The 56412-nt window shown below is 68.5% G+C and carries 49 protein-coding genes, 1 tRNA gene and 1 other RNA gene (2 of these 51 only partly in view); 22 read left to right on the top strand and 29 right to left on the bottom strand.

Annotated features, from left to right (window positions below):
- Both ACEYYA_RS04305 and ACEYYA_RS04300 read right to left on the bottom strand, forming a co-directional pair.
- Window positions 1-792, bottom strand: the 5' portion of a protein-coding gene (locus ACEYYA_RS04305) for an AbrB family transcriptional regulator (protein ID WP_374797926.1). 267 nt of this gene lie to the left of the window's left edge; only the first 792 of its 1059 coding nucleotides appear in the window; it begins with the start codon at window positions 790-792; its stop codon lies off the left edge, out of view.
- Between the two features lie 5 nt (window positions 793-797).
- Entirely contained in the window at window positions 798-995 is a 198-nt protein-coding gene (locus ACEYYA_RS04300; protein ID WP_374797924.1) for a SlyX family protein, read from the bottom strand.
- Window positions 996-1056: 61 nt separating this feature from the next.
- On the opposite strand from ACEYYA_RS04300, the gene hisS reads away from it, so the two are divergent.
- Genes hisS through hisG form a run of 3 tightly spaced genes read left to right on the top strand, consistent with a single transcriptional unit; the run spans window position 1057 to window position 4321 of the window.
- Window positions 1057-2541 (top strand): histidine--tRNA ligase, encoded by a 1485-nt coding sequence (gene hisS / locus ACEYYA_RS04295; protein WP_374797922.1) that lies wholly within the window; start codon window positions 1057-1059, stop codon window positions 2539-2541.
- A complete protein-coding gene (locus tag ACEYYA_RS04290; RefSeq protein ID WP_374797920.1) occupies window positions 2541-3629 on the top strand; it encodes an ATP phosphoribosyltransferase regulatory subunit in 1089 nt (362 codons plus the stop codon). The genes hisS and ACEYYA_RS04290 overlap by 1 nt, the downstream gene beginning before the upstream one ends.
- Window positions 3623-4321: an ATP phosphoribosyltransferase gene (hisG, locus tag ACEYYA_RS04285; protein ID WP_374797918.1), complete on the top strand. Its 699-nt coding sequence runs from the start codon at window positions 3623-3625 to the stop codon at window positions 4319-4321. The genes ACEYYA_RS04290 and hisG overlap by 7 nt, the downstream gene beginning before the upstream one ends.
- A 100-nt stretch (window positions 4322-4421) precedes the next feature.
- On the opposite strand, the gene ACEYYA_RS04280 is transcribed toward hisG, so the two are convergent.
- The 5 genes from ACEYYA_RS04280 to ACEYYA_RS04260 all read right to left on the bottom strand — a co-directional run bounded on the left by ACEYYA_RS04280 (window position 4422) and on the right by ACEYYA_RS04260 (window position 9156).
- Window positions 4422-5495: an ABC transporter ATP-binding protein gene (locus ACEYYA_RS04280; protein ID WP_374798124.1), complete on the bottom strand. Its 1074-nt coding sequence runs from the start codon at window positions 5493-5495 to the stop codon at window positions 4422-4424.
- A 62-nt stretch (window positions 5496-5557) separates the two neighbouring features.
- Window positions 5558-6364 (bottom strand): ABC transporter permease, encoded by an 807-nt coding sequence (locus ACEYYA_RS04275; RefSeq protein ID WP_374797916.1) that lies wholly within the window; start codon window positions 6362-6364, stop codon window positions 5558-5560.
- Complete coding sequence (locus tag ACEYYA_RS04270) at window positions 6361-7257, bottom strand: ABC transporter permease (protein WP_374797914.1); 897 nt, start codon at window positions 7255-7257, stop codon at window positions 6361-6363. Before ACEYYA_RS04270 ends, ACEYYA_RS04275 begins: the two co-directional genes overlap by 4 nt.
- Window positions 7258-7311: 54 nt before the next feature.
- Window positions 7312-7635 (bottom strand): hypothetical protein, encoded by a 324-nt coding sequence (locus ACEYYA_RS04265; RefSeq protein ID WP_374797912.1) that lies wholly within the window; start codon window positions 7633-7635, stop codon window positions 7312-7314.
- Between the two features lie 72 nt (window positions 7636-7707).
- Window positions 7708-9156, bottom strand: a complete 1449-nt coding sequence (locus ACEYYA_RS04260) for an aminotransferase-like domain-containing protein (protein ID WP_374797910.1) — start codon at window positions 9154-9156, stop codon at window positions 7708-7710.
- Window positions 9157-9259: 103 nt separating this feature from the next.
- Here ACEYYA_RS04260 and ACEYYA_RS04255 point away from each other — a divergent pair, with 103 nt between their 5' ends.
- Window positions 9260-9460, top strand: a complete 201-nt coding sequence (locus ACEYYA_RS04255; protein ID WP_374797908.1) for a DUF1127 domain-containing protein — start codon at window positions 9260-9262, stop codon at window positions 9458-9460.
- Between the two features lie 81 nt (window positions 9461-9541).
- Here the strand turns inward: ACEYYA_RS04255 and ACEYYA_RS04250 are convergent, their stop codons facing one another.
- The 4 genes from ACEYYA_RS04250 to ACEYYA_RS04235 all read right to left on the bottom strand — a co-directional run bounded on the left by ACEYYA_RS04250 (window position 9542) and on the right by ACEYYA_RS04235 (window position 14191).
- Window positions 9542-12262 carry a cation:proton antiporter gene (locus ACEYYA_RS04250; protein WP_374797906.1) on the bottom strand — a complete coding sequence of 907 codons (2721 nt, stop codon included), beginning with the start codon at window positions 12260-12262 and terminating at the stop codon, window positions 9542-9544.
- Window positions 12263-12348: 86 nt separating this feature from the next.
- The gene (gene arsB / locus ACEYYA_RS04245) at window positions 12349-13392 is read right to left on the bottom strand and encodes an ACR3 family arsenite efflux transporter (RefSeq protein WP_374797905.1); all 1044 of its coding nucleotides are present in this window, start codon (window positions 13390-13392) and stop codon (window positions 12349-12351) included.
- On the bottom strand, window positions 13392-13817 hold the full coding sequence (gene arsC / locus ACEYYA_RS04240) for an arsenate reductase (glutaredoxin) (RefSeq protein WP_374797903.1): 426 nt from the start codon (window positions 13815-13817) through the stop codon (window positions 13392-13394). The genes arsB and arsC overlap by 1 nt, the downstream gene beginning before the upstream one ends.
- Window positions 13814-14191, bottom strand: coding sequence for an ArsR/SmtB family transcription factor (locus tag ACEYYA_RS04235; protein ID WP_374797901.1), 378 nt, complete (start codon window positions 14189-14191; stop codon window positions 13814-13816). The genes arsC and ACEYYA_RS04235 overlap by 4 nt, the downstream gene beginning before the upstream one ends.
- Before the next feature lie 193 nt (window positions 14192-14384).
- Here ACEYYA_RS04235 and ACEYYA_RS04230 point away from each other — a divergent pair, with 193 nt between their 5' ends.
- From ACEYYA_RS04230 to ACEYYA_RS04220, 3 genes are read left to right on the top strand one after another with little or no spacing between them, the layout of a single operon-like run.
- Window positions 14385-15467 (top strand): efflux RND transporter periplasmic adaptor subunit, encoded by a 1083-nt coding sequence (locus tag ACEYYA_RS04230; protein ID WP_374797899.1) that lies wholly within the window; start codon window positions 14385-14387, stop codon window positions 15465-15467.
- Window positions 15464-16573, top strand: coding sequence for an efflux RND transporter periplasmic adaptor subunit (locus tag ACEYYA_RS04225; RefSeq protein WP_374797897.1), 1110 nt, complete (start codon window positions 15464-15466; stop codon window positions 16571-16573). Before ACEYYA_RS04230 ends, ACEYYA_RS04225 begins: the two co-directional genes overlap by 4 nt.
- Before the next feature lie 57 nt (window positions 16574-16630).
- Window positions 16631-19735: an efflux RND transporter permease subunit gene (locus ACEYYA_RS04220; RefSeq protein WP_374797895.1), complete on the top strand. Its 3105-nt coding sequence runs from the start codon at window positions 16631-16633 to the stop codon at window positions 19733-19735.
- Window positions 19736-19793: 58 nt separating this feature from the next.
- Here ACEYYA_RS04220 and ACEYYA_RS04215 read toward each other — a convergent pair whose 3' ends face one another.
- Window positions 19794-21230, bottom strand: coding sequence for a mannose-1-phosphate guanylyltransferase/mannose-6-phosphate isomerase (locus tag ACEYYA_RS04215; protein ID WP_374797893.1), 1437 nt, complete (start codon window positions 21228-21230; stop codon window positions 19794-19796).
- A 116-nt stretch (window positions 21231-21346) separates the two neighbouring features.
- Here ACEYYA_RS04215 and ACEYYA_RS04210 point away from each other — a divergent pair, with 116 nt between their 5' ends.
- A complete protein-coding gene (locus tag ACEYYA_RS04210) occupies window positions 21347-21970 on the top strand; it encodes a TetR/AcrR family transcriptional regulator (RefSeq protein ID WP_374797891.1) in 624 nt (207 codons plus the stop codon).
- A gap of 7 nt (window positions 21971-21977) precedes the next feature.
- Here the strand turns inward: ACEYYA_RS04210 and ACEYYA_RS04205 are convergent, their stop codons facing one another.
- Together ACEYYA_RS04205 and ACEYYA_RS04200 are read right to left on the bottom strand one after the other, a co-directional pair.
- Window positions 21978-23348 carry an FAD-binding oxidoreductase gene (locus ACEYYA_RS04205; protein ID WP_374797889.1) on the bottom strand — a complete coding sequence of 457 codons (1371 nt, stop codon included), beginning with the start codon at window positions 23346-23348 and terminating at the stop codon, window positions 21978-21980.
- Window positions 23345-24016: an arylesterase gene (locus tag ACEYYA_RS04200; protein ID WP_374797887.1), complete on the bottom strand. Its 672-nt coding sequence runs from the start codon at window positions 24014-24016 to the stop codon at window positions 23345-23347. The genes ACEYYA_RS04205 and ACEYYA_RS04200 overlap by 4 nt, the downstream gene beginning before the upstream one ends.
- On the opposite strand from ACEYYA_RS04200, the gene ACEYYA_RS04195 reads away from it, so the two are divergent.
- Window positions 24015-24698, top strand: coding sequence for an ABC transporter ATP-binding protein (locus ACEYYA_RS04195; protein WP_374797885.1), 684 nt, complete (start codon window positions 24015-24017; stop codon window positions 24696-24698). The two genes, ACEYYA_RS04200 and ACEYYA_RS04195, sit on opposite strands and share 2 nt — an antisense overlap.
- A complete protein-coding gene (locus ACEYYA_RS04190; protein ID WP_374797883.1) occupies window positions 24695-27166 on the top strand; it encodes an ABC transporter permease in 2472 nt (823 codons plus the stop codon). Before ACEYYA_RS04195 ends, ACEYYA_RS04190 begins: the two co-directional genes overlap by 4 nt.
- Before the next feature lie 8 nt (window positions 27167-27174).
- Here the strand turns inward: ACEYYA_RS04190 and ACEYYA_RS04185 are convergent, their stop codons facing one another.
- Window positions 27175-29586: a heavy metal translocating P-type ATPase gene (locus tag ACEYYA_RS04185; protein ID WP_374797881.1), complete on the bottom strand. Its 2412-nt coding sequence runs from the start codon at window positions 29584-29586 to the stop codon at window positions 27175-27177.
- Window positions 29587-29730: 144 nt separating this feature from the next.
- Between ACEYYA_RS04185 and ACEYYA_RS04180 the strand changes: the two genes are divergently transcribed.
- The gene (locus ACEYYA_RS04180) at window positions 29731-30330 is read left to right on the top strand and encodes a L,D-transpeptidase (protein ID WP_374797879.1); all 600 of its coding nucleotides are present in this window, start codon (window positions 29731-29733) and stop codon (window positions 30328-30330) included.
- A 120-nt stretch (window positions 30331-30450) separates the two neighbouring features.
- Window positions 30451-30525 (top strand) — tRNA-Met (locus tag ACEYYA_RS04175).
- A gap of 54 nt (window positions 30526-30579) precedes the next feature.
- Here ACEYYA_RS04175 and xseA read toward each other — a convergent pair.
- Entirely contained in the window at window positions 30580-32085 is a 1506-nt protein-coding gene (xseA, locus tag ACEYYA_RS04170; RefSeq protein ID WP_374797877.1) for an exodeoxyribonuclease VII large subunit, read from the bottom strand.
- A gap of 57 nt (window positions 32086-32142) precedes the next feature.
- Here xseA and purD point away from each other — a divergent pair, with 57 nt between their 5' ends.
- Complete coding sequence (purD, locus tag ACEYYA_RS04165; RefSeq protein WP_374797875.1) at window positions 32143-33405, top strand: phosphoribosylamine--glycine ligase; 1263 nt, start codon at window positions 32143-32145, stop codon at window positions 33403-33405.
- A 218-nt stretch (window positions 33406-33623) separates the two neighbouring features.
- Here purD and fnrL read toward each other — a convergent pair whose 3' ends face one another.
- The gene (gene fnrL, locus ACEYYA_RS04160) at window positions 33624-34364 is read right to left on the bottom strand and encodes a transcriptional regulator FnrL (RefSeq protein WP_374798122.1); all 741 of its coding nucleotides are present in this window, start codon (window positions 34362-34364) and stop codon (window positions 33624-33626) included.
- Between the two features lie 72 nt (window positions 34365-34436).
- On the opposite strand from fnrL, the gene hemN reads away from it, so the two are divergent.
- On the top strand, window positions 34437-35792 hold the full coding sequence (gene hemN, locus ACEYYA_RS04155) for an oxygen-independent coproporphyrinogen III oxidase (protein ID WP_374797873.1): 1356 nt from the start codon (window positions 34437-34439) through the stop codon (window positions 35790-35792).
- Here the strand turns inward: hemN and ACEYYA_RS04150 are convergent.
- The 6 genes from ACEYYA_RS04150 to ACEYYA_RS04125 form a co-directional block, all read right to left on the bottom strand.
- Window positions 35753-37000 carry a glycosyltransferase gene (locus ACEYYA_RS04150; protein ID WP_374797871.1) on the bottom strand — a complete coding sequence of 416 codons (1248 nt, stop codon included), beginning with the start codon at window positions 36998-37000 and terminating at the stop codon, window positions 35753-35755. The genes hemN and ACEYYA_RS04150 overlap by 40 nt on opposite strands.
- Window positions 36997-38751: an ABC transporter ATP-binding protein gene (locus tag ACEYYA_RS04145; RefSeq protein ID WP_374797869.1), complete on the bottom strand. Its 1755-nt coding sequence runs from the start codon at window positions 38749-38751 to the stop codon at window positions 36997-36999. The genes ACEYYA_RS04150 and ACEYYA_RS04145 overlap by 4 nt, the downstream gene beginning before the upstream one ends.
- Window positions 38748-39854 carry an ABC transporter permease gene (locus tag ACEYYA_RS04140; RefSeq protein ID WP_374797868.1) on the bottom strand — a complete coding sequence of 369 codons (1107 nt, stop codon included), beginning with the start codon at window positions 39852-39854 and terminating at the stop codon, window positions 38748-38750. The genes ACEYYA_RS04145 and ACEYYA_RS04140 overlap by 4 nt, the downstream gene beginning before the upstream one ends.
- Entirely contained in the window at window positions 39854-40939 is a 1086-nt protein-coding gene (locus ACEYYA_RS04135; RefSeq protein WP_374797867.1) for a microcin C ABC transporter permease YejB, read from the bottom strand. Before ACEYYA_RS04135 ends, ACEYYA_RS04140 begins: the two co-directional genes overlap by 1 nt.
- A gap of 22 nt (window positions 40940-40961) precedes the next feature.
- A complete protein-coding gene (locus ACEYYA_RS04130) occupies window positions 40962-42806 on the bottom strand; it encodes an extracellular solute-binding protein (RefSeq protein ID WP_374798120.1) in 1845 nt (614 codons plus the stop codon).
- A gap of 143 nt (window positions 42807-42949) precedes the next feature.
- Window positions 42950-43483, bottom strand: coding sequence for a c-type cytochrome (locus ACEYYA_RS04125; protein ID WP_374797866.1), 534 nt, complete (start codon window positions 43481-43483; stop codon window positions 42950-42952).
- Between the two features lie 224 nt (window positions 43484-43707).
- Here ACEYYA_RS04125 and ACEYYA_RS04120 point away from each other — a divergent pair, with 224 nt between their 5' ends.
- On the top strand, window positions 43708-44604 hold the full coding sequence (locus ACEYYA_RS04120) for a prephenate dehydratase (protein WP_374797864.1): 897 nt from the start codon (window positions 43708-43710) through the stop codon (window positions 44602-44604).
- Between the two features lie 40 nt (window positions 44605-44644).
- Here the strand turns inward: ACEYYA_RS04120 and ACEYYA_RS04115 are convergent, their stop codons facing one another.
- Window positions 44645-45121 (bottom strand): hypothetical protein, encoded by a 477-nt coding sequence (locus ACEYYA_RS04115; protein ID WP_374797862.1) that lies wholly within the window; start codon window positions 45119-45121, stop codon window positions 44645-44647.
- A 39-nt stretch (window positions 45122-45160) separates the two neighbouring features.
- On the opposite strand from ACEYYA_RS04115, the gene ACEYYA_RS04110 reads away from it, so the two are divergent.
- The 7 genes from ACEYYA_RS04110 to recR all read left to right on the top strand — a co-directional run bounded on the left by ACEYYA_RS04110 (window position 45161) and on the right by recR (window position 51771).
- Window positions 45161-45364 carry a hypothetical protein gene (locus tag ACEYYA_RS04110; protein ID WP_374797860.1) on the top strand — a complete coding sequence of 68 codons (204 nt, stop codon included), beginning with the start codon at window positions 45161-45163 and terminating at the stop codon, window positions 45362-45364.
- Window positions 45365-45407: 43 nt separating this feature from the next.
- Entirely contained in the window at window positions 45408-47267 is a 1860-nt protein-coding gene (locus ACEYYA_RS04105) for a bifunctional 2',3'-cyclic-nucleotide 2'-phosphodiesterase/3'-nucleotidase (protein WP_374797858.1), read from the top strand.
- A 52-nt stretch (window positions 47268-47319) separates the two neighbouring features.
- Window positions 47320-47416: signal recognition particle sRNA small type (gene ffs / locus ACEYYA_RS04100), an RNA gene on the top strand.
- A 77-nt stretch (window positions 47417-47493) separates the two neighbouring features.
- Complete coding sequence (locus ACEYYA_RS04095) at window positions 47494-48981, top strand: aldehyde dehydrogenase family protein (protein ID WP_374797856.1); 1488 nt, start codon at window positions 47494-47496, stop codon at window positions 48979-48981.
- Window positions 48982-49008: 27 nt separating this feature from the next.
- Window positions 49009-50799, top strand: a complete 1791-nt coding sequence (locus ACEYYA_RS04090) for a DNA polymerase III subunit gamma/tau (protein WP_374797854.1) — start codon at window positions 49009-49011, stop codon at window positions 50797-50799.
- Between the two features lie 18 nt (window positions 50800-50817).
- Window positions 50818-51162, top strand: coding sequence for a YbaB/EbfC family nucleoid-associated protein (locus ACEYYA_RS04085; RefSeq protein WP_374797852.1), 345 nt, complete (start codon window positions 50818-50820; stop codon window positions 51160-51162).
- Window positions 51163-51168: 6 nt separating this feature from the next.
- Window positions 51169-51771, top strand: coding sequence for a recombination mediator RecR (gene recR / locus ACEYYA_RS04080; protein ID WP_374797850.1), 603 nt, complete (start codon window positions 51169-51171; stop codon window positions 51769-51771).
- A 91-nt stretch (window positions 51772-51862) separates the two neighbouring features.
- Here recR and purU read toward each other — a convergent pair whose 3' ends face one another.
- The 5 genes from purU to hflK all read right to left on the bottom strand — a co-directional run.
- Complete coding sequence (gene purU, locus ACEYYA_RS04075; protein WP_374797848.1) at window positions 51863-52747, bottom strand: formyltetrahydrofolate deformylase; 885 nt, start codon at window positions 52745-52747, stop codon at window positions 51863-51865.
- Between the two features lie 88 nt (window positions 52748-52835).
- Entirely contained in the window at window positions 52836-53159 is a 324-nt protein-coding gene (locus ACEYYA_RS04070) for a 2Fe-2S iron-sulfur cluster-binding protein (RefSeq protein ID WP_374797846.1), read from the bottom strand.
- Window positions 53160-53308: 149 nt separating this feature from the next.
- The gene (locus tag ACEYYA_RS04065; protein WP_374798118.1) at window positions 53309-54718 is read right to left on the bottom strand and encodes a Do family serine endopeptidase; all 1410 of its coding nucleotides are present in this window, start codon (window positions 54716-54718) and stop codon (window positions 53309-53311) included.
- Window positions 54719-55140: 422 nt separating this feature from the next.
- Complete coding sequence (gene hflC, locus ACEYYA_RS04060; RefSeq protein ID WP_374798116.1) at window positions 55141-56133, bottom strand: protease modulator HflC; 993 nt, start codon at window positions 56131-56133, stop codon at window positions 55141-55143.
- 56 nt (window positions 56134-56189) lie between these two features.
- Window positions 56190-56412, bottom strand: the 3' portion of a protein-coding gene (gene hflK / locus ACEYYA_RS04055) for an FtsH protease activity modulator HflK (protein ID WP_374797844.1). It continues 989 nt past the right edge of the window; 223 of the gene's 1212 nt are visible here — the last part of the coding sequence; the start codon falls outside the window, past its right edge — the gene reads right to left on this strand; it ends in the stop codon at window positions 56190-56192.

Genomic DNA, 56412 nt, shown 5'->3' with positions numbered 1-56412 from the left:
CAGCATCCGGCCACGCAGCCCGGCAAAGCGCACCCCCAGGTTGACGCCGATCACCACCTGTGTCGTGGCGATCAGCCAGCCCGGCGGCGCGCCATCCGACAGCCCCGCCAGATGCACCGCGCCCGAGGCCAGCACCGGCCCCAGCACCAGCCCCGCCGGCAGGCGTGATCGCAGCCCCAGCCAGCCGCCGATCACCCCCGCGGCGATCAGCCAGGCAATGTCCAGGCCATCCAGCGGTGCGCGATCGCCCAGCACCACACCCGCGCCCGATCCGACCGCATGGCCGGTGATCGCGGCAAAGATCACCGGCACGGTCAGGATCGTCAGCACCAGCCGCAGGAATTGCAGCGTGGTCAGCATCCGCACATCGGCACCCGCCGCCTGGCCCATCTCGATCGCCTCGATGAAGCCGCCGGGCGCGGTGCCGAAAAACGCCGCCGCCCGGTCGCGCAGGCCCAGCGCGCGGGCGATGGCAAAGCTGATCCAGTGAACCACGGGGATGAAGACCACCAGCGCCAGGATCGAGGGCCACCAGCCCGGCACCGCCGCGATCATGTCCGACGTGAAGGCCGCGCCGATCGACACGCCGATCACCGGCACGAAGACCAGCCGCAGAACCGGCGGCGACCAGACCGAATGGCCGATGGGCCGCCAGCCCGCGACGGCTGCGATGGCAACCGCCAGCAGCGCACCCAGCAGCATCGGCAGGGGCAGATGCAGCGTCTTTGCCACCAGTCCGCCCGCCAGCCCAAGGGCCAGCGTCAGACCTGCGGTCAGATCGCGGCTGCCCACACCCCCTACCAATGCGGGGGCCGCTGATCGGCCAGGGCGACGCTGCCCCCGGCATCGGCCTCGCGCTCGGCCTCGCGTTCCAGCAACAGGGCGACGCGGCGCGACAGGCGTTCGACCTCGCGGCCCTGGGCGGTGACGACATCGGACAGATCCTCGACCATCCGCGTCAGATGGGCGATGCGTTCTTCCAGATCGCGGCTCATGCTTGTTCCCCCTTGGTGCATCCGTTACACCCGGCGGCGCAGGAAAGTGCAAGGTCAGGTCATGTCCAAGGAAAAACGCCAGCCCCGCCCCAAGGCCGAACCGCCCAAGGGTTTCCGCGATTACTTCGGCCCCGAGGTGACCGAGCGCGCCGAGGTGCTGGACCGCATCGCCGCCGTCTATCGCCTGCATGGCTTTGATCCGCTGGAAACCAGCGCGGTCGAGACGGTCGAAGCCCTGGGAAAGTTCCTGCCCGATGTCGACCGCCCGAATGCCGGCGTCTTCGCCTGGCAAGAGGCGGACGTGCCCGGCGGCGGCTCCGGCGACTGGCTGGCCTTGCGTTACGACCTGACCGCGCCTCTGGCCCGTGTCGCGGCGCAGTATCGCAACGACCTTCCCAGCCCCTATCGGCGCTATGCCATGGGCCCGGTCTGGCGCAACGAAAAGCCCGGTCCGGGGCGGTTTCGGCAATTCTATCAATGCGATGCCGATACGGTCGGGGCGGCATCCGTCGCCGCCGATGCGGAAATTTGCGCCATGCTGGCCGCCGCGCTTGAGGCGGCGGGCATCGCGCGGGGCGATTACGTCGTGCGCGTCAACAACCGCAAGGTGCTGAACGGCGTGCTGGAACGCATGGCCGCACCAGCCGACAAGATCGACGCCATCCTGCGCACCATCGACAAGTTCGACAAGGTGGGCGAGGACGGCGTGCGCGCCCTGTTGACCACCGGTCGGCGCGACGACAGCGGTGCGATGATCGAGGGGGTGGGCCTGCCTGATGATGCCGCAGGCCCGGTGCTGGCCTTTCTGACCGCCAAGGGTGCTGACAATGACGAAACCCTGTCGCGCCTGACCGACGCCGTTCAGGGCAGCTCCATCGGCGCCGAAGGCGTCACTGAGCTGGCCGAGATGGCGGCGCATCTGGCCGCGCTTGGCATCGGCCCCGACCGTGTGCAGATCGACCCCTCGGTCGTGCGCGGGCTTGGCTATTACACCGGCCCGGTGTTCGAGGCGGAACTGACCTTTGAAATCCTTGATGACAAGGGCCGCAAGCGCCAGTTCGGATCGGTCGCGGGCGGCGGGCGCTATGATGGGCTGGTCGAACGCTTCACCGGGCAAAAGGTGCCTGCCACCGGCGTTTCCATCGGCGTCGACCGCCTGCTGGCCGCGCTGCGCGAGACGCGGGGCGGCACGGCGGCGGCGGAAGGCCCCGTGGTCGTCACCGTGATGGACCGCGACCGGATGGGCGATTATCTGGCCATGGCCGCCGAACTACGGGCCGCCGGCCTGCGCGCCGAGGTCTATCTGGGCAACCCCAAGAACTTCGGCAATCAGATGAAATATGCCGACAAGCGCGGCGCGCGGCTGGCGATCATCCAGGGCGGGGATGAGGCGGCGCGCGGGGTCGTGCAGATCAAGGATCTGATCCTGGGCGCGCAGATCGCCGCCGAGGCCAGCGTCGAGGAGTGGAAGACCAACCCCAGCCAGCGTGAGGTTCCCCGCGCCGATCTGGTTGCCACCGTCCGCGCCATGCTGGGATCCGCCTGATGGCCGACAAACCCGCCGCCCGCGCGGTCGGCGCGCGCCTGCTGGCGGCCTTCACCGCCGCCGGGGCCGAACCGGTCGAGGCGCAGATCCTGCTGCCCGCCGGTCGCCTGCTGGACCTTTACGGCGAGGACATCCGCGCCCGCGCCTTCGTCACCCTTGACCCGACCGAGGGCGAGATGATGCTGCGCCCCGACTTCACCTTGCCGGTCGTCGAATGGCACATGGCGGGCCGCGCGACGCCCGCGCGCTATGCCTATCTGGGTGAGGTGTTTCGCCAGCAGGCCCCCGGCTCGACCCGGCCGCGCGAAAGCCTGCAAGCGGGGTTTGAGCTTTTCGACGCAGGCGATCCTGCCCAGGCAGATGCCGAGGTCTTCGCGCTGATCCATGCGCAACTGGCGCATCTGAACCTGACGGTGGAAATCGGTGACATCGGCCTTCTGATCGACGCGGTGGCGGGGATCGACACCCTGCCCGCGCGCAAGGCGGCGCTTTTGCGCCACATCTGGCGGCCCCGCAGGTTCGCGGCGCTGCTCGATCGCTATGCGGGCCGCGCGCCGGTGCCACCCTCGCGCGCCGCGCTGCTGGCGGGCCAGGCCATCAGCGATGCGCCGCTGACCGGGCTGCGCGGCGCCGATGAAATCGCCGCCCGCATCGCGCATCTGCACGAAGACGCCGCCGCCCCGCGCCTGCCTGCGCAGGTCGTGGACGATCTGTCACGGCTGTTCGCGCTGCGCGGCCCGGCTCCGCAGGCCTTGGCGGCGCTGCGCGATCTGGCGCGCGCCTTGCCCGCCATCGGCCGGGGCACCGACCGGCTGGCCGCACGGCTGGATGCGATTGCCGCACGCGGCATCGACCCGGCCCGCCTGACCTTTGCCGCCAGCCACGGACGCGCCAGCATGGAATATTACGACGGCTTCACCTTCACCTTCCTTGACCGCGACCCCGGCCAACCGCCGGTCGCCTCGGGCGGGCGCTATGATGCGCTGACACGGGTGCTGGGGCGGGCCGACGGCCATGACGGCATCCCGGCGGTCGGCGGCATCATCCGCCCCGCCGCCGTCGCCCGGCTGGAGACCGCGCCATGCTGAAACTCGGCGTCCCCTCGAAAGGGCGGCTGATGGCCGACACATTCGACTGGTTCGCATCGCGCGGCATCCGGCTGACGCGCAGCGGGTCAGACCGCGAATATGCAGGCGCGGTCAGCGGCATCGACAATGTGCAACTGGTGCTGCTGTCCGCGGGCGAGATCCCGCGCGAACTGGCCGCCGGGCGTATCCATCTGGGCGTCACCGGGTCGGACCTGATCCAGGAAAAACTGCCCGATCCCCGCGCCGTCACCGCGCTGACGCCGATGGGCTTTGGCCATGCCGACCTGATCATCGCCGTGCCCGCCGCCTGGACCGATGTCGACCTGCTGGAGGATCTCGACGCCGCCTGCGCCGCCTTCCGTCGAACCCACGGCTTCCGTCTGCGCATCGCCACCAAATATCACCGGCTGGTGCGCGATTTCCTGCGCGATCACGGCGTGGCCGATTACCAGCTTGTCGACAGCCAGGGCGCGACCGAGGGCACCGTCGCTAACCTGACCGCCGAGGCGATCGCCGACATCACCAGCTCGGGCGAGACGCTGCGCGCCAACCACCTGAAAATCCTGTCGGACGGGCTGATCCACGCCAGCCAGGCCACACTGTTCGCCGCCCGCGATGCCGATTGGTCGCAGGATCAGACGACGCTGGCCCGCCTCTGCCAGATGCTGAACCTGACCCCGCCGTCGCTGTGAGTATTTGGACAAAGAGGAAGGGGCAAGAAGCGCGCCCTGCCCCTTCCTCTTTGGGTCAATACTCCGGGGTCCGGGGCAGCGCCCCGGTCCGACGCCGCCCTTAGCGGAACAGTACCAGGGCGCCCGGCGACCAGGCCACCCGCGCGCGCGCGCCCGCGTCCAGCACCGGACGGCCCGGCACGTTGCGCATCGAGATCCGCACCTCCTGCTCGGTGCCATCCAGGATCACGTCGTAATAGGTCATGTCGCCGTAATAGATCGCCTCATCGACCAGCCCCGCCGCCTCGCGTTCGTGGGGGGACTGGCCGTCATACAGCAGCGTCAGCGTTTCCGGGCGGAAGCCCACGGTGACCGGTTCCCCCGTCGCGGCGGGGCATTGATCCGGCGACAGATGGGCGCGGCCAAGGCCCTGCACCTCGACCTCGACACCCGCCGGGCCTTCCGAGACCACGGTGGCGGGCAGGAAGTTCATCACGCCGATGAAATCCGCCACCTGACGCGAATTCGGGCGGCGATAGAGCGTTTCGGGATCGGCCAGTTGCGCGATCTGCCCCTCGAACATCACCGCGATCCGGTCGGACATGACCAACGCTTCTTCCTGGTCATGGGTGACCAGCACGAAGGTGATGCCGACCTGGCGTTGCAGCTTGATCAGCTCGACCTGCATCTGCTCGCGCATCTTCTTGTCCAGCGCGCTCAGCGGCTCATCCAGCAGCAGCACCTTGGGCTTCAGGATCAGCGCACGGGCCAGGGCGACCCGCTGGCGCTGACCGCCCGACAGCGCGTGGGCGGCACGGTTGCCATAGCCCTTCAGGCCCACCATCGCCAAAGCCTCATCGACGCGGGCGGCCTTTTCGGCGGCAGTTCCCGGCTCGCGCCGCAGGCCGAAGCCGACGTTCTGCGCCACCGTCAGATGCGGGAAGATGGCATAGGATTGAAACACCATGTTGGTGGGTCGGATGTTGGCGGGCACATCCTCCATATGCTTGCCGTCGATCAGCACCGCGCCGCTGTCGATCCCCTCGAACCCCGCGATGGTGCGCAACAGCGTAGTCTTGCCGCAGCCTGAGGGGCCAAGCAGCGAAAAGAACTCGCCCTCGCGGATGGTGGCGGTGATGCCGCGCAGCGCGTGGTAATCGCCATAGTATTTATGGACCTCCTTGAACTCGATCATCGGCTTGCGCGCGTCCAGGGCGGCGGCCGTGGCCTTGGCGGGTTTGGCGGGGGTGGGCGCGCTCACAGGAAGCCTCCGGTATCTTTGCCGCCGGTCTTGGCAATGCCGCGGCGGCGGAAATATTCAGCGATGGTCAGAAGAAGGATGGACATCACCACCAGCACCGTCCCCAGGGCCAAGATGACCGGGATGTTCTTGGGAAAGCGCAGTTGGCTGAAGATATAGGTGGGCAGGGTCGGCTCCTTGCCGGCCAGGAAGAAGGCCAGGATGAACTCATCCAGGCTGATGGTGAAGGACATCAGCAAGGCCGAGATGATGCCGGGCATCACCAAGGGCAGGATGATCAGCCGGAAGGTCGACCATTTGGTTTCGCCCAGATCGTAGGCCGCTTCCTCAAGCGAGCGGTCGAGGCTGTTGAAGGCGGTGGTCAGGATGGCGATGCTGAACGGCAGGCAGATCAGCACATGCCCCAAAATCACCGTCAGCAGCGAAAGTTCCACCCCGACCGCCAGCAACACCACCAACAGCGACATCGCCAGAATGATTTCCGGCAGCACCATCGGCAGCATGATCAGGCTCATCGCGGCGCCCTTGGCCGGAAACCGGTAGCGGGTCGAGGCGCGGGCGGCAAAGATCCCCAGGCACGTGGCCAGCACCGCCGCCGAAGCCGCGATGATCAGCGAGTTCTTCAGCGCCAGCCGCAGCGCCGCATTGCCCATCATCTGACTGAACCAGTCGGTCGTGAAGCCTTGCAGCGGGAAGGAGATGATCGTGCCCTGGTTGAAGGCAAAGACCGGCAGCAGCAGGATCGGCGCATACAGAAACAGCAGGTAAAGCCAGGCATAGCCGCGCAGGATCGGGTGTTTCATCGGCTTTGCCCCTTCAGCACGCGGCGGTTCAGGAACAGGAACACCACCGCCACCAGCGTCACCACCAGCATCGCGCTGACCGCCATCGCCGCGCCCAGCGGGCGGTTGTTCTGGTCAAGCATCTGGCTTTGGATCAGGTTCGCCACCATCGGGATCTTGCCGCCGCCGATCAGCGTCGGCGTGACATAATCGCCGATCGTCGGGATGAACACGATCAGCGTCGCCGCGATCACCCCCGGCATTGCCAGCGGCAAGGTGACGCGCCAAAAGGTCATCAGCTTGGATTCCCCCAGATCCAGCCCCGCCTCCAACAGCGAGCGGTCGATCTTTTCCAGCGCAACGAAGATCGGCAGGATCGCGAAGGGCGCATAGGCATGGGCCAGCGTGACCGAGATCGCCGCGACCCCGTTGGTCATGAACGACATCGGCCCGTCGATGATCCCCAGCCCCTCAAGCGTCGAGGAGAACACGCCGTTGAAGCCCAGGATCACCTTCCACAGGAACACCCGGATCAGATAGCTGGTCCAGAACGGGATGGTGATCAGGAACAGCCACAGCGACTTGCGCTCCGGCGCGACGTGGAAGCTGATGAAATAGGCGATGGGAAAGGCCAGCACGACCGTCGTCAGCGTGACCGAGGCCGCGACCAGCACCGATCGCAGCGTGACCACGCGAAAGATCTCGCTGCCCCAGGTCTGGCGATAGTTTTCCAGCGTAAAGCCGTGGCTGACCTCGTTGTATCCCAGCTTGAACTGGAAGAACGAGATGAAAACCATCACCGCCAGAGGCACGGCCAGCAGCGCCAGCGCATAAAGGAACGGGGGCGCGATCATCGTCATGCCCTGCGCGGCCTCGCTGTCGCCAGACCGCCTGCGTTGGATCGGTGCGGACATGTTCCCCCTGCCTGATCTGCCCCGCGCATGGATTCCCCGCGCGGCGCCAGATTTTCACAAGGTGCGGCCATAGAAAAGGGGTTTCAGATGCCAGTCAGCCGGGGGGTGTGCAAAGGGCGCGGCAATCGGCTGGATCAGCGACAGACAGGCGGCATCGCGCCCTTCGGCGCGGCAGTGATGCAGCCATTCGGCCATCGCGTAAAGCGCCTCCTCGGCGCGCGTGCTATCTGCCAGCAGGATCGCCGCGCCGGGGCGGATCAGCGCGGGCAGGCCCGACAGCGCATCGGCCACCGGCGCAGGCAGCGCACGGCCCGGATCGGGGCGCGACAGGGCGCAGGCGCGCGCCAGATCGGCCGCAGCCCCGCCCGGCAGCGGCACCCGCCAGTCGCCGCCGACGACATGGCAAAAGATCAGCTCGCTGATCTCGTCGCGGCCTCGGGGGGGGGGCGGTCATATGACCATCTCGCCCGGAGGGCGCGACAGAAGCCCGACCAGCACCGAAAGCGCGCGGCGAAACCGCGCCTCGCTGATGCCGCAGGCCAGCGCAATGCGCACCGCATTCGGGGCTTGGCCATCCTGCAAGGCATATTCATCGGCGGGCCGGACCAGCACCCCCTCGGCCTCGGCCATGCGGGTAAAGGTCGAAGCGCGCCAGCCGATCGGCATCGACAGCCACATGAACGACAGGCCCGGCTGCCAGCGCAGATCCCAGCCGGCAAAGGCATCGACCGCGATCTTCAGACGCTCGACCACGACCGCATGGGCGGCATCGCGCAACGCCTCGGACCGGCCGCTGGCGATCAACCGGGTGACGGTTTCGATGATCGGGCGCGACAGGCCGAAAAAGCTGTATTGCGCCGCCAGCCGCCCGGTTTCGCCCATCCCCGCAGGACAGGCCATGACACCGAACCGCAGGCCCGCCGACACCGATTTCGACAGGCTGGTGCAATACCAGCCGCGATCGGGCGCCAAGGCCCGCAACCCCGGCAGGCCGGTTTCGGGTGTGGTGAAGCAATCATCCTCAAGCAGGTGGAAATCGTATCTGCGCGCCAGATCGGCCATCGCCTGCCGCCGGGCCAGCCCCATGCGCGCGGTCGTGGGGTTCTGCGCCTCGGGCGTCAGGCACAGCAGCCGGACGGGGTGGCGCAGGCAGATCGCCTCGACCGCCTCGGGCAGCGCGCCCTCGTCGTCCATCGGCACGCCCATGATCTCGGCCCGGTTCAGCCGCGCGGCCTGGCGGATGCCGGGATAGGCCAGCGCCTCGGCCAGCACCAGCGGCCGGTCGCCGCGCAGCACGCATTGCATGACCAGCCCCAGCGCGTTCTGCCCGCCGTGGGTCAGCACCAGATCATCGACGCCCAAAGGCCCCAAAGGATAGCTGGCCAGCAGCCGCAGCACCTGCTGGCGGCAGGCCAGATCCAGCCGCAGGCCGGGATATTCGACGACCTCGGGACCGATCGCATCGGCGGCCTCGCGCAGGGATTGGGCGATGGCTGCGGCCTGCCCCACATCGGCCAGTTGCGGGGTGCGCAGATCGACCGGACCGCTGTCACGGTCAAAGCCGGCGGCGCGTTCGGCCAGCAGCGGATGCGGCACCACCGGCGCCGGCGGCTCGGCGACAAATGTGCCGCGTCCGACATGGGCGGTCAGCAGCCCTTCGGCGGTGGCGATCTGATAGGCGCGCGCGACGGTGCCCGGCGTCACCCCCAGTTGCTGCGCCAGATCGCGCACCGTCGGCAGTTGCGCCCCGGCCGCCAAGGCGCCATCACGAATCGCCTCGCGCAGGTGCTGGACCAGCAAAAGATACTTCGGCCCCGCCGAACGCCCGCCATCCAGCCCGGAAAGGGTGGCATTTGTATCACGGTTGAGTGAGATCGGCGGCCAGATTGTATTTGACACAATATTCCCTTGGACAGGATTGTTGCGATATTGTATGTATTTCTTACGACAGATCCACGATTGTATCAATACACAATAACCGCAAAACGAAACGAGTTCGAAAATGTCCGCCCGCGTTCTTGCCTACGCACCCGCCCTTCCCCGCCGCCGGTTCCCGATGAACCCGCTGACCCTGATCCTTGACCTGATGGCCCGCCATCATTCGCGCGCCGCACTGGCGCGTCTGGATGCGCATCTGCTGGCCGATATCGGTCTGACCGCCGACGCCGCCGCGACCGAGGCCGCGCGCCCGTTCTGGCACTAAGGTTTACTCCCAGGTCCGCACCCCTGTCGGACCTCATCTTGGCCGGGCGCATTGCGCCCGGTCTTTTTCATGCCGGAACGCCTAATCGGCTTTGACCGGGGGCGGCGCGCCTTCACCTGCGCCGTCGCCTGCGCCCTCACCCGCGACATCGGTCGGCGGCACCGTGGGTTGCGGCAGATCGGCTGTCACAGCATCGGGCACGGCGTCGGGCGCAACATCCGCCACGACATCCCGACCTTCGGGTGCCGCGACAGGCGCGGTCTCCGGCTCCGGCTCTGGCGGTTGCAGGGTGACCGGAACCGGCGGCAGGCCGCCCGGCAGGTCGGGCACGGTCTGGCCGCGCTTTCGGGCGCTTTCGGCCACCGCGACGCGCAGGGATTCATGGCGCTCCAGCAGCTTGCGGAACCGCTCGCCGTCCAGTTCCAGAAAGGCTGAATGCACGATGGCGCGGATATTGGCGCGTTGCAGACCGCCCGACAGCAACGACAATTGCCCCACCATCTCGCCCCGGCCCAGCCGCAGCCGGTTGCCGCCCGCCTGTTCGATCTCGACCGCGCCCGAGGCGATGAACAGCACCCGGCGCGGACGCTCGCCGCGCTGCATCAGCATCTCGCCGGGACCGGCGAACATCGGGCGCAACGCGCGCGCCAGCGACTTGCGCGCGGTCTCGTCCAGATCGGCAAAGACCGGCAGGCGCGCCAGCATGTCGGGGGTCTGGATCTTCAGATCCAGCGCCGGGCGGCGGTCGGCACGCTGACGCAACGGCCGCAGCCCGTCCTGAAGGCTGACAAAGGATTCGCGCCCGATCAGCCCGTCCTGATGCAGCAGGTCATATTCGCGCGCCTCCATCCGCAGCGCGGTGCGGCGCAGATAGCGGCGCTCCATTTCTTCGGCGAATTGCGGGAAGGTCAGGCGCAGGCCGGCCAGGGCGGTCTCGATCTCCTCCTCGCGGCGGGTCAGCAATTCGTGCAGCAGATCGGCCACCCGCTTGCCATGCAGGCGGCGGATGCGGCGGTCGATGAACGGGTGCAGGTCGCGCAGGATGAAGCGCTGCACCAGCAGCAGCTCGAACCGGTCGCCGGTCAGCCGCGCCAGCGGGCCGGTAATGCCCAGCCGGTTGTAAAGCCACACCGCCAGCCGCGACCAGCGGCCAAAGGCGCGGCCCCGGCGGCCACCGTCACGATAGCCAGAACGACCGCCGGTGCGCGTGGCCTCGATCAGGTCATCGGCCCCGGCGATCATCCGCTGCGCCAGCACCGGCGGGATCAGCTCGTCGCGGAACGCCTCGATCACCTGATCGCGTTCGCGCCCCGCCAGCGCGATCAGCCCCAGCCGGATGCGGTCGGTCTCGCGCACATCGTCGCTGTCGGCGCGGGCGACGGCCTCATCCAGCCGCTCGGCAAAGCTCTTGGCCTCGGCGCGCACGATCTCATGCGTCATCTCGCGGTCGCGGGCGGTTTCGGCAATGTCCTCGCGCACATTCTGCAGGGCAACGGCGATGGCCTGGTTGCTGACCGCGCGATCCATCGACGACAGCCGGTCAAGGCCCAGCCAGCCGATCACCTTGCGCAGCAGCGTGCCCTGCACCAGCAGCGTGAACAGCGTGAAGCCGGTCGCCAGGATGCCCACGTCGCGCTTGATGTCCAACGGCACGCGGAAGTTTTCCGTCACCGCCAGCGCCAGCGACAGCGTGACCGCGCCGCGCAGGCCGCCCCACAGGATCGCCAGGCGATAGGGACGTTCGACCCTGGGTGACAGCCGCAGCCCGGTCAGCAGCGGCAGCACCAGAAACAGGATGATGATCCGCGCCACGAAGGCCGCGATCACCACCACGCCGATCATCGCAATGTCGCGCAGGCTGATCTGCACCATCAGCCGCGGGATCAGCAGCGCCGCCAGCACGAAGATCAGCGAGCCTGCCCAATGCGCCAGCAGATCCCAGACCTCGCGCAGATTGACCCAGGATGCGGGCGCCAGCCGCCCCGGACCCATCAGGTTCAGCACCAGCCCGCTGACCACCACCGCGATCACGCCCGAGCTGTGCGCCAGTTCCGCGATCAGATAGGCGCCATAAGGCACCGCCAGCGACAGCGTGACCTGCGCCACTGGAAAGGCCGCCAGCCAGATCAGAAGCATCAGCCCGACCCGCGCCACCAGCCATCCCACCGCGACGCCGCCCAGCACCAGCACCGGCAATTCGCGCAGGATGTCATCGGCCGTGGGGTTCGGCACGCCGGCCATCACGAAGGTCAGGAAAAAGCCGAACAGCGCGATGGCGGCGGCGTCGTTCAGCAGGCTTTCGCCCTCGACGATGCGGCCCAGGCGCGCAGGCGCGGCGATCGAGCGGAAGATCGACACGACCGCCGAAGGATCGGTCGTCGACACGATCGCCCCGATCAGCAGGCAGGCCGCCAGCGGCAGGCCCAGAAACGGCTCAAGCGCATAGCCGATGACCACGGTGGCCACCACCACCGCCAGCACCGCCAGCACCAGGATCGGCACGGCGTCATCGCTCATCCGGCGCAGGTCAAGGCCCAGCGAGACCTGAAAGATCAGCGTCGGCAGGAAGATATACAGGAATACCCCCGACCGGATCGGGATGTCGCGGATCACCCGCGCGATCTGGTCGACCTCGGGCGAGATGTCGACCTGCAACAGGATGACAGCGCCGATGCCAAGCGCGGCACCGACCACGGCCAGGATGACGGCAAAGGGCACCCGCAGCCGCGCCGCCAACGGCTCGGCCAAGGCGATCAGCACGAACAGTGCGGCGCTTAACGCGGTAAAAGCAAACAGGGTCATGCCCTGTGCTTTACGGTGCGGAAGCCGCCGATTCCACAGGAAAATCGGCGGATCCGGGGCGCTGACGCGAAAGTCAGCGCCAGCCGTCAGCGCGGCATGGTCGCGCCGAACCACCGCCGCCCCAAGGCGCGCGCCACCCAGACCAGCCCGATCAGCACCGGCACCTCGACCAGCGGCCCGATCACCGTGGCAAAGGCCACGCCCGATCCCAGCCCAAAGGTCGCAATGGCCACCGCGATGGCCAGTTCGAAGTTGTTGCCCGCAGCCGTGAACGCGACCGAGGTGGTGCGCGGATAATCCGCCCCCATCCAGCGCCCCATCACAAAGGCGATCAGGAATTGCGCGGTGAAATAGATCGCCAGCGGCAGCGCCACCCGCAGCGCATCGCCCGGCAGTGCCAGCACGTCGCCCCCCTTCAGGCTGAACATCGCAAGGATGGTGAACAGCAGCGCGATCAGCGTGACCGGCCCGATGCGCGGCAGAAAGCGCGTGGCATACCAAGCCTCGCCCCGCGCCGCGACCAGCCAGCGCCGGGTCAGGTAACCGGCCAGAAACGGGATGCCCAGATAGACCAGCACCGCCTGTGTGACGATGCCGAAGGACACGTCGATCACCTGCCCCTGCAGGCCGAACAGCGGCGGCAGCACGGTCAGGAACAGCCAGGCATAGGTCGAAAAGAACAGGATCTGAAAGACCGAGTTGAACGCCACCAGCGCCGCCCCATATTCGCTGTCGCCGCAGGCCAACTGGTTCCAGACCAGCACCATGGCAATGCAGCGCGCCAGCCCGATCAGGATCACGCCCGTCATGTATTCCGGCTGATCGCGCAGAAAGATCACCGCCAGCACGAACATCAGGACCGGCCCGATGATCCAGTTCTGGACCAGCGAAAGCGTCAGGATGCGGCGGTCGGCAAAGACCTTGGGCAGATCCTCATAGCGGACCTTGGCCAGCGGCGGATACATCATCAGGATCAGGCCGATGGCGATCGGGATATTGGTGCTGCCGATCCGCAGCCCCTCGATTGCCTCGGGCAGGCCGGGAAAGGCGCGGCCCAGCGCCACGCCCACAGCCATCGCGGCAAAGATCCACAGCGTCAGAAAGCGATCCAGAAATGACAGCCGCCGCATCAGACCCGCCGCCCCTGATCGTCGATCAACACCTGGCCATCCTCTTTCGCAAAACCGCCCCGCTGCGGCGGCAGCAGATCCAGCACCGCCTCGGACGGACGGCACAGGCGCGTGCCGCGATCGGTCACCACCACCGGGCGGTTCATCAGGATCGGATGCGCCAGGATCGCCTCGATCAGCGCGTCATCCGACAGGCCCGGATCGCCCAGACCCAGATCGTCAAAGGGCGTGCCCTTCTGCCGCAACAGCGGCCGCACCCCGCCGCCCATCGCCGCCACCAGCGCCTCCAGCGTGGCGCGGTCGGGCGGGTCGGTCAGATAGTCGATCACCTCCGGCTCGACCCCGGCATTGCGGATCATCGCCAGCACATTGCGCGACGTGCCGCAGGCGGGGTTATGATAGATACGAACAAAGGGCTGGCTCATCGGCATCCTCGGGCTTGGGGCAGAAGGGTTGGGGGCAGAAGGGTTGGGGGCAGCGCGGCGCAGACCTCGGGGTGGCCGTCGCAGCAGTCATCGACCAGAAAGCCGATCAGCGCGCCAACCGCCCCCAGATCGGCGGCATGAATGACGAAACGTCCCTGACGACGGGCGCGCACCAGCCCCGCCGCCGCAAGCTGGCCCAGATGGAACGACAGCAGCGGCGGCGCCATGCCGACCGCCGCCGCCAGATCGCCCGCTGCCATGCCGTCCGGCCCCGCCGCGATCAGGCGCCGCAACAGCGCCAGCCGCGACGGCTGGGCCAGCGCGGCGAAACCGGCGCTGGCGCTCTGGTCGGTCAGGGGCGGGGCATCGGGCATTGTGGCATCATTTCAATGATTCTTGAATTGAATGCCATAGCCCCACACAGCACGCAAGGCCCAGCCCTTCTTTCTTGCCCAAATACGCATCCGCACCCGCCGCTTGCGGTGCGGCTGGGGATCCCCCAAAGCGGGGACTTGTTTTGACACTGCCAGTGCCATAAACCCGCGCCAGTGCAACAGCCGGTGCCCCATGTCGCGATTCCCCCGCCTGTCCCGTGTCGCGCTGGCGCTGATCGCCGCGCTGGTCCTTCCCGCCCTGCCCGCCGCCGCCGACGACCGCCCGCTGATGGTCGAGATCGTGCCGGTCACCGCCAGCCCGGTCAGCCATGCCTTCGCCATCACCGGCGACATCGCTGCCCGCGACAGCCTGCGCATCGCCTTTCCCTCGGGCGGGCGGCTGGTCGCGCTGGACGTGGCCGAGGGCGCGACGGTGCGGGCGGGCGATCTGCTGGGGCGCATCGACGCGGTGCAAGCCGAACAGAACCAGCGCGCCGCACGCGCCGGGCTGACCGGGGCCGAGGCCGAGGCCAGACAGGCCCGTGACGAGGCCGCCCGCCAGGATCGCCTGCTGGCCGAGGGCGCCAGCACCCGCGCCCGCCGCGACAGCGCCAGGGCCGTGGCCGAGGCCGCCGAGGCCGCCGCCGCCGCCGCCCGCGCTGCGCTGGACCGCGCCGACAAGGCCGTGGCCGATACCGAATTGCGCGCCCCCGCCGATGCCGTCATCACCGCGCGCCTGGCCGAGCCGGGCCAGGTCGTCGGCCCCGCCCAACCGGTGCTGGAACTGGCCACCGCCGCCGGTTTCGACGCCATCTTCGACATTCCCGAGGCGATGCTGGCCCGCCCGCACGAGCTGTCCCCCGACATCTGGATGACGCTGATCGACATCAACGCGCCGCCCTTCCCCGGTCGCGCGCGTGAGGTCTCGCCCCGTATCGACCCGCAGCGCGGCACGGTGCGGGTGCGGGTCAGCATCGCGGGCAGCCCGCCGGGCGTCAGTTTGGGCGCGGCGGTGCGCGGCACCGTCACCGTCACCGATGGCGACCGCATGACGCTGCCCGGCTGGGCCCTGGCCGCGCGCGACGGCGCACCGGCGGTCTGGGTCGTCGATCCGGCCAGCATGACGGTCAGCATCCGCCCCGTTACCCTGCTGCGCCACGACACCACCGGCATCGTCATCGCCGATGGTCTGAGCCCCGGCGAATGGGTGGTCGGGCGCGGCGCGCATCTGCTCTATCCCGGCCGCAAGGTCGAACGCTCTGGGGGGCAACCATGATCCTGCGCCCGCTGATCCTGACGGCCAGCCTGCTGCTGCCGCACGCCGTGCTGGCGGCAGGGGCCGAGGCTACCGTCAGCCCCGTCATCACCCCGCCCGAGGGCGCGCCGCCCCGCCCGGTCGCCACGCTGGTCGTCACCGAAGGCGCCGATCCCGCGCGCGCCACCACCGGCACCGTCACCGCCGCCAGCGAAACCGATCTGGCCTTTACCCTGCCCGGGCGCCTGGCCGAACGCCGCGTCAATCCCGGCGATCTGGTGCAGGCGGGCGATGTGCTGGCGGTGCTGGACCCCGAGGATGTGGATGCCGCCCTGCGCGAGGCCGAGGCCCGGCTGGCCGCCGCCCAGGCGCAACTGTCGCAGGCGCGCGACGCCGAAACCCGCGCGGCCGCGCTGCAAGGCCGGGGCGTTGCCTCGCAGGTGCAACTGGATCAGGCGCGCCAGGCGCGCATCGGCGCGCAATCCGCTGTCGAACAGGCGCAGGCCGCCCAGGCCGCCGCCGCCGACCGTCAGGCATCCGCCACGCTGGTCGCGCCCGAAGGCGGCATCATCACCCAGGCCCCGGCGGAACCCGGCGCGACGCTGGCCGCCGGGCAGCCGGTGGTGCAACTGGCCTCGATCGCACGGCGCGAGGTGGTGATCGACGTCACCGAATCCGAATTGGCGGTGCTGGGTCGGCAATCAGAGTTCCGCATCGCGCTGCTGGCCGATCCGGGCGTGACCGCCACCGCCACCTTGGGCAGCGTCGATCCGGTCGCGGCCAGTGCCACCCGCACCCGGCGCGTTCACCTGAACCTGCCCGCCGACGCCCCCGAGGGGCTGCGGCTGGGCGCGCTTGCCGATGTGCTGCCGATCAGCGGCGCGGCGGCGCTGCCGATGGTGCCGGTCGGCGCGGTGATGGCGGGCGAGGCGCCCTCGGTCTGGGTGGTCATCCGTCCCGAACCGGGCGGACCCGGCACCATCCAGCGCCGCACCATCACCCCCGGCCCGGTGCTGAACGGCAGTCTCAGCGTAAGCGACGGTCTGGCACCGGGCGATGAGGTGCTGATCCGCGGCATCCATTCGGTAACCGAGGGCGAGAGTGTCGGCCCCCGCACTGACCCCTGACGCACTGATCCCGTCCGACACAGCCCGCCCCGGCCCCCTTGCGCGAAAGCCCGCCCGATGTCCCAGATCGACACGCCGCCCACCGAACACACTGAACCCGCCGCCCGTCGCGCGCATCACGGGCCGCGCTTCAACCTGTCGGAATGGGCGCTGAACCACCGGTCCTATGTCTGGTTCCTGATGATCGTGTCGCTGATCGCGGGGACCATCGCCTATTTCAACCTGGGGCGCGAGGAAGATCCCAGCTTCAAGATCAAGACCATGGTGATCAGCGCCGCCCTGCCCGGCGCGACGGCGGAAGAAACCCTGACCCAGGTCACCGACCGCATCGAAGCCAAGCTGAAGGATCTTGAGGAATACGACTACACGCGGTCGATCACCCGGCCCGGTGTCGCCATCGTCTATCTGGAACTGAAGCCCACCACGCGCGGGCCGCAACTGCCGCAGATCTGGCAGAAGGTGCGCAACATGATGGCCGACATCCGCCCCGATTTCCCGCAAGAGTTCGCAGGCTTTCAGTTCAACGACGATTTCGGTGACGTGTTCGGCAACCTTTACGCGCTGACCAGCGACGGCTTTACCCCCGCCGAGATGCGCGACCAGGCCGAGGCGATCCAGCGCCGCATTCAGGCGCTGGACGATGCCGGCAAGGTCGAGCTGTTCGGCCTGCGCGAGGAAAAGCTGTATCTTGAGTTTTCGACCGCGCGGCTGGCGGCTTTGGGCCTTAGCCAGGCGCAGGTGCAGGGCACGCTGCAAGCGCAGAACGCGATCATCCCCTCGGGCGTCGTCGATACCGGGGCCGAGCGCGTGCTGGTGCGCGTCACCGGCCAGTTCAAGGGCGAGGACAGCCTTGAGGCGATCAACCTGCGCGTCGGCGACCGGTTCTTTCGGCTGTCGGATGTGGCCACGATCCGGCGCGGCTATGAAGACCCGCCCGCCGAGGTGTTCCGCTTTGACGGCCAGGACGCGGTTGGCATCGCGGTGGGCATGAAGTCGGGCGCCAACATCCTGACCTTCGGCAAGGCCTTGCGCGACACCATGGCCCAGGCCCAGGCGGCGTTGCCCATCGGCCTGACGCTGCATCAGGTCGCCGATCAGCCGCAGGTCGTCGATCAGGCCATCGGCCATTTCGTGCAGGCACTGATCGAGGCGATCCTGATCGTGCTTGCGGTCAGCTTCATCTCGCTGGGCCTGCGGGCCGGGCTGGTGGTGACGCTGACCATTCCGCTGGTGCTGGCGATCACCTTCATCATCCTCGACATCTGGGGAATCACCCTGCAACGCATCTCGCTGGGGGCGCTGATCATCGCGCTTGGCCTTCTGGTCGATGACGCGATGATCGCCATCGAGACGATGATCACGCGGCTGGAAAAGGGCGAAAGCCTGTATCAGGCCGCCAGCTATGCCTGGACCTCGATCGCCTGGCCGATGCTGACCGGCACGCTGGTGACGGTGGCTGGCTTCATCCCGATCGGGCTGAACACCTCGGCGGCGGGCGAGTTCACCTTTTCGCTGTTCGTGGTGATCGCGGTGTCGCTGCTGGTCAGCTGGATCGTCGCGGTGCTGTTCGCGCCGCTGCTGGGCGTGACCTTCCTGCCCGCGAAATGGAAGCACCATGCCGAAAAGGTCGGGCCGCTGCGGCGCGGCTTCCGGGCGCTCTTGCGCGGCGCGATGCGGGCGCGCTGGCTGACCATCGCCGCCACCGTGCTGGCCTTCGCCGTCTCGATCTGGGGGATGCGCTTTGTCGAAAACCAGTTCTTCCCCTCATCCGATCGGCCCGAACTGGTGGTCGATCTGGTGCTCCCGCAGAACGCCTCGCTGACGGAAACATCGGCGCAGATGGCGCGGCTGGATGCGGTGGTCGAGGGCGACCCGGATGCGCTGTTCCGCACCAGCTATATCGGCCGTGGCGCGCCGCGATTCATCCTGGCCTTCGACGTGCCGACGCCGGGGCCGCACATGGGGCAGATGGTCATCCAGACCCCCAATCTTGAGGCCCGCAACCGGCTGCGCGCCAAGTTGCAGGACTTTGCCGACCGCGAACTGATCGGCAGCGATACCTATGTGAAGCTGCTGGAAATCGGCCCGCCGGTGGGTGGCCGCCCGGTGCAATACCGGGTGTCGGGCGACAACATCGCCGAACTGCGCGATGCCGCGTCCGAACTGGCGGCGATCCTGGGGGCGGAACCGCGTCTGGGGTCGGTCATCATGGATTGGAACGAACCCGCCCGCGTGCTGAAGGTGAACCTGCTTCAGGACAAGGCGCGTGCTTTGGGCGTCACGCAAAAGGACATCGCGCTGTCGCTGAACGCGGTCTATGCCGGGCAGACGATCACGCAGTTGCGCGACGGCACCTATCTGATCGACATCGTGACGCGCGGCGATGCCGATGCGCGCGGCTCGCTTGAGGCCTTGAGCGATCTTCAGATCGAGGGGGCGGCGGGCAATCGCGTGCCTTTGGGCACCATCGCCACCTTTGAATATGGGCTGGAACAGCCGCTGATCCAGTCGCGGTCGCGCGTGCCGACGATCACCGTCAAGGCGGCGATCGCGGGCCACGACCAGCCCGACACGCTGGTCGGCCTGCTGGCCGACCGGATCGCGACCTTCCGCGCCAGCCTGCCCCCCGGCATCAGCGTCGAGATCGGCGGCACCGTGGAACGCAGCGCGGAATCGCAAGAGCCGATCGCCGCCGTGGTGCCGCTGATGGTGCTGATCATCCTGGCTTTGGTGATGACCCAGATGCAGGGCTTCCGGCGCATGGCGGTGGTCATGGCGGTGGGGCCGTTGGGGCTGATCGGGGTGGTGATCGCGCTGATGGTCTCGGGCGCGCCACTGGGCTTCGTCGCGATCCTGGGGGTGCTGGCGCTGGTCGGCATCCTGATCCGCAACTCGGTCATTCTGGTGGCCGAGATCGAGGATCTGCGCGCCGCAGGCCTGGACGCCTGGACCGCCGTCTATGAGGCATCCGACAGCCGGGCGCGGCCGATCCTGCTGACCGCGGCGGCGGCCAGTCTGGCGCTGATCCCGATTTCTTGGCAGGTGTTCTGGGGGCCGATGGCCTATGCGATGATGGGCGGCATCATCGCCGGCACGCTGATCACGCTGATCTTCGTGCCGGCGCTGTATCTGGCGGTCTATCGGGTGCGGCGGCCTGCATGATGGCGGCGGACCGGGGCGCTGCCCCGGACCCCGGCGTATTTGGGCAAGAAAGAGGGGGTCAGCGCGCGGTGCCCTCGGACGGGTCGCGGTGATAGGCATCGTCATAGCGGATGATGTCGTCCTCACCCAGATAGGCGCCAGTCTGCACCTCGATCAGCACCATCGGCCGGGTGCCGGGGTTTTCCAGCCGGTGAATGGCCCCAAGCGGCACATAGACCGACTGGTTTTCGCCCAGATCCATGACCTTGCCCGCCACGGTGACGCGGGCGGTGCCGGTGACGACGATCCAGTGTTCGGCGCGATGCACATGGCTTTGCAGCGACAGCGCCGCGCCGGGGTTCACATGGATGCGCTTGACCTGAAAGCGATCGTCCAGCGCCAGCGTTTCAAACCAGCCCCAGGGGCGATGGTCGATGCGGTGGCGGCGGGCCTGAGGCGCGCCCTTAGCGGCCAGCGCCGCGACCGCCTGGCGCACGTCCTGGGCGCGGGCGCGTGGGGCCACCAGCACCGCATCCGGGGTGGCGACGGCGATCATGTCGGTCAGGCCGATGCCGACCAGTTCGATGCCGCTGGCCTCGGACATCAGCAGGCTGGCGTTGCAGTCGATGGCGGTGGCCGCGCCGCGGGTGACGGTTGCGTCCGGGCTGGGTGCGCCTTCGCGCCAGAGCGCCTCCCATCCGCCGAGGTCGGTCCAGTGGTCGGGATAGGGGACCACCGTCAGGTTGTCGGCGCGTTCCATCACCGCATAGTCGATGGACAGGTCGGGCAGCCCCGCCCAGGGTTCGGAGGCAAGGCGAAGGAAGTCCAGATCGTTGCGCGCCTGATCCAGCGCGGCGGCGACCGGGGTCAGGAAATCAGGCGCGTGGCGGGCGAAGGCGTCGATCATCGCATCGGCGCGGAACAGGAAGATCCCGGCGTTCCACAGGTGCCGCCCGTCCGCGATCATCGCCGCCGCCTGCGCCGCGTCGGGCTTTTCGACAAAGCGGGTCAGCGCGACGGGTCGGCCCGGCTGGGCGGGGCTGGCGCAGTGCAGATAGCCATAGCCGGTCTCGGGTCGGTCGGGGCGGATGCCGAAGGTCACGATCCGCCCCGCCTGCGCCGGCTCGACCCCGGCCTGGACGGCGGCGCGAAACAGCCCCGGCTGGGCGATCACATGATCGGACGGCGCGATCAGCACCAGCCCCGCCGGATCGCGCGAGGCGACCCACAGCGCCGCCGCCAGCACCGCAGGCGCGGTGTTGCGGGCCTCTGGCTCGATCATCACCGCCTGCGGGGTCAGGCCGATGTCATCCAGTTGTTGCCGCACCAGAAAGCGGAAGTCGGCATGGGTCAGCACCACCGGCGCGGCAAAGCCCGGTGCGGCAAAGCGGCGGGCGGTGGCCTGAAACAGGCTGTCATCGCCCACCAGCCGGGTGAACTGCTTGGGATAGCTGTGGCGCGACACCGGCCACAGCCGGGTGCCCGCCCCACCCGCCAGCAACACCGGTGTAATCATCGCCTGCCCCCTGCCATTTGCCCCGACTATGGCGCGGCCTGCGCGGGGCGGCAAGTTGCCTTGCCTCGGCGCGCCTGCGAAGGTATTGACACCCGAGTGCAATAATCGGACCCCTCATGACCGGCCCCACCCCGATCTGCCCCGACCAGCCCGCCGATGGCCGCCGCCAGCGGTCTGGCGCGACGCGGCAGAAGGTCGGGCAGGCGCTGTTCGATCTGGTGCGCCAGACCGGGCAATTGCCCGATGCCGCCACGGTTGCCGCGCGCGCCGGGGTCGCCCGCCGCACCGTGTTCCGATATTTCAGCGACAGCGCCGCGCTGGAGGTCGAGACCGCGCGGATGATGGCGCGGATGCTGCATGACGAATTTCCCCAGCCCGTGCCGCGCGGCAGTCTGGCCGAGCGGCTGACCGCCTTTCTGGATCACCGGTTGCGCGTCTATGCGGCGGGCGACCCGGTGCGCGGCCTGATCGAGGCGGCGCGGCTGCGCGGCGCCACCGGGCTGGACGATTTCATCGCCGAGATGATGGCGATGATGCGCGCGCAACTGCTGGGGATGATCCCCGAACTGGCCCGCCCCGGCACCCCGGTCGAGGCGCTGACGTCCTTTGAGGTCGTCACCGGCTGGGATCATTTCAGCGCGCTGCGCCGCCACTGCGGCATGGACGCCGCCCAGATCGCCGCGCAATTCGACTGGACGGCGCGGGCGGTGCTGGTGCGGGCGCGGATCGGCAATCTTTAGGCGCGCCTTACGGCAGCAGCTTGCCGGGGTTCATCAGGTTCAGCGGATCCAGCGCGGCCTTGATCGCCGCCATCACCGACAGCGCCACCGGATCCTTGTGCGCCGCCATCCCCGCGCGTTTGGCCAGACCGATGCCGTGTTCGGCCGAAAACGTCCCGCCCATCGACACCGCCAGATCAGCCACCGAGGCCTTGATCGCCGCCGACAGTGCGGCATCGTCACGGCTGGGATAGGCGGTGTAGTGGATATTGCCATCGCCCAGATGCGCCACGACCAGCTCGTCGGCGCCCGGATCCAGCGCCGCCAGCCGGGCCTGCATCGCGGTCAGGAAATCGCCCACCAGATCCAGCGGCAGGGCAATGTCGGTATCGACCAGAGGGTGCCGGTTCAGGGTGATTTCCGCCGCCGCCTCACGCATGGCCCACAGCCGCGCGCGCTGCGCCTGCGACTGCGCGATCACCGCGTCATGGACCGTGCCGGTGGTCAGGGCGCGTTCCAGCACCCCCTCCAACGTGGCGCGCAGGGCGGCTTCGTCGCTGCCGGCCAGCTCGACCAGGATATTGGCGGGATGGGCGAAGGGCGGGGTCAGATCCGGGCGCTGGTCGGTCAGCCGGGCCATGTAACCGGCGGGCATGTATTCAAAAGCCTCGACAGTTCCGTTGGTTGCGGCGCGAAGTTCAGACAGGATCTCAAGTGCCGCCTGCGGGCTGTCCATGCCGATCAGCGCCGTTGCATGGGCGGCGGGCGCAGGTTTCAGCGCCAGCGTGGCGGCGGTGATGATGCCCAGCGTGCCCTCGGCCCCGATGAACAGATCGCGCAGGTCATAGCCGGTGTTGTCCTTGCGCAGCGCCGATTGCAGGTTCAGCAGGCGGCCATCGGCCAGCACCACCTCGAGCCCCAGGCACAAAGCGCGGGCATTGCCATGGGCCAGCACGTTCGAGCCGCCCGCATTGGTCGACAGAAAGCCGCCGACCTGGGCCGATCCGCGCGCCCCGAAGGTCAGCGGAAAGGCCAGGCCATGCGGCGCTGCGGCCTCGTGGATGGCGTGCAGGGTGACGCCCGCCTCGGCAACCATGACGGCGGCGGCGGGGCGGATGTCCCGGATCCGGCGCATCCGGTCCAGCGAGACCATCACCGCGCCATCGGCAAAGGTCGCGCCGTTCAGCCCGGTATGCCCGCCGACCGGCACGATCGCGGTGCGGGTGGTGTTGGCCCAGGTCAGGATCGCGCGGACCTGATCGGTGTCGCGCGGCCGCGCCACGGCGGCGGGACGCCAGCGATACTGCCCGGTCCAGTCATGGCCGAAACGGGCGGCGGCCTCATCCCCGGTCAGCAGGGCATCGGCGCCGATCAGCGCCCCAAGCTGGGCCGCGATCACTGGACGCGCCCCACCAGATCCACGACCTTGGGGCCAAGCGCCTGCACGATCAGCGCCACCCCCTCGGCCGAGGGGTGGATGCCGTCATCCTGCATCAGCGCGCCCTGGCTTGCCGGATCGGCGGCGCGGATCGCGGCCAGCATGTCGGGCACAAGGATCGCGCCATGCGCCGCCGCCAGTTCGGGCCAGATCGCGGTGAAATCGGCCTGCCAGTCCGGGCCGTAATTCGCCGGGGCCTGATGCCCGGCCAGCAGCACCGGCAGGCCGCGCGCCTTGGCCTCGGTCATGATCCTGTCCAGATTGGCGCGGCTTTCGGCCACCGGCAGGCCGCGCAGCATGTCATTGCCGCCCAGCGCCACGATCATCGCGTCACCCCCCTCGCCCAGCGCCCAGTCGAGCCGCGCAAGCCCCCCGGCCGTGGTATCGCCCGACACGCCCGCGTTGATGACCGTGGCGGCCACGCCCTGATCGTCCAGCCAGCGGTTCAGTTGCGCCACCAGACCGTCCTCGGGCGGCAGGCCATAGCCGGCGGTCAGGCTGTCGCCCAGCGCGATGATCCGCGTCTGATCGCCCGCCATCGCCGCAAGGGGCAGAAACGCGACCATCAGCGCATTGCGGATCGCCCGCGCCGCCCCATATCGGAAAAACCGTGTAAAGGAGATTTTCATGACGTCCCTGATTGATTGCCGCGATGCCCGCCTGACCCTAGCCGCCGATTCCGGTCCGGTCCAGATTCTGCGCGGTATCGATCTGGTGATCGGCGCGGGCGAGCGGGTGGCGATCACCGGGCCGTCGGGGTCTGGCAAATCCTCGCTTCTGCTGCTGCTGGCGGGGCTGGAACGCGCCAGCGCCGGTCAGGTGCGGGTCGCAGGGCATGATCTGGGCGCGCTTGGTGAGGAGGCACTGGCGCGCTTTCGCCGCGATCATCTGGGCATCGTCTTTCAAAGTTTTCACCTGATCCCGACGCTGACGGCGCTGGAGAATGCCGCGCTGGCGCTGGAATTGGCCGGGGCGCGGGATGCGCGTGACCGGGCGGCCGCGATGCTGTCGGCGGTGGGTCTGAGCGGGCGCGCGGGCCATTACCCCGCGCAACTGTCGGGCGGTGAGCAGCAGCGCGTGGCGCTGGCCCGCGCGCTGGCCCCGAACCCGCCGATCCTGCTGGCGGATGAGCCGACGGGAAATCTGGATGCCGCCAATGGCGCGGCGGTGATGGATCTGATCTTTGATCTGGCCGACCGACAGGGGGCGACGCTGGTGCTGGTCACCCATGATCCGGCGCTGGCGGCGCGGGCCGGGCGGCAGGTCCGCGTGGCCGATGGCCGCATCCACGATCCGGCGGTTGCGGCATGAGGGCGGGCCTGATCCTGCGCGACCTGCGCGGCGGCTTGCGCGCCCTGTGGGTGGTGATCGCGGCGCTGGTGCTGGGGGTGGCGGCGATGGCCGCCCTTGGCGCGACCGACCGCGCGGTGCGCGCCGCCCTCGCCGATCAGGGGGCCGAGATCCTGGGCGGCCAGATCGAAGCCACCTTCTCGCACCGCCCGGCGACAGCGGCCGAGCGCGCGGCGATTGCGGCGATGGGGCAGGTTTCCGGCGTCATTCGGATGCGGTCGATGGTCAGCCATGACGGCACCCGCGCCTTGGCCGAACTGCGCGCCGTCGACGGGGCATGGCCGCTGCTGGGCCAACCCCGATTCACCCCCGATCTGAGCGCGCAGCAGGTGCTGGCCGGGCGCGATGGGCGGCCCGGTGCGGCGATGGCGGCCGATCTGGCCGCGCGGCTGGGGATCGCGCCGGGCGATCATTTCGATCTGGCCGGGCAGGATCTGGTGCTGATGGCGCTGATCGACCGGCTGCCGGATGGTCTTGGCGGGTCTGTCGCCTTTGCGCCGGTGGTGCTGGCCCCCTTCGCGGTGGGCGAGGCCTTGGCCCAGCCCGGCGCCTTTTACGAGACCGCCTTTCGCCTGAACCCAGACGACAACCGGCCTTTGGCGGCTGTGCGCGCCGATCTGGAACGCGCCCTGCCCGAGGGCACGCGGCTGCGCGATGCGCGCCGCGCGGTGCCGGGGGCGGATCGGTTTCTGGACCGGATCGGGTCATTCCTGATGCTGGCCTCGATCACCGGGCTGGCGCTGGGCGGGGTCGGGATCGCGCTGGCGATCAGCGACTGGCTGGCGCGCAAGGCGCCCGAGATCGCCACCTGGCGGGCGTTGGGCGCGGGGCGCGGGCAGCTCTTGGCGCTGATCGGCGGGCAGGTGGCAGTGGTGGCGGCGATCGGCATCGCGGGCGGGCTGGCGCTGGCGGCGCTGGTGCTGGTCATCGCCGGACCGCTGATCCAGCCCTTGATCCCGGTGGCGCTGGATCTGCGCATCGATGCGGCGGCCTTTGCGCGCGCGGCGGGGATCGGCGCGCTGGTCGCGGGGCTGGCGGCGCTGGCCCCGCTGGGGCGGCTTGCGCGGATGCGGGCGGCGGCGATCTGGCGCGGCGCGGCGTTGCCTGCGCCGGGCGTTGCGGTGATCGCGGCGCTGGTCATCGGCTGTCTGGCATTGGCCGGGCTGGTCGTAGCGGCCAGCCCCGCGCCGCAGATGGCGGCGGCGGTGGTGGCGGTGATGGCGGCGGTCGGCGCGGCGGTCTGGCTGGCCGCGCGGCTGGCACAGGCGGCACTGGCGCGTCTGCCGCGCCCCGGCCCCGCGCCCTTGCGGCTGGCGCTTGCGGCGCTGGCGGCGCGGCGCGGCGGGCTGACGGCGCTGGCGGCGGCGCTGGGGGTCGGGCTGACGCTGATGGCGGCCTCGGGGATGATGCAGGCCAATCTGGCCCGCGCCATCACCGCCGACGTCCCCGACCGCGCGCCCGCGTTTTTCGTCATCGACATCCAGCCCGACCAGACCGGCCCGGTGCTGGACCGGCTGGCCGCCCTGCCCGGCGTGACCGAGGTGCAATCCGCACCGATGCTGCGCGGTGCCATCGCCACGATCAACGATCGCCCCGCGCGCGAGGTCGCCCCCGACAGTTGGGTCACACGCGGTGACCGCGGCCTGTCCTTTGCCGCCACCCCTCCCGAGGGCACGCGCCTGGTCGCCGGTCGCTGGTGGGCCGCGGATCACAGCGGCCCGCCCGAGGTCAGCTTTTCCGCCGATGAGGCCGCCGATCTGGGCCTGAAGCTGGGCGACCGCCTGGGCATCACCGTGCTGGGCCGCGAGGTCGAGGTGACGATCACCAGCCTGCGCGCGGTCGATTTCCGCAGCGCAGGCATCGGCTTCGTGATGATCCTGTCACCGAATGCCTTGGCCGGTGCGCCCCATACCACCATCGCCACGGTGCGCGCCGAATCCGGCAGCGATGCCGCGATCCCAGCCGCCTTGGCCGACTGGCCCAATGTCAGCGCCATCGCCGTGCGCGAGGTTGCCGGGCGGCTGGCCGAGGGGCTGGGCCTGTTCGCCACCATCGCCCGGATCGGTGGCGGGCTGGTGCTGGCCGCCGGTCTGGTGGTGCTGGCGGGCACCGCCGCCTCGGGCGCGCCCGCCCGCACGCGTGAGGCGGCGATCGCCCGCGCCCTGGGTGCCACCGCGCGGCAGATCCGGCAGGCGGCGCTGATCCGGCTGGGGCTGGCGGGGGTCGTCGCCGGGCTGATCGCGGCGGGCTTTGGCACGCTGATGGCCTGGGGGATGATGACCTTTGTGCTGGACCTGCGCTTCCAGATGCCGGTTCTGGTGCTGGGCGCAATCCTGATCTCCGGGGTGGCGGTGATGATCGCCCTGGGTCTGGCGATGGGCCATGGCGGCCGCCATGCCCGCCCGGCGCGGCTGCTGCGCGGCGACTAGCACCGCGTTCAGGCGCGGCGCAGACGAAGCGCGTTGGTGACCACAAAGACCGAGGACAAGGCCATCGCCCCCGCCGCAAGCATCGGCGACAGGCCCGGCCCGCCAAACACCTCAAGCGCGCCCATGGCGACGGGGATCAGCAGGCTGTTATAGGCGAAGGCCCAGAACAGATTCTGGCGGATGTTGCGCATCACGGCGCGCGACAGGCCGACGGCGCGGGCCACGCCCTGCGGATCGCCGGTCATCAGCACCACCTCGGCGGCCTCGATGGCGACATCGGTGCCGGTGCCGATGGCGATGCCGACATCCGCCGCCGCCAGCACCGGCGCGTCATTGATGCCGTCACCAACAAAGGCGGCGGGACGGCCGCCCGCGACCTCAGCCAGCGCGGCGACCTTGCCCTCGGGCAGCACCTCGGCCACCACGCGGTCGATGCCAAGGCCCGCGCCGATGGCCTGCGCCGCCGCCTGCGCATCGCCCGAGATCATCGCGCTGTCCACCCCCAGCCGGTGCAGCGCGGCAATCGCCGGGGCCGCGCCGGGTTTCGGCGTGTCGGCCAGCGCGATCAGCCCGATGGGCAGGCCATCGGCCAGCACCACCACGCCGCTGGCGCCCGCAGCACCGGCTTTCGCCCAGGCCTTTGCGATAGGGCCGGGCAGATCGGCCACCAGGCGCGGGGCCAGCAGCTCGACGGCGCGATCCCCCACCTGCCCGCCGATGCCGCGTCCGGGCTGCGCGGTGACGCCCGTCGCGGCGGGCAGCGTCAGGCCAAGCCCGCGCGCATGGGCGGTGATCGCGCGGGCCAGCGGGTGATCGCTTTGCGCCTCGATCGCGGCGGCGAGGGTTAGCGCCTCGGGGTCCAGCGCCACCACTTCGGTTACCACCGGGCGGCCCTCGGTCAGGGTGCCGGTCTTGTCAAAGGCGATAAGGTCCACCTCGGCCAGGCGTTGCAGCGCGTCGCCACGCCGAAACAACAGGCCAAGTTCCGCCGCCCGCCCGGTCCCCACCAGGATCGAGACCGGCGTCGCCAGCCCCATCGCGCAGGGGCAGGCGATGATCAGCACCGAGATCGCGCGCACCAGCGCATGTGACAGCGCCGGTTCCGGCCCGAAGGCCAGCCACAGCGCGAATGTCAGCGCCGCCAGCGCCATCACCACCGGCACAAAGACCCGCGTCACCCGGTCGACCAAGGCCTGCACCGGCAGCTTCGCGCCCTGCGCCTGATCGACCAGCGCGATGATGCGCGCCAGCACCGTATCGGCCCCGGTCGCGGTGACGCGCGCGACCAGCGCGCCCGCGCCATTCACCGTGCCGCCGGTCAGGCCCGCGCCGGGGGATTTGGCGACCGGCAGCGGCTCGCCCGTCAGCATGGATTCATCGACATGGCTGTTGCCGCTGATGACCTCGGCATCGACCGGCACCCGCGCGCCGGCGGCGATGCGGATGCGGTCGCCGGGCACCAGCTCGGCAATCGGCAGGTCGATCACCTGATCGCCACGCTCGACGCTGGCGTGATCGGGCGCCAGCCCGGCCAGCCGCCGGATCGCCGCCCCGGCCTGACCGCGCGCGCGCGATTCCAGCCAGCGGCCCAGCAGGATCAGCGTGACGATCACCGCCGCCGCCTCGAAATAGACGGCGCCGGTGCCCTCGGGCAAAAGGCCGGGGGCCAGCACCACAAGGGTGGAAAAGACGAAGGCCGCGCCCGCGCCAAGGGCGACCAGGCTGTTCATCTCGGGCGCGCCACGGGCCAGCGCGGGCAGGCCGTGGGCGAAGAACACCCTGCCCGGCCCGGCCAGCACCAGCGCGGTCAGCGCCATCTGGATCAGCCAGCTTGTGCGCAATCCGATGCTGTGGTCGATCCAGTGGTGAAAGGTCGGGATCAGGTGGCCGGTCATCTCCAGCAGGAACACCGGCAGGCTCAGCGCGGCGGCGATCAGAAAGGCGCGACGCAGGGCGGCGGTTTCGGCGCGGGCGCGGGCGGCGGCATCGGGGCGATCCTCGCCCGCGACCGGCGCATGGGTGGCATAGCCTGCGGCGGTGATGCGCGCCGCCAGCTCGGTCGGGCTGGTCGCGCCCTCGGCATAGGTCACATCGGCGCGGCGCGCGGCCAGATTGACCTGCGCCCCGGTCACGCCGGGGGTGGCGGCCAGCAGCCGTTCGACCCGGCCCGAACAGGCGGCGCAGGTCATGCCGTCGACCTCGAGCCGGGTCTGGGCCAGACGCGGCGGATAGCCCGCGCGGGTCAGCACATCGGCCAGCGGGGCGGCCAGATCGGGGCGGTCGGCGCTGATCGTCACGCTGCGCCCGGCCAGGTTCGCCTGCGCCGCGCTGACCCCCGGCTGGGCCGTCAGCAGGCGTTCGACCCGGCCCGTGCAGGCGCCGCAATGCATGTCATCGATCTGGAAACGGATGGTGGTCATGAATGCCCCTGACCCCAGATATGGGGGAAAGTCGCGCAGAAATGCAACAAATCTGCGTTAACATCGGGGGTGCAGTGGCCCCCGCGGTTGCTGGCCGCACCCCCACCGCGCTAGATGGGGGCCAGCATCCATGAGGTAAACCCGATGTCCGACCTGTTCAACCGCCGCCGCCTGCTGATCGGCGCCGCCAGCGCCCTGCCGCTGCTGGCCGCGCCGTCGATCCTGTCGGCCAAGGAGACCAAGCCCAAGGCCGCCGCCCCGCGCCTGCCCTATGACGCGAAATACCTGCCGACCAAGGTGCAGATCCGTCAGGACTTTACCCCCGGCACCATCGTCGTGGTCAGCCCGCAGTTCTTCCTGTATCACGTCACCGCCCCCGGCGAGGCGATCCGCTATGGCGTGGCCGTGGGCAAGGCGGAACTGGTCTACAAGGGCTGGGCCGAGGTCGCGCGCAAGGTCGAATGGCCGTCCTGGCGCCCCACCGCCGAGATGGTCAAGCGCAAGCCCGAAGCCTATGCGAAATACGCCGAAAACGGGATGCCGGGCGGCCCGCAGAACCCGCTGGGGGCACGCGCGCTGTATCTGTATCACAACGGCCGCGATACCGCGATCCGCATTCACGGCACCACCGATCCGTCCTCGATCGGCAAGGCGGTGTCGAACGGCTGCATCCGCATGGCCAATGAACAGGTGATGGCGCTTTATGACCAGGTGCCGCTGGGCACCCAGGTGTTCGTCTACTAAGATCAAAGGGGGGCGCGAGGCCCCCCTTTTTCATCGCGCCGGGCGCGCTGGAAAAAGTGCCAGATGCCGCCAAAAACGGCCTTGACGGTCCCGCCCGGCTGACTTACCTAGCCCCCCAGTGGCGGAGTAGCTCAGCGGTAGAGCGCGGGAATCATAATCCTAAGGTCGGGGGTTCAAATCCCTCCTCCGCTACCAAAATCCCAAGGCGCGTCGTGGCTTAGCCCGGCGCGCCTTTGGTTTTCACCACCCCTAGTCGGTGATCCGCGCACCGATCTGGCCATCGGCAAAGCGGATGGTGACCGCGCCCGCAGCCCGCGCCTGATCGACCCCGGTCACAACATGCTCACCCGCCTGCACGATGGCAAAGCCGCGCTTCAGCGTCTGGTCGGGACCAAGGCTTTCGCGCAGCCGGTCCAGCCGCATCAGGCGCTCGGCCAGCAGGGTCAGGCGGGCGCGCGGGGCCTGATCCAGCCGGGCGGCGATCTGGGTCAGGCGGGCGCGGGCCTCGGCCATGCGGCGCGTCTCATCGGCCAGCATCCGCTGCCGCGCCAGGTCCAGACGCGCGGCGTGATCGCCCAGCCGCGCGCGTTTCAGAGCCAGACCGGCGCGCAGGCTGGCGGGCGACAGGGCCGCCGCCGTCCAGCGCAGCCGGGCGCGATGGGTCAGCGCGCGCAACGCCGGGTCCAGCCGGGCGGCGCGGGCCTGCCAGTCGGCACGGCGGCGCTGCGTCAGCCCGGTCAGCGCCACGGGCAGCCGCTCGGCAGTCAGGTCAAACCGCTGGCGCGCGACCTCGACCCGCGCGCCGGGTCGGCCCAGACCGCGCCCCAGATCGGTGACGCGCTGCCGCCGCGCCCGCATCGCACCCTGCGCGCCGCGCGCCATGCGCAGCCCCTGCTCGGCCAGCCAGGCGGCGAGGTCGGCGCGCACCGGCACCGCCTTTTCCGCCGCTGCGGTGGGCGTCGGCGCGCGCAGATCGGCGGCATGGTCGATCAGCGTGGTGTCGGTTTCATGCCCCACGGCGGAAATCAGCGGGATCGTGCTGTCGGCGGCGGCGCGAACCACGATTTCCTCGTTGAAGCCCCACAGATCTTCCAGGCTGCCGCCGCCACGCGCCACGATCAGCACATCGGGGCGCGGGATCGGGCCACCCGGTTGCAGCGCGTTGAAGCCGCGAATGGCGCGGGCGACCTCGGGCGCGCAGGCGGCGCCCTGCACCGCCACAGGCCAGATCAGCACCCGGCGCGGAAAGCGGTCGCGCAGCCGGTGCAGGATGTCGCGGATCACCGCGCCCGAGGGGCTGGTGATGACGCCGATCACCTGGGGCAGGAACGGGATCGGGCGCTTGCGTGCGGGGTCGAACAGACCCTCGGCGGCCAATGCCTTGCGACGCTTTTCCAGCATCGCCATCAGCGCGCCCTCGCCCGCCGGTTCGATCTCATCGACGATCAGCTGGTATTTCGACTGGCCGGGAAAGGTGGTCAGGCGGCCGGTCGCGATCACCTCCAGACCTTCCTCGGGGCGGGTGGACAGGCGCGCCACCTGGCCCTTCCAGGACACGGCGGCCAGCACCGCATTGGCGTCCTTCAGATCGAAATAGACGTGACCCGAGGCCGGACGCGAGACCCGCCCGATTTCACCGCGCACGCGGACGCGGGCGAATTCACCCTCGATCATGCGTTTGACCGCGCCCGACAGTTCCGAAACGGTAAAGTCGGGCGTGTTGCTGGCGCGTTCGGCGGCTTCAAAAAGGTCCATTGTCTGATCCTGCTGCGGCGACTAAAGCCTAAGCGCCAAGCGCGGAAAGGGAAAGCCATGAACATTCTGATCCTGGGCAGCGGCGGGCGCGAACATGCGCTGGCCTGGGCGGTCAAGCAGAACCCGAAATGCGACCGGCTGATCGTGGCGCCGGGCAATGCGGGCATCGGCCAGATCGCGGAATGCGCGGCGCTGGACATCCTGTCGGGCAGCGACGTGGCCACCTTCTGCGAGGAAAACGCCGTCGATTTCGTGATCGTCGGACCCGAGGCGCCGCTGGCCGCCGGCGTGGCCGACCGCCTGCGCGCGGCGGGGATCGCCACCTTCGGGCCGTCCGCCGAGGCGGCGCGGCTTGAGGCGTCGAAGGCCTTTACCAAGGACATCTGCGATGCCTGCGGCGCGCCGACCGCCGCCTGGGCACGGTTCACGGCGGCGGAACCGGCGCGCGCCTACATCCGCGAAAAGGGCGCCCCGATCGTGGTCAAGGCCGATGGGCTGGCCGCCGGCAAGGGCGTGATCGTGGCGATGAGCGAGGCTGAGGCGCTGGCCGCCATCGACGACATGTTCGGCGGCAGCTTCGGCGCGGCGGGCGCCGAGGTAGTGATCGAGGAGTTCATGGCAGGCGAGGAAGCCAGCTTCTTCATCCTGACCGACGGCACCGATTGCCTGGCCATCGGCACCGCGCAGGATCACAAGCGCGTGGGCGAAGGCGACAGCGGCCCGAATACCGGCGGCATGGGCGCCTATTCCCCGGCGCCGGTGCTGACGCAGGCCATCCAGGATCAGGTGATGGCGCAGATCGTGCGCCCCACAGTGGCCGAAATGGCGCGGCGCGGCACCCCCTATCAGGGCGTGCTTTACGCCGGGTTGATGATCGAGAACGGCCAGGCCCGGCTGGTCGAATACAACGCCCGCTTCGGCGACCCGGAGGCACAGGTGCTGATGATGCGGCTGGGCGCACAGGCGCTGGACCTGATGCTGGCCTGCGCCGAGGAGCGGCTGGCGGGTACGCAGGTGAACTGGGCCGATGACCATGCGCTGACCGTGGTGATGGCGGCCAGGGGCTATCCGGGCGATTACGCCAAGGGTAGCGTGATCTGCGGGCTGGCCGCCCTGCCCGCTGACAGCCGCCGGATGGTGTTTCACGCCGGAACCACGGAAAGGGACGGCCAGATCACCGCCAGCGGCGGGCGGGTGCTGAACGTCACCGCGCGTGGCGACACGCTGGCCCAGGCCCGCGACGCGGCCTATGCGATGGTCGATGCGATCGATTGGCCTGGCGGCTTCTGTCGGCGCGATATCGGCTGGCGCGCGCTGTGATGCCTGTCGCAAGGTGAGTATTTGGGCAAAGAGGAAGGGGCAAAGCCGCCCCTGCCTGCCGCCGCGCCGATGACTGCGGCGCGCCGTGAGTATTTGGAAACAGAAAGAAGCTGATTTCCGCTTTGCCCAAATACTCATCCGACCGCACCAGATGGCGCCGTCCTTGCCGCTTCTTCTGTTCTTGAATACTCATCCGCACCCGCCGACGGGCGCGCCGGTCAGACCAGCGGGCCGCCGTCGCTGTCGTCGCCCGCTTCATTCACCAGACGGTCGTAATCGGGCACGGTGATGGCGCGCTTGCCGGAGAGTTCGATCACGCCCTCGCGTTTCAGGGCGCTGATCTGGCGGCTGACGGTTTCCAGCGTCAGGCCCAGGTAATCGGCCATCGCCTCGCGCGTCAGGGGCAGGTCGAAGGCCATCACCCCTTCGGCGGGTTCGCGTTTCAGCGCGGCGTCGCGGCGCGCGATGATGGCCAGCAGGCTGGCGATCTTTTCGCGCGCGGTCTTGCGGCCCAGCAGCAGCATCCATTCGCGCGCCGCATCCAGTTCGTCCAGCGTCATTTCCAGCAGGCGCTGGCCCAGGCGCGGGGTGCGGATCAGCATGTCCTCGAACGGGCGACGGCGAAAGCAGCACAGTTCGATGTCCGACACCGCGGTGACGGTATAGGCCGCCTGATCGCGCCCAGGACGCCCCAGGAAATCGGATGGCAAGAGCAGGCCAACCATCTGGGTGCGCCCGTCCTCAAGCGTCTGGGTCAGGGTGGCGACGCCAGTGACGACCGAGGCGACGAAATCCATCCGGTCGCCCGACCAGACCACCGTCTGCCCGGCCTGATAGAAGCGTTCGTATTTGATCGCCTCCAGCGCCTGAAGCTCATCCGTTTCGCAGCGCGCGCAGACCGCCCGATAGCGGATCGGGCAGCCATCGCAAGGCGTCCCGCCCGGATCGCAGGCAGGCACCGCCTGGGACAGATGAGGTATCTTGATTTGGGTCAAGGCCAGCACTTTCGTCAGTCCCTATTTCCTACATTTATGGAACAGGAATCGCAACTGACACGCTATGGTCTTTTCGACGCGCGCGTGCCCCGATACACAAGCTATCCCACCGCGCCGCATTTTTCCGGCGCCGTGGGGCCGGATGACTTTGCGCGCTGGATCGGCGCAGTGCCTGCGGGCGGCTCGATTTCGCTTTATCTGCATGTGCCCTTCTGTCGGCGGCTGTGCTGGTTCTGCGCCTGCCGCACGCAGGGCACGCAGTCCGATGACCCCGTGCGCGCCTACGCCGACACGCTGCTGGCGGAAATCGCGCTGCTGAAGGCGCGGCTGGCGCCAGGGGTCACGCTATCGCGCCTGCATTGGGGGGGCGGCACGCCGACCATGCTGCCGCCCGACAAGATGCGCGAACTGGCCGCCGCGATCTTTGACGCGGTGCCGATGGGTGAAGGGGCCGAGTTCTCGGTCGAGATCGACCCGAATGAGATCGACGAGGCGCGGATGGATGCCCTGGCCGAGGCCGGGCTAAACCGCGCCAGCATCGGCGTGCAGGATTTCGACCCCGAGATCCAGAAGATCATCGGCCGCGACCAAAGCTATGAGGTGACGCGCCGCGCCGCCGAGATGATCCGCGATCGGGGCATTGCCAGCCTGAATGCCGACATCCTGTATGGCCTGCCCGGGCAGAGCCAGCAGAAGATCAGCGAAAGCGTGCAGAAGCTGTTGTCGCTGTCGCCCGACCGGGTTGCGCTTTACGGCTATGCGCATGTGCCGTGGATGGCCAAGCGGCAGGTGATGATCCCGTCCGACCAACTGCCCGACGCGCGCGAGCGGCTGGCCTTGTTTGAAACCGCCCGCAAGCTGTTCGTCTGGGATGGTTACGACGAAATCGGCATCGACCATTTCGCGCGCCCCGGCGACGGGCTGGCGCGGGCGCTGAAGGCCGGGCAGCTCAGGCGCAACTTCCAGGGCTATACCGACGATCTGGCCAGCGCGCTGATCGGGCTGGGCGCCAGCTCCATCTCGCGGTTTCCGCAGGGCTATGCGCAGAACGCCCCCGCCACCGGCGCCCATACCGGTGCGATCCGCGAGGGGCGTTTCTCGACCGCCAAGGGCCATGTGTTCAGTGATGACGACCGGCTGCGGTCGCGGCTGATCGAGGCGTTGATGTGCGATTTCCGCATCGACAATGACGAGATCCGGCGCGATTTCGGCATCAGCCAGCAGGCCTTGGATGATCTGTATCGCCCGATTGCCGCGCATTTCGGCGACATGGTGCGGCTGACGCCTGCCGGGTTCGAGATCCCGGAACCGGGGCGGCCGCTGACGCGAATGATCGCGCGGGCCTTTGACGCCTATGATCTGTCGAAGGCGGGCCATTCCTCGGCGATCTGACCGCGGCTTTCCAGAAGCCGGATCCAGCGCGGCAGGCAGTCCTCCAGCCGATAGCGCGACAGCACATGCTGTCGCGCCCGCGCGCGACGCTCGGCCCCCGCCGTGGGGTCGGCCAACGCCCCTGCCACGGTGCGGGCCAGGGCATCGACATCGAAGAAATCGACCAAAAGGCCGGTGTCGCCATGGGCCATCACCTCGCGCACCGGGGCGGTGTCGGAGGCGATGATCTGGCACCCCGCCGCCATCGATTCCAAGAGCGACCAGGACAGAACGAACGGGTAGGTCAGATAGACATGCGCCCGGCTGACATGCAGCAGGTTGACGTAATCGCCATAGGGCAGCATCCCGGTGAAATGCACCCGCGACATGTCCAGCCGGTCACCGACCTCGGCCAGCGACCATTCGCGCCAGTTGGCGGCATCCTTGGGCGCGGTGCCGTAGCTGGGCTTGTCCTTGCCGACGATGACCACCCGCGCATCGGGCCGCGCCGCCAGAATCTGCGGCAGCGCGCGCATGAAGATGTGAAAGCCGCGATAGGGTTCCAGCGAGCGGGACAGGAAGGTCAGGATCTCTTGCCCCGCCGCCAGTTCGGTGCCGTCAGCCAGCGTCAGCCGCGCCTGCGGGTTCGGGGCCAGGCGCGCAGTGTCGATGCCGTCATGCAGCACGGTCAGCTTGGGGTGCAGCATCGGCGGATGGCTGTCGCGCTGAAACCGCGTCGGCGTGACGCCGTGATCGGCCATCGCCAGCGCCTGCAGCAGATGCGCCTGACGGGTGGTGACGCGGACACCGGCGTTGAAGGGATCGTCCGCGAATTCGGGGTCAAAGCCCACATCCAGCCCGCGCGAGCGGAACATCATCTCGGAATAGACGATCAGCGTCGCATCCGGCCAGACTTCTTTCAGAAACAGCGTCTCGCCCCAGCCGGAATGGCCCAGAATCACATCGGGCACAAAGCCGTGCTTGTCGCGCAGCGCGCGCGCCGCCAGACCGGCGCGCAGGCCGCGTTCGCAGGCCTCGGCGAAATGGCGGTGCATTCCGCTGCCGATGCGGGTCAGATCGAGGGGCTTGTATTTCGCCACCTGGATCGGGGTCGTGCGTTCGTTGGCGGGGTCGGTCAGGGCCAGCACCTCATGCCCGCGATTTTTCAGGGCGATGGACAGACGCGGGAACTGGCCGGGGAAGTTCTGGTGAACCAGCAGGATCTTCATCGGGGGTCCGTGTCGGCGGGGGCTGCGGCGGCACCGGCGGCGGGTGGCGGCGTGACATGCGGGCCGGCGGGCGGGGCGACATGGGGGATCGCGCCCGCGACATCGGCCGCGACATCGGCCGTGTCATCGGCTCCCGCGCCCAGCGGCGGCACCGCGCCGCTGCCAAAGGCTGCCGTCATCAGCGCGCGGGTGTAATCGCTGGCCGGATTGGCAAAGACCGCCTGCGCCGGGCCTTGTTCGACCACCTGGCCCGCCTGCATCACCATCACCTGATGCGACAGCGCGCGCACCACCCGCAGGTCGTGGCTGATGAACAGGAAGGCCAGCCCATGCGCCTGTTGCAGGCGGCGCAGCAGATCGACGATCTGCACCTGCACGGTCATGTCCAGCGCACTGGTCGGTTCATCCAGCACCACCACCTTGGGGCGCAGGATCATCGCGCGCGCGATGGCGATGCGCTGCCGCTGGCCGCCCGAAAACTCATGCGGATAGCGCGACATGGCGGCGGGGTCGAGGCCCACCTCGGCCATGATCTCGGCCACCATGGCGCGGCGGTTGCGGCCCGGTTCAAGGCCGTGGACCGACAGCCCCTCGGCGATGATCTGTTCCACATTCATGCGCGGCGACAGGCTGCCATACGGGTCTTGAAACACGATCTGCATGTCGCGCCGCAGGGGCCGCAACTGCCGTGCCCGCCAGCGGGAAATGTCCTGCCCCAGATACAGGATCGGCCCGTCGGAGGGGATCAGCCGCATGATCGCAAGGGCCAGCGTGGTCTTGCCCGATCCGCTTTCGCCGACGATCCCCAGCGTCTCACCCGCGCGGACCGACAGGGTGGCGCCGTCGACGGCCTTCACATGGCCGATGGTGCGTCGCATCAGCCCCCGCTGGATCGGGAACCAGACCCGCAGGTCATCAGTCTGCACCAGCACCGGGGCATCCGGCGCGACCGGATCGGGGCGGCCCTGCGGCTGCGCGGCCAGCAGCTTTTGCGTATAGGGATGGCGCGGATTGGCGAAGATCTCGGCCGTCGGGCCTTGCTCGACGATCTCGCCATCCTTCATCACGCAAACCCGGTCGGCAATGCGGCGCACGATGTTCAGATCGTGGCTGATGAACAGCATCGACAGGTTTTCGCTGGACTTCAGTTCCGCCAGCAGATCCAGGATCTGCGCCTGAATGGTCACGTCCAGCGCGGTGGTCGGTTCATCCGCGATCAGCAGGTCAGGGCCGTTGGCCAAGGCCATGGCGATCATCACCCGCTGGCGCTGCCCGCCCGACAGTTGATGCGGATAATCGCCCAGCCGGGATTCGGCATCGCGGATGCCGACGCGGGTCAGCAGGTCGATGATGCGCGCCCGCGCCGGGCCGCCGCGCAGGCCCTGATGCAGGGCCAGGCTTTCGCCCAACTGCCGTTCGATCGTGTGCAGCGGGTTCAGGCTGGTCATCGGCTCCTGAAAGATGAAGCTGATGTCATTGCCGCGCACCCGCCGCAGCGTGGCCGCATCCGCCCCGATCATCTGCTGGCCCGCGTAGCGCACCGACCCAGCCAGTTCGGCGGCCTCCCCCAGCAGGCCCACGGTCGACAGCGCGGTGACCGACTTGCCCGACCCGGATTCGCCGACCAGCGCCACGGTCTCGCCCCGCGCCACCGCGAAACTGACGCCGCGCACCGCCGGGATCACGCGCCCGTCCTGACGGAAGCTGACGGTCAGGTTTTCGACCTCAAGCACGGTTTCAGGGCGGGTCATTTGAAGGTCTTTCGCGGGTCAAAGGCATCGCGCACGCCCTCGAAGATGAACACCAGCAGCGACAGCATGATCGCGAAGGTGAAGAAGGCGGCAAAGGCCAGCCAGGGCGCTTGCAGGTTCTGCTTGGCCTGCAACGCCAGTTCCCCCAGGCTGGGGGCCGAGGCGGGCAGACCATAGCCCAGATAATCCAGGCTGGCGAGGCTTGCGATGGTGCCGGTCACGACAAAGGGCAGCATGGTCAGCGTCGCCACCATCGCATTGGGCAGGATGTGGCGGAACATGATCACCCGATCGCTGACGCCAAGCGCGCGGGCGGCGCGCACATATTCAAAGTTGCGCGCGCGCAGGAACTCGGCCCGGACGACGCCGACAAGGGCGGGCCAGCCGAACAGGATCGAGACGAAGACCAGCAGCCAGAACGACCGCCCCAGAATGGCAAACAGGATGATGATGACGTAAAGGCTGGGGGTGCTGCCCCAGATTTCCAGCAGGCGCTGGAACGTCAGGTCGACCCGGCCGCCGAAATAGCCCTGCACCGCGCCCGCCGCGATGCCGATCACGCTGGCCACGCTGGTGACGATCAGCGCGAACAGGATCGAGGTGCGGAAGCCATAGATCACCCGCGCCGCGACATCGCGGGCGGTGTCGTCGGTGCCAAGGATATGGTTGCGGTCGGGCGCGGATGGTGCGGTGCCGACATCGTTGATGCTGCGGTAATGCGCGCGGATCGGCGGCCAGATCATCCAGCCGGGCTGGGCGGGCTGGCCCTCGAACGCGCCGGTCCGCGCGACCTCATCCTGCACCGCCTGCGGGTCGTCCAGACAGGTGGTGATGCCGCCGGTCTGGATCAGGCATTGCACCTCGGGGTCGCGATAGCTGGCCTCGGTGCCGAAATCGCCGCCGAAGGTCTGTTCGGAGTAAAAGCGATAGACCGGCATATGCAGATCCCCGCGATAGCTGACCAGGATCGGCTTGTCATTGGCGATCAGCTCGGCAAACAGCGAGGCGACGAGCAACACCGCAAAGATCACCAGCGACACGACGGCGCGGCGATTGGCACGGAAGTTGCGCCAGCGGCGGGCATTCAGGGGTGACAGCCGCATCATCCGGCCCTTTTTTCAAAGTCGATGCGCGGATCGACAAAGACATACATCATGTCGGACAGGATGCCGATCAGCAGGCCCAGCAGGCCGAAGACATAAAGCGTGCCGAAGATCACCGGATAATCACGCGCCACCGCGGCCTCGAAGCCCAGACGGCCCAGACCATCCAGCGAAAAGATCGTCTCGATCAGGATCGACGCGCCGAAGAACACGCCCAGAAACACCGCTGGAAAGCCCGCGATCACGATCAGCATGGCGTTGCGGAACACATGGCCATACAGCACGCGGGCCTCGGTCAGGCCCTTGGCGCGGGCGGTCATCACATATTGCTTGTTGATCTCATCGAGGAAGCTGTTCTTGGTCAGCAGCGTCAGCGTGGCAAAGCTGGCGATGGTTGAGGCGATCACCGGCAGGGTGATGTGCCACAGATAGTCCTTGATCTTGCCAAAGGTCGACAGCGTGTCGAAATCGTCGCTGGTCAGGCCGCGCAGCGGGAAAATCTTCCAATAACTGCCGCCCGCGAACAGCACCATCAACAGCACGGCAAACAGAAAGCCGGGGATCGCATAGCCGATGATGACCGCACCCGATGTCCAGGTGTCAAAGGGCGTGCCGTCGCGCACCGCCTTGCGGATGCCCAGGGGGATCGAGATCAGATAGGCCAGAAGCGTCGACCACAGTCCCAGCGTGATCGAGACCGGCAGCTTTTCCTTGATCAGATCGACCACGCTGATCGACCGGAACCAGGACCGGCCGAAATCGAAGCGCAGGTAATTGCCGATCATCGTGACAAAGCGTTCGACGGGCGGCTTGTCAAAGCCGAACTCTTTTTCCAGTTGGGCGATGAACTCGGGCGGCAGGCCGCGCGCGCCGACATAGCCCGCGCTGTCATTGGCCGCCTGCGCCTGCCCCGGATCAGCGCCACCCGTGATGTTGCGGAAAGCGTCGCCCTCGCCCTCGATCCGGGCGGCGATCTGTTCGATCGGGCCGCCGGGGACGAATTGCGTCAGGGTGAAGTTGATGATCATGATCCCCAGCAAGGTCGGGATGATCAGCAACAGCCGCCGAAGGATATACGCGCCCATTCACCTGCCTGTCGTTTGCCGCCTAACGCAACGCGCCCGCGGCTTTCAGCTTTTCGGCCTTATCGGCGTCAAACCACCAGAAATCAAGTTCGCCGAGGCTATAGGGCGGCAGCGTATCGGGATGGGCGTATTGGTCGTAATAGGCGACGGTATGCTTGGCCTTGAACCATTGCGGCACCCAGAACACCAGCGACCGCAGCGCCCGGTCCAGCGCGCGGGTGGCGGTTTTCACCTGATCGGGGGTGGTTGCGGCCTCGGCCCCGGCGATCAGCCGGTCGATGGCGGGGTTCGCCAGACCCATCTGATTGAACACATCGCCCACGCTGGCCGATCCGAAATATTGCTGAAGATTGGCGCCGGGGATGTAATCCTGACCCAGTTGCGCGTTGATGATGTCGAAATCATGCGCGCGGCGGCGGGTCTCATATTGCGCATCGTCGACGCGGTTGTTGACCGCATCGACGCCCAGGCGGCGCAGGTTTTCGACAAAGGGGTTCAGCACGCGATCAAAGGTCTGGCTGTCGTTCAGGATCTCGATCCGCAAGACCTGACCATCCTTGCGCCGCAGCCCGTCGCTGCCGACCGTCCAACCGGCATCGTCCAGCAGCGCGGCGGCGCGGCGCAGATTGCCGCGATCCAACTGCCCCGCGCCCGAGACAGGCGGCAGCACCGCCGGATCGGTCAGCACGCCGGTCGGCAGATCAGCGGCGACCGGGTCCAGCAAGGCAAGCTCATCTGGGCCGGGGGTGCCGGTGGCGGCCAGATCGCTGTTGTCCCAGAATGACTGGGTGCGCGTGTAAAGGCCGTAAAACAGCGTCTGGTTGGACCATTCAAAGTTGAACATCAGCCCGATCGCCTGGCGCAGGCGAATGTCCTGGAACTGCGGGCGGCGCAGGTTGAACACCCAGGCCTGGCCCGAGGAGATGCGGCCATCGGGCAGTTCGGCCTTGACCACCTGTCCGGCCCGGAACGCTGGAAAATCGTATCGCGTGGCCCAGACCAGGCTGCTGGCCTCGTTGCGGAAGGTATAGGCGCCGGACTTGAAGGCCTCGAACGCCGTGTCGTAATCGGCGAAATATTCGACACGGATGCGGTCGAAATTGTTACGGCCACGGTTGATCGGCAGGTCGGCACCCCAATAATCCGGGTTGCGCTTCCAGACCACGCGTCGGCCCATCTCGGCGCTGTCGAACAGATAGGGGCCAGAGCCGACAAAAGGCTGGTCGGTCGATTGTTCCAGATCGCGGCCCTTGGCGGTGAAGTCCTGGCGCGACATCACCGGCAGGCCACCGACCGACTGGATCAGGTCGCGGCGCGGATAGCCGGGCACAAAGTCGAAACGGATGGTCTGCGGGTCGATCACCTTCGCCCCCGCGACCTGCTGGGCGATCACCGTGCGGAACGACGACAACCCCTTGTCGCGCAGGGTTTCATAGGAAAACAGCACGTCATCGGCGGTCAGCGGGCTGCCATCGGAAAACCGCGCCTCGGGGCGCAAGTGGAAGATCACCCAGTCGCGGCTTTCGGGATATTCAATGGTCTCGCAGATCAGGCAATAGGCGCTGCCGATCTCATCCGCCGTGCCGGTCATCAGGCTTTCCAGCATCACCGAGGACAACGCCGCCGCGCGGCCGCGAATGGTGAACGGGTTGTAGCTGTCAAAGCCGCCCGGCATCCACTGGCTGATCTCGCCGCCCTTGGGGGCGTCGGGGTTGACGTAATCCAGATGGGTGAAATCGGGGCCGTATTTCAATTCGCCCATCGTGGCGATGCCATGCGCGCGGATCACCGTTTCCGCCATCACCGGCGTGGCCGTCATGACCGCCGCAACCGCATAACCCAACAGCCTGCCCATCATCACCCGCATCCCCCCATCGACCACCGGGTCTGTCACCCGACCGTCACAGGCTAGGGCCGCCCCGAACGCCCTTCAAGGCGCGTTCGTGTGATGGGCATGAAAAACGCCGCCCCGGTGAGGGGGCGGCGCAGATCGGTGCGATGGCCCGGCGCTTACTGCTGGGTCGCCAGCCAGGCGATCAGGTTGGCGCGGTCGGCATCGCTGGGCAGACCGGCAAAGGCCATGCGGGTGCCGGGCATGTAGTCCTTGGGGCTGCGCAGGAACTCGAACAGGTTTTCCGGGGTCCAGACGCCGGGCAGGTCAATCGCGGCCTGCGAATAGTTGAAGCCGGCGATCGACGCCTTGTCGCGGTTCACGACGCCGTTCAGATGCGGGCCGGTGCGGTCGGTGCCATCGACCGTGTGGCAGGCGCGGCAGCGCGCCCACAGCTTTTCGCCCGCGGCGGCATCACCGGCGGCCAGCACGGCGGCGACGTCCACCACCTTGGCGACCGGCTCGGCCTCGACCGGCGCGCCAGCGCCGTCGCCGGTGGCGATGACATAGGCCTGGTCGGGGGCCTCACCCTCGGCGTGATGGGCCGGGGAAATGTTGAACAGACCCGAACCCGCCCACAGCAGCAAAAGCAGGAACAAAGCCGATCCCAGCAGCGCGCCAAGCGTCTTGGTGATGGTCATGGTGTTGAACATAGGTGTCTCCTCGGGCGGGGAAGCGGCACGGCGACCGGGCCGATCCGTGGCTGGCGGTCGGGGTTTGACGGCTATCTATCCGCTTCCCCCGCAGAGGATCAAGGTATAGTTAGCGGAATGAACCGCAAAACCCGCCGCAAGCGGCGGCGCAGGCGGGCGACATCGGGACGCAGGGCGACAAGGCCCTGGCCCGCCCCGAACGCCCCGCCAGAAGGAAGGACACCATGGCCACCGAACACCTGTCGCTGGACGATCTGCCCCAAGCCCCGGCCACAGCCGGCGCGGGCCGCATCGCCTTTCAGGGCGAACCCGGCGCCTATGGCCATCAGGCCTGCCGCCTGGCCCGCCCCGATCACGAAATCCTGCCCTGCCGCACCTTCGAGGACGTGATCGAGGCGGTGCGCCGTGGCGAGGCCGAACTGGCGATGCTGCCGGTGGAAAACTCGACCTATGGGCGGGTGGCCGACATCCACCACCTGCTGCCCGAAAGCGGACTGCACATCATCGACGAGGCCTTCGTGCGCGTCCATATCGCGCTGCTGGCGGTGCCCGGCACCCGGCTGGATCAGGTCACCGACGCGATGAGCCATACCGTGCTTCTGGGTCAGTGCCGCAACTTCCTGCGCCAGCACGGCATCCGGTCGATCATCGGGGCCGATACCGCTGGTTCCGCGCGCGAGGTGGCCGAGCGTGGCGAGCCGCATCTGGCGGCGCTGGCCAGCGACATCGCCGGGGAAATCTATGGTCTGGACGTGCTGGCCAACCAGATCGAGGACCGCCAGAACAACACCACCCGCTTTCTGGTGATGTCGCGCCAGCCCGACACCTCGCGCCGGGCCGAGCGGATGATGACCAGCTTTGTGTTCCGGGTGCGCAACATTCCTGCGGCGCTTTACAAGGCGATGGGCGGGTTTGCGACGAATGGCGTGAACATGACCAAGCTGGAAAGCTATATGGTCGACGGCATCTTCACCGCGACCCAGTTCTATGCCGATATCGAGGGCCATCCCGACGACCCCGCCGTCGCCCGCGCGCTGGAGGAACTGCGCTATTTCACCAGTGAGATGAAGGTGCTGGGCGTCTATCCCGCCGACCCGCTGCGGCTGGCGCAGATGGGCTGATCGGACGCGCGCCCAGGCCGTGCGACTGTCGGCCTGCGGCCTAGGCCGCGGGGCTGCGGGCGTAGCGGCGTTCGACCTCATGCGCGAAACTGCGCAGCCCCTCGGCATAGCGGCGGTCCAGCGCGACCTTGCCCAGCCGGGCCGATTGCAGCAGCACGCGCGCCTTGAAGCCGCGCGGGCGGATCTCAAGCTCGCCCATCAGGCGCGACCGGCGCGGCGACAGCGGGATCACCGTGGCGCGCACCGTCAGATCAAAGGATTCGCTGACGCCGGTCAGCGACAGCACTTCGGGCGCGGTGATCTCGGCCAGGGTCAGGCGCAGCTTGCGCCCCTTGCCGCGCCAGCGGAAGCTGACATCCCAGCCCTGCCCGACATCCATCGCCGCCCCCGGCGCGGCGGTGCGGCGCAGGTCGGCGCCCCGGCGCACCGCCGTGCGCTCGAACGCCGGAAAGTCGGTCAGTTGCGCGAACAGGAAACCGGCCGGAACCTCGATATCCTCGCGCGAAGAAAACTTCATGACTCGCCCCCTGGTCGTGCCGTCTGACCCCAAGGGGCTATGGCGATTATTCGCCCCAAGCTCAAGCAAAAATTACCGGGGCGTTGCCGCAAAGCCACTGGGAAACAGCGTTTTTTCAACGCATTAACCCGCCCTGCCCGGTCGAAAACGGCACTTCCGACGATGCCGCAAGATTTAGATGGATTTTGCCCTGTTCACGGCGATATGATTTTTTCAACCAAGGGATGCAGGGGGCAATCGTGATCCTGTCTGGCGTGTGCGCGGCCCACCCGATGCGGGGCCGCAGATGATGGCCCCCCCGGTGCCGCCTGTCCCCGACGGGACGCGGCACGGCCGGCTGCGGCTGCTGGCCACCACCGATCTGCACATGCAGTTGATGTCTTACGATTATTGCGCCGACCTGCCGCTGGCCGATCACGGGCTGGCGCGGCTGGCGACGATGATCCGGCGGCTGCGCATCGGGCCGGGGCTGACGCTGCTGATGGATAACGGCGATTTCCTGCAAGGCAATCCGCTGGGCGATTATCTGGTCGGCGCGGGGCAGACCGGCAGCCTGCATCCGGCGATCGGCGCGATGAACCTGCTGGGCTATGACGCGGCGACGCTGGGCAATCACGATTTCAACTATGGGCTGGATTACCTGCTGACGGTGCTGGGCCAGGCGCGGTTCGCGCATGTCTGTTCCAACCTGTCGCTGGCGCTGCCGCAGGCCGTGCTGCATCGCCACCTGATCCTGCGCCGCGATCTGGCGATGACGGACGGCGGCCGGGCCAGCCTGCGGATCGGGGTGATGGGGCTGCTGCCGCCGCAGACGATGGATTGGGATCGCGCTCATCTGGACGGGGTGGCGACGATCACCGACATCTGCGACACCGCCGCCGAAACGGCGCAGGCGCTGCGCGCGGCGGGGGCGGATCTGGTGATCGCCCTTTGTCACAGCGGCATCGGCCCGATCGCGCCCGCGCCACGGATGGAACATGCCGCGGGCGCGCTGCCTGCCGTTGCCGGGATCGATGCCATGATCGCCGGGCACAGTCATCTGGTGTTCCCCTCGGCCCTTTATCGCGCGGGGGCGCGGATCGACCCGGTGGCGGGCACGGTTCACGGCGTGCCGACCGTGCAGCCCGGCCATGACGGGTCGCATCTGGGGATGATCGACCTTGACCTTGCCTGTGATCCGGGCGGGCACTGGCGGGTCGACAGCCACCGCGCGCGGTCGCTGGCGATCCCGATCGATTGCCCCGCCGACCCCGAGGTGGTGGCCGCCGTCACCCCCGCCCATGACGCGACGCTGGCGCGGCTGCGCGCCCCGGTCGGGCGCACGAACCGGCCGCTGACCACCTATTTCGCCATGGTCGCGCCCGAACCCGCGCTGGGCCTTTTGGCCGAGGCGCACCGCTGGCATATCCGGGCGCTGCTGGCGGAAACCACCTTTGATGGGCTGCCGGTGCTGGCCGCCGTGTCGCCCTTCAAGGCCGGTGGGCGGGGCGGGCCGCGCTATTATACCGATGTCGCCGCCGGGCCGCTGACGCTGCGGTCGCTGGCCGATCTGTACGCCTACCCCAACCGGGTGCAGGCGGTGGCGGTCAGCGGGGCCGAGCTGGAGGAATGGCTGGAACGCTCGGCATCGGCCTTTTGCCGGATCGCGCCGGGCCAGCCGGATCAGCGGCTGCTGGACCCCGACTTCCCCGCCTATGAGTTCGACGTGATCGGCGGCGTCAGCTATGCCTTCGATCTGACCCAGCCCGCGCGCTATGACGCATCCGGGCGGCTGGTCAATGGCAGCGCGCGGCGCCTGCGCGATCTGGCCCATGATGGCCGGCCGGTCAGCCCCGAAGATCGCTTTGTGATCGCCACATCGGATTTCCGCGCCGCCACCCGCGGCTTTGCCCGCGACCGCCATGTGATCGACCGCCCCGCCCCCGCGCATGACGTGCTGCGCCATTACGTCCAGGCCCAGGACAGCCTGTCGCCTGCCGCACCCGACTGGCGCATCCTGCCGGTGCCGGGCGCCAGCGTCGTCTTTGACACCGGACCCGCCGCGCTGGATCATCTGGATCACGCCCGCCGTCACGGGCTGGAACCGACCGGACCCGCGCCCGGCGGCTTTACCCGCTTCCGCCTGATGCTGGACGCCGCGCGTTAGAAGGTTCGGCAGGGGCTTGCCCTGCCCCGCACCCTGCCCTATATCGGGCCACGAGAGGTTGGCGCGGGCAAGCGCCTCGCCAACCCGGTCAGGACCGGAAGGTAGCAGCCGTAACGAGACCCGCTTGGGTCGCTGTCCAGCCTCTCACCCTTCCCCCGCACCGCATCGCCATCTGGACGCCGCGCCTTGCGCGCGACAGATTGGGGCGTGAACGGGGGATGACATCATGCAGGATCTGGCCAAGGACATCTGGTTTCCAACCGATCGGGTGCTGATCGGCGGGCGGTGGCAGGCACCGCTGGGCGGCGAGACGCTGGCGCTGATCGACCCCTCGACCGGCGCGGGGCTGTGCGCCATCGCGCGCGGCACCGGCCCGGATATCGACGCCGCCGTCGCCGCCGCGCAGGCCGCGCGGGCGGGCGACTGGGGGCGGCTCAGCGCCACCGAACGCGGGCGGCTGATGCAACGCATGTCCGCCCTGGTCGAAACCCGCACCGAAGCCCTGGCCCGGATCGAGGCGCGCGACGTCGGCAAGCCGCTGTCGCAGGCCCGCGCCGACGCCCGCGCCCTTGCCCGCTATTTCGAGTTCTACGCCGGGGCCGCCGACAAGATCATGGGCGAGACCATCCCCTATCTGGATGGCTATACGGTCTGGACCCTGCGCGAGCCGCATGGCGTCACCGGCCATATCGTGCCCTGGAACTATCCGATGCAGATTCTGGGCAGGTCGGTCGCGGCCGCCCTGGCGATGGGAAACGCCTGCGTCATCAAACCGGCCGAGGAGGCCTGCCTGACCGCGCTTGCCTTGGGCGCGCTGGCCATCGAGGCGGGCTTTCCCCCCGGCGCGGTCAATATCGTGCCTGGCCTGGGGGCCGAGGCCGGGGCGGCGCTGGCCAGTCATCCCGGCATTCAGCACCTGTCCTTTACCGGATCGGTCGCCACCGGCGCGCGGGTGCAGGCGGCTGCGGCCGCGCAGGCGGTGCCGGTCACGCTGGAACTGGGCGGCAAGTCGCCGCAACTGGTCTTTGCCGATGCCGATCTGGACCGCGCGCTGCCGTTCCTGCTGAACGCCGCCGTCCAGAATGCCGGGCAGACCTGTTCCTGCGGCGCGCGCATCCTGGTGCAGCGCCCCCGGTTCGATGAGGTCGCCACCCGGCTGGGCGCGCGCTTTGATGCGCTGCGGGTCGGCCCGGCGCTGGCCGATGCCGATCTGGGGCCGCTGATCTCGGCCCGCCAACAGGCGATCGTGCAGGATTTCGCACAATCGGCGCAGAGCCTGACGTTGGCGGGCGAAGGCCGGGTGCTGGACGATGCCCCGGCGGGTGGCTTTTACGTCACGCCGCGCCTTTACACCGGGGCCAGTCCCGATCACCGGCTGGCGCAGGCCGAAATCTTTGGCCCGCTGATCGTCATCCTGCCCTTTGACGACGAGGTCGAGGCAATGGCGATTGCCAATGGCACCGATTACGGGCTGGTGGCCGGGGTCTGGACCGCCGATCTGGGCCGCGCCCTGCGGCTGTCGCGCGGCCTGCGCGCGGGTCAGGTGTTTCTGAACAACTATGGCGCGGGCGGCGGGGTGGAACTGCCCTTTGGCGGTGTCGGCAAGTCCGGCCATGGACGCGAAAAGGGGTTCGAGGCGCTGTATGGCTTTTCCACGCTCAAGACCGTCGCGGCCTGGCACGGTCCGGTTGCCGCCAGCGCGCCAAGCGCCTAGATTGGCGGCAGTCACGAAAGGGCCGGCATGACCAGCGACACCACCGACAGCAACTATCAGGTTCTGGCGCGCAAATACCGGCCCGAGACCTTTGCCGATCTGGTCGGCCAGGACGCGATGGTGCGGACGCTGAAAAACGCCTTTGCCGCCGACCGTATCGCCCATGCCTTCATCCTGACCGGCATTCGCGGCACCGGCAAGACGACCACCGCGCGCATCATCGCCAAGGGGCTGAACTGCACCGGCGCGGACGGCACGGGCGGGCCGACGACGGAACCCTGCGGCGTGTGCGATTCCTGTCGCGCCATTGCCGAGGGCCGCCATGTCGACGTGCTGGAGATGGACGCCGCCAGCCGAACCGGCGTGGGCGACATCCGCGAAATCATTGATTCCGTTCACTATCGGGCCGCCAGCGCGCGCTACAAGGTCTATATTATCGACGAAGTTCACATGCTGTCGACCAGCGCCTTCAATGCGCTGCTGAAAACGCTTGAGGAACCGCCCGCGCATGTGAAGTTCATCTTCGCCACGACCGAGATCCGCAAGGTGCCGGTCACCGTTCTGTCGCGCTGCCAGCGGTTCGATCTGAAGCGGATCGAGCCTGAGGTGATGATCGCCCTGATGCGGCGCATCGCCGGGGCCGAGGGCGCGGCGATCAGCGATGACGCGCTGGCGCTGATCGCACGGGCCGCCGAAGGTTCGGCACGCGACGCGACCAGCCTTCTGGATCAGGCGATTGCCCATGGCGCGGGCGAAACCACCGCCACCCAGGTGCGCGCCATGTTGGGGCTGGCCGACCGGGGCCGGGGTCTTGACCTGTTCGACATGATCCTGCGCGGGCAGGCGGCCGAGGCCCTGTCGGAACTGGGCGCACAATATGCCGATGGCGCCGATCCGATGGCGGTGCTGCGCGATTTGGCCGAGATCACCCATTGGGTCAGCGTGCTGAAGGTCAGCCCCGAGGCGGGCGACGACATCACCCTGTCGCCCGATGAGCGCGCGCGGGGTGTGGCGCTGGCCGCGGCTGTGCCGATCCGGGTGCTGACGCGGATGTGGCAGATGCTGCTGAAAGCCATCGAGGAGGTCAGCCTGGCCCCCAATGCGATGATGGCGGCTGAAATGGCGCTGATCCGGCTGACCCATGTCGCCGATCTGCCCGACCCCGAGCCGCTGATCCGCCGCCTGCAACAGATCCAGTCCGAGGGTGGCCCCGCCCCCCGTGCTGCCCCCGCTGGCGGTGGTGGCGGCGCGCGCGCCATGGCCCAGCCGCAAGCCGCGCCCACAGCCGCCCCGCGCGCGATCCGCGCCCCACAAGGCGGCGGCGCGACCGCCCTGGCCACCCAGCCCGCCGGGGATGCGCTGGCGCTGACCCATTACGCGCGCTTTGCCGATGTCGTGGCGCTGCTGGGCCGGATGAAGGAATTGCGGCTGTTGCTGGACGTCGAAACCTATGTCCGGCTGGTGCGCTACAGCCCCGGCCGGATCGAGTTCGAGCCGGCCCCTGGCGCGCCCGACAGCCTGGCCGGTAGCCTGCGCGACACGCTGCAACGGCTGACGCGCGCGCCCTGGGGGGTGTCGGTGGTGGCGCAGGGCGGCGCACCGACCCTGGCCGAGGAAGCCGCTGCCGAGCGCGAGGCTGCGCGCGAGGAGGCCATGCAGGACGACCGCATCCGCGCGATTTTCGAGGCCTTCCCGCAGGCGCGCATCCACCAGATCCACCTGCCCGAACCCGATGAGCCTGTGCAGACCCCCGCCCCCGACAGCGCCGAAACCGCGCCCGAGGCCTGGGATCCGTTTGAAGACGATACCGACGACTGACACCGCAAAGGAGACCCGATGTTCAAGGGACTGGGCGCCATGGGCGACATGGCCAAGATGATGAAGGCCGCCAAGGACATGCAGGCCAAGATGACCAAGCTGCAAGAGGATCTTGACGCGACCATCGTCCAGGGCGAGGCCGGCGCGGGCCTGATCCGCGCCGAGGCCACCGCCAAGGGCGAGCTGGTCAGCCTGAAGATCGACCCCTCGATCTTTCAGGCCGAGGACAAGGAGGTTGTCGAAGACCTGATCCTGGCCGCGATCAAGGATGTGCAGCGCCGCGCCGCCGAACATACCGCGCGCGAAATGGGCCGCATCCAGACCGAATTGGGCCTGCCCGCCGACATGAAACTGCCGATCTGACCGGGCATGACGCGCGAGGCCGACGATATAGAGGCGCTGATCGGGCTGATGGCCCGGCTGCCCGGCCTTGGCCCGCGATCGGCCCGGCGCGCGGTCCTGCATCTGATCGCCCGGCGCGGCGCGCTGATGGCACCCTTGGGTGCGGCGATCAGCGATGTCGCCGGGCGCATCCACGACTGCCCCACCTGTGGCAACCTGACGCTGGATGCGACCTGCGCCATCTGCGCCGACCCGCGCCGCGCCACCGGCGAGATCTGCGTGGTCGAGGATGTGGGCGATCTGTGGGCGATGGAGCGCGGCCAAGCCTTTCGCGGCCGCTATCACGTTCTGGGCGGGCTGCTGTCGGCGCTGGACGCCATCGGTCCCGAGGATCTGGGCATCCCGCGCCTGATCGCCCGGCTGCGCGACGAGGCCGTGACCGAGGTAATCCTGGCGCTGAACGCCACTGTCGAGGGCCAGACCACCGCGCATTACATCGCCGATGCGCTGTCGGGCAGCGGCATCCGCATCACCATGCTGGCCCAGGGCGTGCCGATCGGCGGCGAGCTGGACTATCTGGATGACGGCACGATCCAGGCCGCGCTGCGGGCGCGCAAGGCGGTGACTTAGGGCATCTGAGGGGCTTTGCCCCTCGAGGCCATTGGCCCCTCAGCCCAGAATACTACGTCCAAGAAGAAAGGGCGGTCGGTGCCGCCCGGCGTCAGCCCATGCGTTCGCTGGCATAGCCGCCGGGGCTGGCGGGGAAGACCACGGTGCGATTGCCGTTCAGGAAGGTGCGACGGTGGATATGGGCGTGGATGGCGCGCGCCAGCACCTGCGCCTCGACGTCGCGGCCCAGGCTGACGTAATCGTCGGGCGACTGGGCATGGGTGATGCGGACCGTATCCTGTTCGATGATCGGGCCTTCATCCAGATCGGCGGTCACATAATGCGCCGTCGCCCCGATCAGCTTCACCCCGCGTTCATAGGCCTGCTTGTAGGGGTTCGCGCCCTTGAAGCTGGGCAGGAAGGAATGGTGGATGTTGATGATCCGCCCCGAATACTTCGCGCACATCTGATCGGAGAGGATCTGCATATAGCGCGCCAGCACAACCAGATCGGCGCCGGAGTCCTCGATCACAGCCATCAGCCGCGCCTCGGCCTCGGGCTTGTTGGCGGCTGTCACCTTGATGTGGTGAAAGGGGATGTCGTGGTTCACCACCACCTTCTGATAGGTCAGATGGTTCGACACGACGCCCACGATGTCGATCGGCAGCGCCCCGATGCGCCAGCGATACAGCAAGTCATTCAGGCAATGGCCGAAGTTCGACACCATCAGCAGAACCTTCATCCGCTCGGAGGCGTCGGCCATGTGCCAATCCATGCCAAAGCCCTGCGCCACCGGTTCAAAGGCCGCACGCAACGCCGCCAGCCCCGCCCCCGTTTCCGACACGAACGACACGCGCATGAAGAACCGGCCGGTCTGCACATCGTCATATTGATGCGCATCGGTGATGTTGCAGCCGTTGTCGGCCAGCACATTGGCAATCGCCGCGACAATCCCGCGACGCGAGTTGCAGGCAACGGTCAGAACAAAGGCGGTCATTCGGTCCCCCGGTTTTGCTGCTGTCAGATTGCCCAAGCCGGGCCGCGATCATTGCCCGAAGGCGACGGGCGGGCGCGCGAAGGCGACCTCAGATCTGCTTTTCGGGAATATGCACGACCAGCCCGTCCAGGCTGTCGTTGACCTTGATCTGGCAGGTCAGACGCGACCGCGCCGGATCGGGCTGCCAGGCGAAATCCAGCATGTCCTCTTCCATGGAATCCTTCGGCGGCACGCGGTCAAGCCAGGCCGGATCGACATAGACATGGCAGGTGGAGCAGGCGCAGGCGCCGCCGCAATCGGCGTCGATCCCCGGCACGCCGTTGTCGCGCGCGCCCTCCATCACGGTCATGCCGGGCTTGACCTCGACCTCGTGACGGGTGCCGTTATGTTCGACATAGGTGATGCGGGCCATGCGTTGCTCCTTGAAACGACCTTGGGGCGATGTAGGGCATCGGCCCCGCGTTGAAAAGGGCACGACAAAGGTCGCGCCCTGTTCTTTCTTGCCCAAATACGCCTGGGGCGCGGGGGGGCGCGGAGGGCAGCGCCCCCCGCCCTTGACCCTTACTCGACCGGCAGCGCGACAAAGCGCGGCTCACCCGCGCGGCGCACCAGCACCAGCAGCGACTTGCGCCCGGCCTCTTTCGCCTCGGTGATGCGGGCCTGAAGATCGGCCATGCTGGTCACCGGCTGCTGGCCCGCCTCGGTGATGACATCGCCCGCACGGATGCCCTTTTCAAAGGCCGCGCCGGTTTCATCGGCGCCATGCACGACCAGCCCCCTGGCGTCGCTGGGCAGGCTCAGTTCGGCCGCGCTTTCAGGCGTCAGCGGCGCCAGCGTCATGCCCAGAACCTGACCTTCATCGGCGGCGGGCGGGGTCGCGGGGGTGGCGCCTGTCTCACCGGCTTCGGCCAGCTCGCGCCGACCCAGGGTGATCTTCAGGTTCTGGGTCTTGCCGTCACGCAGCACGATCACATCGACTGCCTGCCCCACCGGCGCATCGGCCACGCGCCGCACCAGATCGCGGCTGCTGGACACATCGCCGCCCGCGAAGGACACGATCACATCGCCCGACCGCATCCCGGCCTCGGCCGCCGGACCTTGCGGCACGTCGCTGACCATGGCGCCGCGCGGCTGCTCCATCCCCAGAGCATCGGCCATGTCGGGCGTCACGTCCTGAATCTTGACACCCAGCCAGCCGCGCCGGGTCTCGCCAAAGTCGCGCAACTGGGTCACGACCTTCTGCACCACGTTCGACGCCATCGAGAAGCCGATCCCGATCGAGCCGCCGTTGGGCGACAGGATCGCGGTGTTCACGCCCACGACCTCGCCGTTCATGTTGAACAGAGGACCGCCCGAATTGCCCCGGTTGATCGCCGCATCGGTTTGCAGATAGTCGTCGTAAGTGCCCGACAATTCACGGTTGCGGGCCGATACGATGCCCGAACTGGCCGAAAAACCCTGGCCCAGCGGGTTGCCCATCGCCAGCACCCAGTCACCCACCCGCATCAGATCGGAATTGCCAAAGGGCACAAAGGCCAGCGGCGTCGGGCTTTCCACCTTCAGAACGGCAATATCGGTGGTGGGGTCGGTGCCGACCAGCTTGGCTGGCAGCTTATTGCCACCAAAAAACTCGATCTCGATCTCGTCGGCGCCCTCGATGACGTGGTTGTTCGTCACGATGAAGCCATCCTCGGAAATGACGAAGCCCGAGCCAAGCGCCTGGCTTTCCTGGGTCGGTCCCTGCCCCGGCTGACCGGGTTGGCCCGGCTGCCCCGGCATGCCGGGCATTCCGAAATCGCGGAACAGATCCGAAAACGGCGAGCCTTCGGGGAAGATGCCGCGCGGCCCGGCCGGAACCGACACCTTGGTCGAGGTGGTGATGTTCACCACCGCCGGGCTGACCTGCTGGACCAGATCGGCAAAGGATTCAGGCGCGCCCCGCGCCTCGGCAACGCTGGGCATCACGGTCATGGACGCGGCGGGCAGCCCCAGCGACAGGGCCGCGACCAGCGCGGTGGTCAGACCGAAACGGGCACGATCGGTCACGCGGTTCAGAACGGGGATAAAGGGCAGACGCATGGGCAACTCCGGCATTACAGGCCCCGGCGCGGACACGGCGTCACAGCGATGCGGGGCGGTTCATGTCTTCACCTAGGTTCGCCGGGTTTCAAATGAAAGACAATCGCGTGGCGTCACGTTGATGTGACGCCCGCCCTTCTTTCTTGTCCAAATACGCCGGGGGGTGAGGAGGATCAGGAAACGGTCCGGGGGACCGTGTCCCCGACGAACGCCCGAGGCCCTGGCCGAGGGCAGGGCAGCGCCCCCGCGCGACACTGCCAAACGACAACGCCCCACCACAGGGGCGGGGCGTTGCCAAAGCCTTGATCGGCCGCTTACGGCTGGGTCAGCGGCACATCCGTCGTGACATTTTCGGCGCGCGGCAGGCTGGGTTCCAGCGCCGAGGCCGGCAGCTCGGCCGCAGGCGGCGTCACCGCGCTGTCCTGCTGCTCCTCACCCATCGGCGACTCGCTCACCGCAGGCGGCGGCGTCAGCACCGGAGAGGGCAGCGCCTGCCCGCCGGTATAGTCGCGCAGATAGTCGAAGAACACGCTGTCGGGCTGCATCACGATCGAGGTATCCCCCGCCTTCATCGCCCGCTCATACGAGGTCAGCGACCGGGTAAAGGCGAAGAACTCGGGGTCGCGGCCAAAGGCCTGGGCATAGATCGCGTTGCGGCTGGCGTCGGCCTCACCGCGCACGATCTCGGCCTTCTTGCGCGCCTCGGAGGTCAGCTCAACCACCGTCCGATCGGCGGCGGCGCGCACGCGTTGCGCGGCCTCGCCCCCGCGCGCCACCTCATCGGCGGCCTCGCGTTCGCGTTCAGCCCGCATCCGCGCATAGGTCGCGGCCAGGTTCTGTTCGGGCAGATCGGTGCGGGTCAGACGCACGTCGATGACATCCACCCCCAGGCTGGCGGCGCGTTCGCGGGCCAGATCGCGGATGCGGTTCATCAAGGGCGTGCGGTCCTCGGACAGCACCGTGGTCGAGGGCACAGAACCCAGCACCGCCCGGATCGCATCGTTCAGGATGCCATCCAGACGCGACCGCGCGGTTTCCTCGCCGCCGACACCGGTGGCTTCGCGGAAATCGACGATATTGGTGATCCGCCAGCGTGCGAAGGCATCGACCACCAGACGGCGGTCGTCCAGCGGCGTCACCTCGATCGGCTGGGTCGGCAGCGCCAGGATGCGGTCGTCATATTTCACGACCTCCTGGATGAAGGGGATCTTGAAGCCCAGACCGGGGTCTTCCTTGACCTGCCTCACCTGACCGAATTGCAGCACCAGCGCCTTTTCGCGTTCGTCCACGGTGAACACCGCCGACATTGCCAAGGCGCCCAGCACGAACAGGCCGGGGATCAAAAGTTGTGCGGCACGGGCCATCAGTTCCCCCCTTCGCTGGTGGTGGCGCCGCCACGGCGCAGTTGATCCAGCGGCAGATAAGGCACGACCCCGCCGCCTTGACCGCCCTGGCCGCCTGACACGCCATCCAGGATGACCTTGTCCACATCGCCCAGAACTTTTTCCATCGTTTCCAGATACATGCGGCGGCGCGTGACTTCGGGCGCCTTGATGTATTCGTCATAGACGGCGTTGAAGCGGCTG

The sequence above is a fragment of the Paracoccus zhouxuedongae genome, from assembly GCF_041927815.1.
Classification (GTDB): domain Bacteria; phylum Pseudomonadota; class Alphaproteobacteria; order Rhodobacterales; family Rhodobacteraceae; genus Paracoccus.
Note: the sequence above shows the minus strand (reverse complement) of the source record. Positions and strands in the feature narration are given on the sequence as shown.

Excerpts from the sequence above, each read along its gene's own strand:
- ACEYYA_RS04140 (WP_374797868.1), bottom strand. The coding sequence starts at position 39,854 with ATGCGGCTGTCACCCCTGAATGCCCGCCGCTGGCGCAACTTCCGTGCC.
- ACEYYA_RS04225 (WP_374797897.1), top strand. The coding sequence starts at position 15,464 with ATGATCCTGCGCCCGCTGATCCTGACGGCCAGCCTGCTGCTGCCGCAC.
- ACEYYA_RS04065 (WP_374798118.1), bottom strand. The coding sequence starts at position 54,718 with ATGACCGTGATGCCCAGCGTTGCCGAGGCGCGGGGCGCGCCTGAATCC.
- ACEYYA_RS04085 (WP_374797852.1), top strand. The coding sequence starts at position 50,818 with ATGTTCAAGGGACTGGGCGCCATGGGCGACATGGCCAAGATGATGAAG.
- hemN (WP_374797873.1), top strand. The coding sequence starts at position 34,437 with ATGGAACAGGAATCGCAACTGACACGCTATGGTCTTTTCGACGCGCGC.
- ACEYYA_RS04070 (WP_374797846.1), bottom strand. The coding sequence starts at position 53,159 with ATGGCCCGCATCACCTATGTCGAACATAACGGCACCCGTCACGAGGTC.
- ACEYYA_RS04130 (WP_374798120.1), bottom strand. The coding sequence starts at position 42,806 with ATGCGGGTGATGATGGGCAGGCTGTTGGGTTATGCGGTTGCGGCGGTC.
- ACEYYA_RS04145 (WP_374797869.1), bottom strand. The coding sequence starts at position 38,751 with ATGACCCGCCCTGAAACCGTGCTTGAGGTCGAAAACCTGACCGTCAGC.
- ACEYYA_RS04195 (WP_374797885.1), top strand. The coding sequence starts at position 24,015 with ATGACGTCCCTGATTGATTGCCGCGATGCCCGCCTGACCCTAGCCGCC.
- ACEYYA_RS04110 (WP_374797860.1), top strand. The coding sequence starts at position 45,161 with ATGGCGATTATTCGCCCCAAGCTCAAGCAAAAATTACCGGGGCGTTGC.
- ACEYYA_RS04250 (WP_374797906.1), bottom strand. The coding sequence starts at position 12,262 with ATGACCCTGTTTGCTTTTACCGCGTTAAGCGCCGCACTGTTCGTGCTG.
- ACEYYA_RS04105 (WP_374797858.1), top strand. The coding sequence starts at position 45,408 with ATGATGGCCCCCCCGGTGCCGCCTGTCCCCGACGGGACGCGGCACGGC.
- ACEYYA_RS04300 (WP_374797924.1), bottom strand. The coding sequence starts at position 995 with ATGAGCCGCGATCTGGAAGAACGCATCGCCCATCTGACGCGGATGGTC.
- purD (WP_374797875.1), top strand. The coding sequence starts at position 32,143 with ATGAACATTCTGATCCTGGGCAGCGGCGGGCGCGAACATGCGCTGGCC.
- ACEYYA_RS04185 (WP_374797881.1), bottom strand. The coding sequence starts at position 29,586 with ATGACCACCATCCGTTTCCAGATCGATGACATGCATTGCGGCGCCTGC.
- recR (WP_374797850.1), top strand. The coding sequence starts at position 51,169 with ATGACGCGCGAGGCCGACGATATAGAGGCGCTGATCGGGCTGATGGCC.
- ACEYYA_RS04200 (WP_374797887.1), bottom strand. The coding sequence starts at position 24,016 with ATGAAAATCTCCTTTACACGGTTTTTCCGATATGGGGCGGCGCGGGCG.
- ACEYYA_RS04115 (WP_374797862.1), bottom strand. The coding sequence starts at position 45,121 with ATGAAGTTTTCTTCGCGCGAGGATATCGAGGTTCCGGCCGGTTTCCTG.
- ACEYYA_RS04255 (WP_374797908.1), top strand. The coding sequence starts at position 9,260 with ATGTCCGCCCGCGTTCTTGCCTACGCACCCGCCCTTCCCCGCCGCCGG.
- arsB (WP_374797905.1), bottom strand. The coding sequence starts at position 13,392 with ATGCGGCGGCTGTCATTTCTGGATCGCTTTCTGACGCTGTGGATCTTT.
- arsC (WP_374797903.1), bottom strand. The coding sequence starts at position 13,817 with ATGAGCCAGCCCTTTGTTCGTATCTATCATAACCCCGCCTGCGGCACG.
- ACEYYA_RS04150 (WP_374797871.1), bottom strand. The coding sequence starts at position 37,000 with ATGAAGATCCTGCTGGTTCACCAGAACTTCCCCGGCCAGTTCCCGCGT.
- hflC (WP_374798116.1), bottom strand. The coding sequence starts at position 56,133 with ATGTCGGCGGTGTTCACCGTGGACGAACGCGAAAAGGCGCTGGTGCTG.
- hisS (WP_374797922.1), top strand. The coding sequence starts at position 1,057 with ATGTCCAAGGAAAAACGCCAGCCCCGCCCCAAGGCCGAACCGCCCAAG.
- ACEYYA_RS04235 (WP_374797901.1), bottom strand. The coding sequence starts at position 14,191 with ATGCCCGATGCCCCGCCCCTGACCGACCAGAGCGCCAGCGCCGGTTTC.
- ACEYYA_RS04230 (WP_374797899.1), top strand. The coding sequence starts at position 14,385 with ATGTCGCGATTCCCCCGCCTGTCCCGTGTCGCGCTGGCGCTGATCGCC.
- ACEYYA_RS04210 (WP_374797891.1), top strand. The coding sequence starts at position 21,347 with ATGACCGGCCCCACCCCGATCTGCCCCGACCAGCCCGCCGATGGCCGC.
- hisG (WP_374797918.1), top strand. The coding sequence starts at position 3,623 with ATGCTGAAACTCGGCGTCCCCTCGAAAGGGCGGCTGATGGCCGACACA.
- ACEYYA_RS04125 (WP_374797866.1), bottom strand. The coding sequence starts at position 43,483 with ATGTTCAACACCATGACCATCACCAAGACGCTTGGCGCGCTGCTGGGA.
- ACEYYA_RS04120 (WP_374797864.1), top strand. The coding sequence starts at position 43,708 with ATGGCCACCGAACACCTGTCGCTGGACGATCTGCCCCAAGCCCCGGCC.
- ACEYYA_RS04270 (WP_374797914.1), bottom strand. The coding sequence starts at position 7,257 with ATGTCCGCACCGATCCAACGCAGGCGGTCTGGCGACAGCGAGGCCGCG.
- xseA (WP_374797877.1), bottom strand. The coding sequence starts at position 32,085 with ATGGACCTTTTTGAAGCCGCCGAACGCGCCAGCAACACGCCCGACTTT.
- ACEYYA_RS04090 (WP_374797854.1), top strand. The coding sequence starts at position 49,009 with ATGACCAGCGACACCACCGACAGCAACTATCAGGTTCTGGCGCGCAAA.
- ACEYYA_RS04190 (WP_374797883.1), top strand. The coding sequence starts at position 24,695 with ATGAGGGCGGGCCTGATCCTGCGCGACCTGCGCGGCGGCTTGCGCGCC.
- ACEYYA_RS04095 (WP_374797856.1), top strand. The coding sequence starts at position 47,494 with ATGCAGGATCTGGCCAAGGACATCTGGTTTCCAACCGATCGGGTGCTG.
- ACEYYA_RS04275 (WP_374797916.1), bottom strand. The coding sequence starts at position 6,364 with ATGAAACACCCGATCCTGCGCGGCTATGCCTGGCTTTACCTGCTGTTT.
- purU (WP_374797848.1), bottom strand. The coding sequence starts at position 52,747 with ATGACCGCCTTTGTTCTGACCGTTGCCTGCAACTCGCGTCGCGGGATT.
- ACEYYA_RS04280 (WP_374798124.1), bottom strand. The coding sequence starts at position 5,495 with ATGATCGAGTTCAAGGAGGTCCATAAATACTATGGCGATTACCACGCG.
- ACEYYA_RS04215 (WP_374797893.1), bottom strand. The coding sequence starts at position 21,230 with ATGATTACACCGGTGTTGCTGGCGGGTGGGGCGGGCACCCGGCTGTGG.
- ACEYYA_RS04135 (WP_374797867.1), bottom strand. The coding sequence starts at position 40,939 with ATGGGCGCGTATATCCTTCGGCGGCTGTTGCTGATCATCCCGACCTTG.
- ACEYYA_RS04220 (WP_374797895.1), top strand. The coding sequence starts at position 16,631 with ATGTCCCAGATCGACACGCCGCCCACCGAACACACTGAACCCGCCGCC.
- ACEYYA_RS04290 (WP_374797920.1), top strand. The coding sequence starts at position 2,541 with ATGGCCGACAAACCCGCCGCCCGCGCGGTCGGCGCGCGCCTGCTGGCG.
- ACEYYA_RS04180 (WP_374797879.1), top strand. The coding sequence starts at position 29,731 with ATGTCCGACCTGTTCAACCGCCGCCGCCTGCTGATCGGCGCCGCCAGC.